The following is a 55,528-nucleotide window of genomic DNA, read 5'->3' on the forward strand; positions in this document are numbered from 1 at the left end:
CATTTTGGCGGCGGCGCCGTTTCGAGTGATCCTCGTTCGCGGGACAAGACGATTACGGGTGGCAAGGGGGCCAATCTGGCCGAGATGGCGGGGATTGGTCTGCCGGTTCCGCCGGGGTTCACGATCAGCACCGAGGTGTGCACGGCCTACAACGCCAGTGGCAAGACGTTCGATGCCGACTTGCGCGCGGCGGTGGCGGCGGGTGTGGCACATGTCGAGGCGGCGACGGGCCGGGTGTTCGGCGATGCGGCCAATCCGCTGCTGGTTTCGGTCCGCTCGGGCGCGCGGGTGTCGATGCCGGGGATGATGGACACCGTGCTCAACCTGGGGCTGAACGATGCGACGGTGCAGGGCCTTGTCGCAGGCTCGGGCGATGCGCGCTTTGCGTGGGACAGCTATCGCCGGTTCATCCAGATGTATTCGGACGTGGTGCTGGGTCTGGAACACCACCGCTTTGAAGATGCGCTGGAAATCATCAAGGAGGACAACGGCTTTTACGCCGATGTCGAACTGGGTGCCGAACACTGGCAGGATCTGGTCGGCCAGTACAAGGCGATCGTGGCCGAGGAACTGGGCCGCCCGTTCCCGCAGGACGTGCACGAGCAGTTGTGGGGCGCGATCGCGGCGGTGTTCGATTCGTGGGAGAGCGACCGGGCCAAGGTCTATCGCCGCCTGAACGACATTCCGGCGACCTGGGGCACGGCGGTGAACGTGCAGGCGATGGTGTTCGGCAACATGGGCGACACGTCGGCCACGGGCGTTGCCTTTACCCGTGACCCGGCCACCGGCGAGCGCGCCTATTACGGCGAATGGCTGGTCAACGCGCAGGGCGAGGACGTGGTCGCGGGCATCCGCACGCCGCAGTACCTGACCCGCGCCGCGCGCGAGCGGGCCGGGGCCAAGCCGCTGTCGATGGAAGAGGCGATGCCCGGCGCCTATGGCGAACTGGCCGCGGTCTTCGATCTGCTCGAAAAGCATTACAAGGACATGCAGGACATCGAGTTCACCGTCGAACAGGGCAAGCTGTGGATGCTGCAGACCCGTTCGGGCAAGCGCACCGCCAAGGCGGCGCTGAAGATGGCGGTGGACATGGTCGGCGAAGGGCTGATCGATGAGGCGACCGCGATCCGCCGGATCGACCCGATGGCGCTCGACCAGTTGCTGCACCCCACGCTCGATCCCAAGGCGGCGCGCGATGTGCTGACGCGGGGCCTTCCGGCGAGCCCGGGTGCGGCCAGCGGGACGGTGGTGTTCGACGCCGATACCGCGCAGACGCTGGCCGAACGCGGCGAGGCGGTGATCCTGGTGCGGGTGGAGACCAGCCCCGAGGACATCCACGGCATGCACGCGGCCAAGGGCATCCTGACCGCGCGCGGGGGCATGACCAGCCACGCGGCGGTAGTGGCGCGCGGCATGGGCCGTCCGTGCGTGTCGGGCGCTTCGGCGCTGTCGATCGACATGAAGACGCGCACGGCCAGGATCGGCCATCGCGACATTGCCGAAGGCGACGTGATCACGCTCGACGGTTCGAACGGCGAAGTGATGGCGGGGCAAGTGGCGACGGTCGAGCCCGAACTGGTCGGCGACTTCGGCACGCTGATGGTGTGGGCGGACAAGCACCGCCGCATGAAAGTGCGCACCAATGCCGAAACCCCGCACGATTGCGTGGTGGCGCGCCAGTTCGGCGCCGAAGGCATCGGGCTGTGCCGGACCGAGCACATGTTCTTTGAAGCGGGGCGGATCAGCGCGGTGCGCCAGATGATCCTGGCCGAGGACGAGGCGGGACGGCGCACGGCGCTGGCCAAGCTGCTGCCCGAACAGCGCGCCGACTTCACCGCGATCTTCGAGGTGATGGCGGGTCTGCCGGTGACGATCCGGCTGCTCGATCCGCCGCTGCACGAGTTCCTGCCGCATGCCGACGCCGAGTTCGCCGAACTGGCCGAAGTGACCGGGCTGGGGGTCGACCACCTCAAGCGGCGGGCGGGCGAGTTGCACGAGTTCAACCCGATGCTGGGGCACCGTGGCTGTCGTCTGGGGATCACCTTCCCCGAGATCTACGAGATGCAGGCGCGCGCGATCTTCGAGGCGGCGGTCGACGTCGCGCTCAAGAGCGGCGAGGCGGTGGTGCCCGAAGTGATGATCCCGCTGGTGGCGACGAAGAAGGAACTGACGATCCTGCGCGCGCTGGTCGACCGGGTGGCGGCCGAAGTCTTTGCCGAAAAGGGCAAAGTGCTCGACTATCTGGTGGGCACGATGATCGAACTGCCGCGCGCGGCCCTGATGGCGGGCGAGATCGCCGAGGAAGCGACGTTCTTCTCGTTCGGCACCAACGACCTGACGCAGACCACGCTGGGCGTCAGCCGCGACGATGCGGCGCGCTTCCTCAACCCCTATGTCGAACAGGGCATCTACCCGCGCGACCCGTTCGTCAGCCTCGACATCGAGGGCGTGGGACAACTGGTCGAACTGGCGGCCGAGCGTGGCCGCAAGACGCGCCCCGGCCTCAAGCTTGGCATCTGCGGCGAACACGGCGGCGATCCGGCCAGCATCGCGTTCTGCGAAAAGACCGGCCTCGACTACGTCTCCGCCAGCCCCTACCGCGTCCCCATCGCGCGGCTGGCGGCAGCACAAGCCGCGCTGGGGTAAGCAAAGCGCGCTAGAACTTGGGTGGGCGCAGCACTTTCGCCCACCCACTCAGCGTCAGGATGGCGAAGGTTTCGGTAACCCGACCTTCGCCATCGGCACGCTCGCCAAACGCAACCTGCGCCCGCGCAAGGCCAGCTTTGCCCAGCGGCGGCCCCGGACGGTCCAGCGCGCTTGTCAGGCCCTGATCGCGCAAGTCGCCGACCAATCTTTGCAGGCTGCCGAACCGCACTTTCAATTCGCGCGAATCGGCTACCGGATCGGCAAATCCGCAGCGTTGCAGGAGTTGGGCTCCGGCGCGGGCATCGATCTGCGGGTGGGTGCGGGCAGCGGGGCGGTCGCCATCCGCGCTCAGCATGATGTCGCGCAAAGTGGCGAGGCTGCCCGCACCCGGAAAGCTGACGAGAGCCAAACCGTCGGGCGCCAGCGCGCGGCGGATATGGAGCAGTGCTCCCGGCAGGTCATTGATCGTATCGAGGAGGCCCAGACTGACGATCAGGTCGAAGCCGGTGAAGGGAAGCGGCTGTTCGTCGTCGAAAGCCAGCTCGCCGGGGCCGGGCACCGGATCGGCGCGCAGCACTTCTGTTCCCTGACCGCCAAGCGCCGTCGCGATGATCCCGCTGCGATCGCCGATCACGAGCGCGCGCGCCGGGTCGTGGCGCAGGAAGGCCAGCCGTTCGAGCACGTCTTCGGCCATGTCCTGCGCCAGATAGCGGGCGGCATCGCCGTTGTGGGCGCGGACCAGCTGGCGGGCGCGGATCGCCCGACGGCGTGCGGATGCGAAGATGACCGGAGGGGCCGGGGGGGACGGTGAAGCGCTTGCCATGGCGCTGCCTTGCCGCACAGCTTCGCGCTTGCCAAGGCGTCGCGGTTGTTCAAGGTCGCCCCAAGAGTGCTTGCCAATTGCGCGTGTCTGCCGGACACCCTGCGCGCATGGCCGCGCCTTCGTTCCTGACCCCGTTGATCGACATGATGTTCCCGCCGCGTTGCCCGTTATGCGGCGAACCTCTGGCCGAGCAGGGCGGGCTGTGCCTTGATTGCTGGACCCAGCTGGCGATTCCGGGCGAGCCGGCCTGCACATTGTGCCAGCGGCCCTTGCCCGATCGCGTGGCGCAGGCTGCGCCCGATGGGAAGCCGGTGTGTGCGCCTTGCATGGCAGATCCGCCGCGCCACGAAGGGATTGCTGCAGCCACGCTCTACAACCCTGTGTCACGAAAGCTGGTGCTGCAGTTCAAGCACGGGCGGCGAATCGCGCTGGCAGGCCTGCTTGGGCAGATGATGGCGGCGAGACTGCCCCGGCTTGAAGGGGAATGGCTGCTGGTGCCGGTGCCGTTGCACCGCTGGCGCCTGTGGCAGCGCGGTTACAACCAGTCAGCGCTGCTTGCGGCGCGGCTGGCCAGGGCGACCGGCCAGCGGTTGGTGGTGGATGGTCTGGTGCGCAAGCGGCGCACGCCTTCGCTCGGCGGACTGAACCGGCGGGCCAGAGCCACGGCATTGCAGGGGGCGATCGCGCCCAACCCACAAAGGCAGGAAATGCTGGCCGGGGCCAATGTTCTGCTGGTCGACGATGTGTTGACCAGCGGGGCGACGACGGATGCCTGCCTGCGCGCGCTGCGCCGGGCACGTGTCGCCCGCGTCCGCATCGTCTGCTTTGCGCGCGTGCTGGACGAGGCGCTTGATGATGCCAAGAGCGTGGATACGGCCGTCTGGCACGAGTGAACAGTATCGGTTTCGCGGGGGCGGGCCCGCCACGAAAAGACGCCCGGAACCGAAGTCCCGGGCGCTCGCGTGACGATATCGTTGGTGGTTGCGCTCGTTAAGCACAAAGACAGCCCCCCGACTGTCACCACCTTGACCCTCATCGTTTCAATTGCGGCCGACCCTCACGAAGAGGAACATGCAACAACCCTTTTTTCCCTGAACTTTGGCGCTTTTGCGCCGCCCGAAGGCGGGTCCAGATCGCGGCTCCCTCAAGCCGCAAAGCTTTCTTCGGCGATTGCGCAGCTATACGGAAGGGCATTATGAAGGGGGAGCCGATTTTGCCATGGTTCTGTGGTTATAGTGCAACAAATGCATGGCTTGAACGATGTTTTGCGAAGGATTCTCACAATTTCCGCTCCAATCATGCCCATAGCGGTAACCATTGCCAGCGAATCCCCGTCCGATGTGACCGAGCGCGAGCAGGGCAGCTTGTTCATGCCGCGGTTCGATTCTGCGGGACTGGTCACTGCCGTTGCGGTCGATCACGCCAGTGGTCGCTTGCTGATGCTGGCGCACATGGACGCCGAGGCTATCGCCAAGACACGCGAAACCGGCTTTGCGCATTTTCACTCCCGTTCGCGCGGGCGACTGTGGATGAAGGGCGAGAGTTCGGGGCACGTGCTGCGCGTTGTCGAAATCCGCGTGGATTGCGATCAGGATGCGCTTGAATTGCGGGTAGAGGCGGCTGGCCCCGCCTGTCACACGCTTGCCCCCAGTTGCTTCTACCGCCGTCTGGATGACCTTGGGGCCCTTGTACGCATTGATGATTGACGCTTACGTAAAGGGCAGCTAAAAACCGGGTATGTCGAACCCGGCTGCCGCCACTATCGTCACCGCGCCTGACGCGCCTTTGTCTTCCAGCAGCGTGCCTGCCGACCGCAGGCCCGACGACCATACCGGGCATCTGCATCAGCCCGATGCGCTGTCGCGCGAACAGTTCACGATTTCGGACCTCTCGATCGAATTCGGGGTGACCGCACGTGCGCTTCGTTTCTATGAGGACGAGGGCCTGATCGCGCCGACTCGCACCGGGTTGGCGCGGATCTACAGCAAGCGCGATCGTGCCCGGCTGGCTTGGATCATGCGGGCCAAGAACGTCGGCTTCAGCTTGTCCGAAATCCGCGACATGATCGACCTTTACGATCTTGGCGATGGACGTGTGGAACAGCGCCGGGTGACGATCGCCAAGTGTCGCGAGCGTGTCGAGAACCTCAAACGTCAGCAGGCCGATATCGCGGCGACGGTCGCCGAATTGTCGAGTTTCGTGCAGTTGCTGGTTGACCGGGAACGGGCCGAGGGCCGCAACCCGGACTGATCAACGGCTCTTGCCGAACAATCACAAGCCATACCAGAGCGCTGGGACATCGGCGCCACCAAGGAGTCAGGATATGCCCGTTTACAAGGCGCCCACGCGCGATACGCGTTTTGTGATCAACGAAGTGCTGGGTCTCGATGGACTCACCGCACTGCCCGGCTTCGCTGGGGCCAGCCGCGACATCACCGATGCCGTGATCGATGAGGCCGGGCGCTTCGTCAGCGACGTGATCGCGCCGCTAAACCAGATCGGCGACAAGGAAGGCTGCATCCGCCATCCCGATGGCTCGGTCACCACACCCACCGGCTTTCGTCAGGCGTATCAACAGTATGTGGAGTCGGGTTGGGGCACGTTGTCTGCGCCCGAAGCTTTCGGCGGGCAGGGCTTGCCGCACGTGCTGGGCTTCGTTCTGGAGGAGTACATGGCGGGGGCGAACCAAGCTTTCGCGATGTACCCCGGCCTTGCCAATGGTGCGATTTCGGCGATCTTGTCCAAAGGTTCGCCCGAGCAGCAGCAGACTTATCTGCCCAAGATGGTCAGCGGCGAATGGCTGGGCACGATGAACCTGACCGAACCGCATTGCGGCACCGACCTCGGGCTGCTGCGCACGCGCGCCGAACCACAGGCCGATGGCTCCTATGCCATCACCGGCACCAAAATCTTCATTTCGGCAGGCGACCATGACCTGACCGAGAACATCATCCATCTGGTGCTTGCCAAGACTCCGGGCGCACCCGAATCGAGCAAAGGCATCTCGTTGTTCATCGTGCCGAAGTTCCTGGTCGAAGCCGATGGCTCGCTGGGTGCACGGAACGCCGTGACGGTCGGTTCGATCGAGCACAAGATGGGCATCAACGGCAACGCCACGTGCGTGATGAACTACGATGGGGCGAAGGGCTGGATCGTTGGCGAGGAGAACAAGGGGCTGGCCGCGATGTTCATCATGATGAATGCCGCGCGGCTTGGCGTGGGCCTGCAAGGGCTGGCGCAGGCCGAGGCTTCGTTCCAGAATGCGGTGCTCTATGCGCAGGAACGGCGCCAGGGCCGCGCGCTGACCGGTCCTGCAGAGCCGGAGCAGAAGGCCGATACGCTGTTCGTGCACCCTGACGTGCGCCGCATGCTTATGGACGCCAAGACTTTCATCGAAGGGATGCGGGCGCTGTGCATGTGGGGTGGCCTGCAGGTTGACCTGACGCATTCCGCCGAAACCGAAGACGAGCGGCAGGCCGCCGACGACCTGATCAGCCTACTGACGCCGGTGATCAAGGGCTTTGGTACCGACATGGGCTACAAGACCGCCACCGACATGCAGCAGATTTGGGGCGGCCACGGCTATATCCGCGAAAATGGCATGGACCAGTTCGTGCGCGATGCGCGGATCGCGATGATCTATGAAGGCGCCAATGGCGTTCAGGCGATGGATCTGGCCGGACGCAAACTGGCGCTCAACGGTGGCCGCGCAGTGCAGTTGCTGTTCAAGGTGATCGACGAGGAGTGCGCCTCTGCTGCAGATGGCGATCCTACCGTCGCGCTGGTGGCGGAAAAGCTTGCCAAGGCAACCGGCCAGTTGAAGGCTGCAACCATGTGGTTCCTGCAGAATGCGATGGCTGATCGCAATGCGCTGGGCGCCGGAGCCTATGCCTACATGACGTTGACCGGCGTGGTCTCGCTTGGCCTGATGTGGCTCAAGGTTGCCAAAGTGGCCGCCGCCGCATTGGCCGCCGGGGCTGAGGACAAGCTGTTCTACGAAGCCAAGCTGACGTGCGCCAAGCATTGGGCACTGCGCTTTGCCCCGCAGGCTGGCGCGCTGCGCCATGAGATCGAAGCGGGCGCCGAGACGGTGATGGCGCTGCCAGTCGAGGCGTTTGCGGCCTGAACCATAGGTGCCGGCCCCGCCTGCAAGCGGGGCCGGACCGGTCAGAACAATTCGTCGAACAGACTGGTCAGTGCAGCCCAGCTTTGCCGGTCGGCGCTGGCGTCATAACCGATCGCGGGAATGCCGCGCGCGTCGCTGCCGGGATCAGTGAAGCCGTGGCGCACCCCGCTATAGGCGTGGAAGTGCCAGTTGGCCCCAGCCGCGTCCATTTCCTCCCAAAAGCCGAGCACTTGCGTGCGCGGCACCAGCGGATCAGCGTCGCCATGGCTGACGAACAGCCGCGCCTTGACCGAGCCGGGTTGGGCCGGGCTGGCCGTGTCGAGCAAACCATGGAAGCTGGCCGCAAGGACCAGATCGGCCCCGTCGCGCGCGAGTTCGAGCGCAGCCTGTCCGCCCATGCAGTAGCCGATAGCCGCCAGTTTCAGCCCTTGCGCGTCCGGGTGTCCGGTCAGCGCGGCAAGGCCTGCCCGCAACCGCGCGCGATAGCCTTCGACGGTCGCGCGCAAGGCGGTGGCCAGTTCGCGCGAATGGTCGAAATCGCGCACCTGTTCGCCATAGAAATCGGCGATCAGCGCCACGAATCCGGCATCGGCCAGCATCGCAGCCCGCCGTTCCATCGGCGGATTGGCGTTCATGATCGTCGGCAGGACCAGCACCGCGCCACGCGGTGGCCCCTCCGGTCGGGCGAGCCATCCGGTGAGCGCAACCGTGCCGTCGGCATAGTCGATGCGTTCAAGCGCCATGACAGGCTTACTCCGGCAGGAAGTCGGCGACCGAAAGGTACCGCTCGCCGGTGTCGTAGTTGAAGCCCAGCACGCGGCTGCCTGCGGGAAGCTCGGGCAGCTTTTGCGCAATCGCGGCAAGCGTCGCGCCCGAACTGATGCCCACCAGCAGGCCTTCGACCCGCGCCGACTTGCGCGCCCATTCCTTGGCGTCGGCCGGATCGACCTGAATCACCCCGTCGATGGACTGGGTGTGCAGGTTGCCGGGGATGAAGCCTGCGCCGATACCCTGGATCGGGTGCGGGGCGGGTGATCCGCCCGAGATCACCGGCGACAGTGTCGGCTCTACCGCATAGGCCTTGAAATCGGGCCAGTGCTTCTTCAATTCCTCGGCGCATCCGGTCAGGTGACCTCCGGTGCCAACCCCGGTGATCAGCACGTCGAACGGCGTTTCGGCAAAGTCGTTCAGGATCTCGATGGCGGTGGTCCGCACATGGATGTCGACGTTGGCCGGGTTTTCAAACTGCTGCGGAATCCACGCGCCCGGCGTTTCGGCCACGATCTGGTTGGCGCGCTCGATTGCCCCCTTCATCCCCTTTTCGCGTGGGGTAAGGTCAAACGTCGCGCCATAGGCGAGCATCAGCCGCCGCCGTTCCAGCGACATCGATTCGGGCATCACGAGCACGAGCTTGTAGCCCTTTACCGCCGCGACCATGGCGAGGCCGATGCCGGTGTTACCCGAAGTGGGTTCAACGATGGTGCCGCCCGGTTGAAGGCTGCCGTCGGCTTCGGCGGCCTCGATCATCGCGAGGGCGATCCTGTCCTTGATCGAACCGCCCGGATTGGCGCGTTCGCTCTTCACCCATACCTCGTGGTCGGGAAACAGGCGGGACAGGCGAATGTGCGGGGTGTTGCCAATGGTGGCGAGGACGGAATCCGCTTTCATGTCGCATGGCTCCTGGGTTGTGAGCAGGTCAGAATGGAGGGTTTGCTGATCGGCTGGGATCGCGCGGCCAGAAGGTTTTGGGGCAGGTGGTCTTCAATCAATCCTTGTACTGCGTCGTGAAAGTCCGCACCCGGCGCAATTCCGGGAAGCCGACCGCCCACAGCGCGGTCACGATTATGGCACCGATCCCGCCGAACACAACCGCGCCAGTGGCTCCGAGAAGCGCTGCGGCGACGCCGGATTGCATTTCGCCCAGCTCGTTCGAGGCCGAAATGGCAAGTCCCGAGATCGACGAGACACGGCCCCGCACGGCATCGGGGGTGTGAAGCTGGACGAGCGTGTTGCGGATGAACACCGAAACCATGTCCGCAGCGCCCAGCAAGGCCAGCATCAACAACGAAAACAGCAAGGAACGCGACAGCCCGAAGCCGATCGTCGCTGCGCCGAATCCGGCGACCGCCAGCAGCATCTTGTTGCCAACTTCGTTCTGGATCGGCCGGTGCGACAGGACATAGGCCACGATCGCAGCGCCAAGCCCCGGCATCGCCCGCATCAGTCCCAGTCCATAGGATCCCACTGGATGGCCGTTCCACAACAGGATGTCGCGCGCATAGACTGGCAAGAGCGCGGTGGCGCCGCCCAGCAGTACAGCGAACAGATCGAGCGAGACGCAGCCGAGCAGGAACCGGTCGTTCCACACGAAAGCCAGTCCTTCAAGGATCTGCCGCAAGGGATGGCGATCACGGTTGCCAGGCGGCGGCGGAATCTTGCGGATGCCGAATGCCGATATCGCCGCAATCAGCAGCAGCGCGGTCGATACCCAATACGGAATGTCGGCGCGGACGGCGAACAGCACGCCGGCCAGCGCCGGGCCGCCGAGGCCACCGATCTGCCAGGCCATCGAATTGATCGCGACCGCGCGCGGCATCAGGGCTGCCGGAACGATGTTGGGCGCGATCGACGCCAATGCCGGGCCGATGAACACGCGGCTGGTCCCGTGCAGCGCCCCCAGCGCAAACAGCAACGGCAAGCTAAGCAGATGCAGGTAAGTTGCAATCGCCAGGGTCAGGGCGACAGCCGTGTCGTTCAGGAGTGCAAGCCCGGTGACGGCGCGGCGATCAAACCGGTCGGCGACCAGACCGGCAACCGGCGTCAACAGGAACAGTGGCAGAAACTGCGCCAATCCCAGCAGGCCCAGTTCGAAAGCGGCTGAGCCGATGCTCATTCCGTATTGACCGCGCGCCACGTCGTAAAGCTGGTAGCCCAACACCACGACCATGCCGGTGGTCGCCACCGCAGATGCAAAGCGAGCCAGCCAGAACCGACGATAGTCGGGGATCTGCAGAGGCGATGTCGGTTCGGACGAAGAGCGGTTCACAGCCAAGCCTCTGGCACCCGCAGCAGCGCTTGCCAAGCGTCCTGACAGGACGGGCTTGTCAATAATTACGCGACAACGGTTGTGAAATGCTCAAGTGCCAGCAAGCGCTCCGGGAAGGCCTCGCACAAACCGGGGTTACTGGGTGCCGTTGCGTTGTGTGCGTGCGGGCATGAGCGAGCGCACGAGCTTGCCGAAATCATCGGGCCGGATGATCCGTTCGAACTGGAAACCGGCGCGATCGCCATCGGCCCACACCAGAAAAGCCTCGATCCGGCCGATGTGCTGCAAGCGCACGGTCAGCCGCTCACCCCTGCTCAGGTCAGGCGCTTCGCGAACCATGAAGCCGTTGGCTGAAATGTTGACGATGTGCAGCATGATGTCGCCCAGCCTGCGATGCTCGGCAAGCACCGGCAGGTTGATCGAATGCCGCGACGCGCGCCGCAAGTCAGTGACAGATAACTGGGCTCCGCCTGACATCGTACCTCCTTGCCGCAGAACGACACCCACCGTGGGCGCCTGATGCAAGTTTGGTCCGGATTGACTTACATTTGGTAAAGCACCCGGCAAAAACTTGCCGCTCGTTGCCGGGTGTGCCAGCGCAGGGATCGTCAAGAAACCTTGATAATTCCGTGCTTTTTCTTGCCGGACGATACGCGAATCTCACCAGAATGGAGCGAAATCTGGTAACCGTCATCGCTCACCGCGACGCCGTCAACGCGGGCGCCACCACCCGCAATCAGCCGTTTCGCCTCGCCCCGGCTGGCGGCGAAACCCAGCCCGATCAGCGCATCGACCAGTCCGATAGCGCCGGCTTCGGCCACCAGCGTGGGCAGATCCTGCCCCACTCCGCCCCCGGCAAATGTTGCCGCGGCGGTCGCTTCGGCGGCGCGTGCCGCCTCGGCCCCGCGCACCAATCCGGTGACCTCATTGGCCAGAACTGTCTTGGCGGCGTTGATCTCGGCCCCTTCGAGCGCTTCGAGTCGGACGATCTCATCGATCGGCAGGTCGGTGAACAGGCGCAGGAACCGCCCGACATCGCGGTCGTCGGTGTTGCGCCAATACTGCCAGAAATCGTAGTGCGGTAGGGCATCGTCGTTCAGCCACACCGCGCCGGCAGCGGTCTTGCCCATCTTGGCCCCGTCCGCCGTCGTCAGCAGCGGAGTGGTCAGGCCAAAGACTTCGGTGCCGTCCATCCGGCGCGACAGCTCGATACCGTTGACGATGTTGCCCCACTGGTCCGATCCGCCCATCTGCAACCGCACGCCGCCGGTCTTGCTGAGATGGCGGAAGTCATAACCTTGCAGAATCATGTAGTTGAATTCGAGGAAGGTCATCGGCTGTTCGCGCTCAAGCCGCAGCTTGACCGAATCGAATGAAAGCATGCGGTTGACGGTGAAGTGCGTGCCGACCTGCTGCAGCAGTTCGATGTAACCCAGCTTGCCCAGCCAGTCGTGGTTGTTGACCATGATCGCATCGGTCGGACCGTCGCCAAAGGTCAGCAATCGCGAAAACACCGTGCGGATCGAGGCGATATTGGCCTCGATCGTGGCATCGCTCAACATTTTGCGGCTTTCATCGCGCCCGGTCGGGTCGCCGATGCGGGTGGTGCCGCCACCCATCAGGACGACCGGCTTGTGCCCGGCCTGTTGCAGGCGGCGCAGCATCATGATCTGCACCAGACTGCCGATGTGCAACGAAGGCGCGGTCGCATCGAAGCCGATATAGCCCGGCACAATGCCTTCGCTCGCGAGCTTGTCCAGCCCGGCGCCATCGGTCAGCTGGTGGATGTAGCCCCGCTCGTCTAGCAGGCGCAGCAGCGTTGAGGTATATTCGGTCATGTCCGGCCTTCGTGTTTAGGCCCGCGCGCCTAGCACGGAGAGTTGCGCTTGGAAACGTTCGAGCTTGTCCCCCACCCGGCGCACCCTTCGTTCTGCCTGCAAGGCATCAGCGCGAGATTGCTGGCTTTTGATGCATATTGGCTGACTTTGCGCTTCAGCTTGGCAGGCGCCCGTGCCGTGGTACTGCCCCCACTGGCGGGCAAGGGGCGGGCTGACGGGTTGTGGCGCACGACCTGCTTCGAACTGTTCGTCGCCGGTGCTGACCCTGGCGGGGGTTATGCAGAATTCAACCTGTCACCGTCCGAACGCTGGGCTGCCTATGATTTCACCGGCTATCGCGAAGGGATGGCCGATCGCGCCATGCCGCGCGATCCGGTGTGCACCGCACGGCGCGGAGGCGGCACGCTGATCTTCGACGTAGCCATTCCGCGCGCCGCCTTGCCGCCGTTGCCCTGGCGTTATGGCCTGAGCGCGGTGATCGAGGAGGCGGGCGGGGTGATCTCGTACTGGGCTATCGCGCACCGGCCCGACAAACCCGATTTCCACCATCCCGCTTGCTTCGCGGCCACGCTTGCGGCACCGGATTGCGCATGAACTTCGGTATCGATCGCCTGCTCGCCGACCCTGCCTTGCGCCGCCCGCTCGCCGGTCGCCGCGTCGCGCTGGTAGCGCACCCCGCCTCGTTGACAGCCAATCTGGTCCATAGCGTCGATGCGCTGGCCGCGCTCGATGACGTGAACCTGACCGCCGCTTTCGGCCCACAACACGGGCTGAAGGGCGACAAGCAGGACAACATGGTGGAAAGCGCCGACACCGTCGACCCGGCATTGGGCATCCCGGTGTTCAGCCTTTACGGGCAGGTGCGTCGCCCGACGCCTGCGATGATGGACAGCGCCGACGTGTTCCTGTTCGATCTGCAGGATCTGGGCTGCCGCATCTACACCTTCCTCACGACGTTGCTCTACCTGCTCGAAGCCGCAGCGGGCACCGGCAAGGCGGTGTGGGTGCTCGACCGACCCAATCCGGCTGGGCGCCCGATCGAGGGCACTACGCTGTTACCGGGCTGGGAAAGCTTCGTTGGTGCAGGGCCCCTGCCGATGCGCCATGGCATGACGCTGGGCGAGATGGGCCATTGGTTCGTCGCGCACTACGGACTTGATGTCGATTACCGGGTCATTGCCATGGAAGGCTGGACCCCGGAAACCGCACCGGGTTTCGGCTGGCCCGAAAGCCGCATCTGGGTGAACCCGTCGCCCAATGCCGCCAGCCTCAACATGGCGCGCGCCTATGCCGGTACGGTGATGATCGAGGGGGCGACCCTGTCCGAAGGGCGCGGCACCACCCGCCCGCTCGAAGTGCTGTTCGGTGCGCCCGACGTCGATGCGCGCGCGGTCCATGCCGAAATGAGCAAGGCTGCGCCACAGTGGCTGGCGGGTTGCGCCATCCGCGAATGCTGGTTCGAGCCGACCTTCCACAAGCACGCCGGTGCGCTGTGCAACGGCCTGATGATCCATGCCGAGGGTGGCTTCTACGACCACCACGCCTTCCGCCCCTGGCGCTTGCAGGCGCTGGCGTTCAAGGCAATCCGCAGACTTTACCCGGACTACCCGCTGTGGCGCGACTTCGCGTATGAGTACGTGTTCGACAAGCTGGCGATCGACGTGATCAACGGCGGGCCTGTGCTGCGCCAATGGGTCGACGATGCAGGCGCGCTGCCGGGCGATCTGGATGCACTGGCAGGCGCGGACGAGGCCGCGTGGGCGGCGGACCGGGCGGCGTTTCTGCTGTATTGAAGCGAACGGCGCTGGAGCGCCTCAATGCTTCTTGCGCGTCAACTCGCGCATCGCACCGTCCAGCCCTTCGAGTGTAAGCGGGAACATGCTGCCGCCGACCAAGTCCTTGATCATCTTGGTCGACTGCGAATATGTCCACTGCTTTTCGGGTACGGGATTGAGCCATACCGTAGCCGGATAAGTCTGCGCCATGCGGTGCAGCCAAACTGCGCCCGCTTCCTCGTTGAAGTGCTCCACACTGCCGCCCGGATGACTGATCTCGTAGGGGCTCATCGCCGCATCGCCGACGAACACGATCTTGTAGTCGTGGCCGTATTTGTGGAGGATGTCCCAGGTATTGGTCCGCTCTGCCCAGCGGCGCTTGTTGTCCTTCCACACCCCTTCGTACAGGCAGTTGTGGAAATAGAAGAACTCCATGTTCTTGAATTCGGTCGTTGCGGCGCTGAACAGCTCTTCGACCAGCTTGATGAACGGGTCCATCGATCCGCCCACATCAAGCAAGAGCAACAGTTTTACCGCGTTGCGCTTTTCCGGGCGCATCTTGATGTCGAGCCAACCCTGCCGCGCGGTTCCCTCGATCGTCCCGTCAAGGTCGAGCTCGTCCGCCGCACCCTCACGGGCGAAGCGGCGGAGGCGGCGCAGCGCGATCTTGATGTTGCGTGTGCCCAATTCGCGGGTGTTGTCGAGGTTCTGGAACTCGCGCTTTTCCCACACTTTCACCGCGCGGCCGTGCTTGGCTTCGCCGCCGATGCGCACGCCTTCAGGGTTGTAGCCCGAATTGCCGAACGGGCTGGTGCCGCCGGTGCCGATCCACTTGTTGCCGCCCTGATGGCGCTTTTCCTGCTCCTCAAGCCGCTTTTTCAGCGTGTCCATGAGTTCGTCCCAAGACCCGAGGGCCTTGATCTTTTCCATCTCCTCTTCGGACAGGAACTTCTCGGCCACGGCCTTCAGCCAGTCCTCGGGGATCTCGACCGGACGTTGACCGTAGTCGGTGAGCAGGCCCTTGAACACTTTGTTGAACACCTGATCGAAGCGGTCGAGCAGGCCTTCGTCCTTCACGAAAGTGGTACGCGACAAGTAGTAGAACGCTTCGGGCGTCTGTTCGATCACGTCCTTTTCCAGCGCTTCGAGCAGGACGAGATGCTCCTTGAAGCTGGCCTGGATACCGGCCGCGCGCAACTCGTCGATGAAGTTGAAGAACATCGGTTCAATCCTTGGTTGCGGGCGCGGAAGTGGTCGGGGTTGCAGGGGCGGGCGGTTGCTGAGGCCACTGCTCGAGCGCGGGGTCGATCTGCGCCCAGTCGGGAGCATCCTGCGTCCAGATGACGACTTCGGGTTTGAGGTCGTGCGGCTGGTCGAGCACACCGAAGCGCACGGTTTTCAGATGTGGTCGCGCCGAGCTTTGGCCATAGACTTGCGTGCCGCAGCTTGCGCAGAAGTGGAAGGTCAGCGTGTTGCCGCTCGCCGCCGTCCATGTGGCCGCGCCAAGGGTGCCCTCGATCGCGACCGCTTCAGCCGGGAAGATGGCGTTGTGCGTCGGGCCACCGGCGGCAATGGTCTGGCACTGGCGGCACCAGCACTGGCGCGTCGTGGCGGGTTTGGCGCCGATGTTGAGGGTGACCGCGCCGCATGCGCACTTTCCGGTGTAGCCCATGGCTCCAGCTCCGATAGGGTATTGTTCGTGTTGCATACAATTGGCTATGGTGTGTCCGTACGGAGAGGATAACATCAAAATGCTCAAGCTCTACAGTTTCGGCCCCGCCGCCAATTCGATGAAGCCCTTGCTGACCCTGTTCGAAAAGGGCCTGCCGTTCGAGGCCAACCGGCTCGATCCTGCTACCTTTCAGCACCACAGCGACTGGTTCAAGGCGATCAACCCGCGCGGTCAGGTGCCCGCGCTGGTCGATGGCGAGCATGTCATCACCGAATCGACTGTGATCTGCGAATACCTTGAGGACGAACACCCGACCGAAGTCGTACTGCGTCCCGCTGACAGCTTTGGTCGTGCGCAGATGCGGGTGTGGACCAAGTGGGTCGACGAATACTTCTGTTGGTGCGTCTCGACGATCGGCTGGCACCGCTATGTCGGCAACATGGTCAAGGCGCTGTCTGACGCCGAATTCGAGGAAAAGGTCGCCGCAATCCCGGTGGTGGAACAGCAAATCAAGTGGCGCCGCGCCCGCGAAGGCTTTCCGCAGGACATGCTGGACGAGGAGATGCGCAAGATCGCCTTCAGCGTGAAGCGTCTCGACGATCACTTGCGCGACAACGAATGGCTGGTTCCCGGGCAGTACACGCTGGCCGATATCTGCAACTTCGCCATAGCCAACGGAATGCAGTTCGGCTTTCCCGAATTCGTGAGCAAGGAAGCGACGCCCGGTCTTGTCCGCTGGATCGAACAGATCAACGCGCGCCCGGCGGCAAAGACCATGTTCGGCGCGGTCGAACTCGAAAAGCTGGGCCCGCGCGAATAAGGTCGGCGGACGAACAGAGCCGCGCCTACTCACTGACGGTGAAGTCGTAGCACATCGCGCCCAGCGAATAGGGGTTCACGCCCCCGGGCAGGCGGCGGTTTACCGTCAGAAAGCCGATGATCTTGTTGTTCTTCATGATCGCCGGCGGGGCCACCGTCGTCTCGTTGAACGGGGAGAACAGAGCATCCGGGCTGCCATATTCACCGATCCGATTCCAGATCGAATCCGAGGAATAGCGGCTGCCGAAGTTGCCATAGCGGTTGAAGATGCTGAGGCTGTCGTACCGGTCGGCCAATTTGCCGAGAAACTTCTTGTCGACCATGATCATGGCGCCATCGAAATGGGCGCAGGGGGCGGGACGTGCGTACACAGAGTCAGGCACGAACGCGCCGCCGAACAGCGCCGCCGCCACCAACAGACCGACAAGAGTGGGCCTACTGGTGGCGACCAAACGTCAACTCCCGCGGCGAGCCATGAAGGCAAGCCGTTCGAACAGCATGATATCCTGCTCATTCTTGAGCAAAGCACCATGCAGCGGCGGAATCGCCTTGGTAGGGTCGCGATTCTGCAGCACGTCCAAAGGCATGTCTTCGTTCAGCAACAGCTTGAGCCAGTCCAGAAGTTCGCTGGTAGAGGGCTTCTTCTTCAAGCCCGGAACCTCGCGCACTTCATAAAACACTTCGAGCGCTTTTGCTATCAAAGTCTTCTGAATTCCGGGGAAGTGGACGTCGATGATCGCCTGCATTGTCGCCCGGTCGGGGAACTTGATGTAATGAAAGAAACAACGGCGCAGGAACGCGTCGGGCAGTTCCTTTTCGTTGTTGGACGTGATCACCACGATCGGCCGTTCCTTGGCCGTGATCCGCTCCTGCGTTTCATAGACGTCGAAGCTCATCCGGTCGAGTTCCTGCAACAAGTCGTTGGGAAACTCGATGTCGGCCTTGTCGATTTCGTCGATCAGCAGCACGGGCAGTTCGGGCGCGGTGAAGGCTTCCCACAGCTTGCCCTTCTTGATGTAGTTGGCGATGTCATGGACGCGCTCGTCGCCCAGTTGGCCATCGCGCAGGCGGGCCACCGCATCGTATTCATACAGGCCCTGCTGCGCCTTGGTGGTCGACTTGATGTTCCATTCGATCAAGGGCGCGCCCACCGCCTTGGCGATTTCATGCGCCAGCACAGTCTTGCCGGTGCCGGGTTCGCCCTTCACCAGCAAGGGCCGCCGCAGCAGCACGGCGGCGTTGACCGCCACCTTCAGGTCATCGGTGGCAACGTAATTGCTGGTACCTTCGAACCGCATGGGCTCCCCCGTTCTCTTTAAGCAAGCGATTAAGCCTAGAGGGTGCCTTTGCCTTGCGCAAGAGGGCGAAAACGGTGTGACCGGATGGGCAGGTGCCTCCCTCGACAAATAAGGCTGGCAGAAAAGGGATTCGCGTCATTTTTGCGTTGAGCCAGCGTTGCCATTGTCGCGCGCGCTTGGCAGGGAGAGCGCGCAGGGGATGCCGGGGCCGGGAATACGGAGCGTTGATGGATCGGCTTGAACAGACCCCGCAGGACAGCCGCTATGCCGCGCCGCGCCGTGGGCGTGGTGTGGCCATGGCCCTGTCGCTGGCGGTCTGCCTGCTGCTGGGGGCGGCGCTCATCTCGATGGGCGCGTTCCAGCCACCTGCAGGCGGACGCGGGGCGACGCTTGTCGCCGTGTCGATTGCCGGGCCGAAGGGTGACAAGGCCGACAAACCCGCGCCCGAGCACAAGCAGACCGCCACGCACGCCACCAGTCAGACCGCGACCGCGCAGGCCGCAGCAAGGCCCATGCCGCGCGTGGTCGTGCCCAGCCCGAACAAAGTCGAATGGCCCGAAGGTTTCATTCCGATGAGCCATGCGGACTATGCCTCTGCCGACATCGGCAAGGTCAAGTCGGCAGCCGGTGCCGGTGCGCAATCGGCCGATGCCGGTGGCGGCAAGGGCGGCGGCGATGGTCCGGGCGGGGCGCACCTGTACAACGCAGAATGGTATCGCGAACCGACCGATGCGCAGCTTTCAGGCTATATGCACGGCGGTTCGCCTCCGGGTAGCTGGGCGATGATCGCCTGCCGCACGCTGCCGCAATACCATGTCGAGGATTGCCAGGAACTCGACGAATCGCCGCGCGGTTCGGGCATGGCGCGCGCGCTGCGTCAGGCGGCGTGGCAGTTCCTCGTCCGGCCACCGCGCATGGATGGCAAGCCGATGATCGGCGCTTGGGTGCGCATCCGCTTTGATTTCACCAAGGCCAAGCGCGGCGAGGACTCCGGTCCGGGCGACGGTTCCGGTTAGCGCTTGCCAAGCAGCGCTGCGTTCAACCGCGCGCGGACCGGTTCATCCCACAGTTTCAGCCCGGCCCAGCCAAGCGCGATCAGCGCGGGCGGCAACGCGAGCGCGACCGGGATCACGCTTGCGGGCGACGGGGTGGTCAGGATCACCCAGTCGGCGAACTTGTAGATGAACGGGTAGTGCAGGATGTAGAGCGGGTACGATAGCCGCCCCAGCAGCGAACATGTCGCCAGTGTGCGCGGACCGACCCGCGAATGCGCGCCAAGCAGGACGATCGCCGGAAACAGAACGATGACCAGCGCCGCTTCGAACAGGCCGTTGCTGGCGGCCTTGGCATCGGGCCCCATTACTGGCAGCGCCAGCGCCGCGATCATGATCGCCGCCAGCGGCAGCAGGCCCAGCCGCAGCTTGGGCAGCGAGGGCAGCACCCGGTGCAGCCACAGGCCAAAGATGAACGGGAATGCCAGCCGCACTTCGGCCATCCACCAGTTGCTGTAGCCAAAACCGGTCGAGACGGTGCCATAATGCGCGGCGCCCGCTGCCAGGCCGATCCCCGCCGGGAGCGCCAGCGCCAGCAGCGCGCGCGGGCTCAGGTGGCGCAGCACCAGCGCATAGGCGATGTTGCCGAGGTATTCCTGAAACAGCGTCCAGGTTGGGCCGTCGAGTGAATGGGTATCATCGAACCGGCCCGGCAGCGTGGGGTAGGGCAGCACCAGCAGTGCCAGCGCGATGGTCGTCGCCCAGTGGGTCGCGTCCATGTTCCAGTCGGGCCCGCGAAAGGGCGCAAAGGCATAGACAAGTACGCCGATCACGGTGGCTGGCAGCACCAGCGGATGCAGCCGGATCAGCCGCCGCAGCGCGAACTCGCGCAAGCCCATGCCGCGCGCCCAGCGACCGTCATAGGCGTAAGATACGACAAAGCCCGACAGGCAGAAAAAGAAGTCCACCGCCAGCGCGCCATGCGGGAACACATTGCCGCGCGGATCGCCCAGCGACAGGATCTCATTGACGTGGAACACCACGACCAGCAGCGCGGCCACCCCGCGCAACCCGTCCAACACCTCGAAATGCGCTCGCTCGCCCGCCATGATCATCCCCTGCCGTCGTTATGACAGCGTTAGACAATGTGGTGTGGCGCTTGGCAAGAGTCCTTATATTGCTTAGAATTGGTAGTCAGTCGCCCGGCGCGATCACGCGTCGATCATGTCCGGGTCGAGTTCGCCCGCGCGGTTCTGGATGAACATGAAGCGGTGTTCGGGGTTGCGGCCCATCAGGCGGTCGACCAGTTCCTTGATCGATTGACGCTGTTCGTTCTGTTCGGGCAGGGTGATACGCAGCAGCGAGCGGGTGGCAGGCGCCATCGTGGTTTCGCGCAACTGTTGCGGGTTCATCTCGCCAAGGCCCTTGAACCGGCCGACTTCGACCTTCTTGCCCTTGAACTTGGTTTTTTCCAGTTCGGCGCGCTGTTCGTCGTCGCGGGCATAAGCGCTGACCGCACCGCTGGTCAGGCGATAGAGCGGCGGTTGCGCCAGATAGAGGTGCCCCTTGCGCACGATATCGGGCATTTCCTGAAAGAAGAACGTCATGAGCAGCGTGGCGATGTGCGCGCCATCGACATCGGCATCGGTCATGATGATGATGCGGTCATAGCGCAGCGCATCGGCGTTGCAGTCCATGCGCATCCCGCAACCGAGCGCGAGGCCGAGGTCGGCGATTTCCGAATTGGCGCGGATCTTGTCGTTGGTGGCGCTGGCGACGTTGAGGATCTTGCCCCGGATTGGCAGGATCGCCTGTGTCTTGCGATCGCGTGCCTGCTTGGCGCTACCCCCGGCGCTGTCGCCTTCGACGATGAACAGCTCGGTTTCGCCGCTGCCCTCGCCGGTGCAGTCGGTCAGCTTGCCGGGCAGGCGCAGCTTGCGCGCGCTGGTGGCGGTCTTGCGCTTGATCTCGCGCTCGGCCTTGCGGCGCAAGCGGTCCTCCATGCGCTCGACCACGCTGGCCAGCAGCGCCTTGCCGCGCTCGATGTTGTCGGTGAGGAAGTGGTCGAAGTGGTCGCGCACCGCGTTTTCGACCAGCCTTGCAGCGTCGGGGCTGGTCAGGCGGTCCTTGGTCTGGCTTTGGAACTGGGGATCGCGGATGAACACCGACAGCATGATCTCGCTGCCCGTCACCACGTCGTCGGCGGTTAGATCCTTGGCCTTTTTCTGGCCGACCAGATCGCCGAATGCCCGCAGGCTCTTGGCCAGAGCGACGCGCAAGCCCTGTTCGTGGGTGCCGCCATCGGGGGTGGGGATGGTGTTGCAGTACCAGCTATACGATCCGTCGGACCATAGCGGCCAGGCGATGGCCCATTCGACGCGGCCCATCTCCTCGCCAGCGGGGCCAGCCGGAAAGTCCTGCCGCCCGGTGAAGGGCACGGCGGTGACACATTCGCGCGTGGCGATCTGCTCGTTCAGGTGATCGGCCAGCCCGCCGGGAAACTGGAACACCGCTTCGGCCGGAACGTCGGCGCTGGTCAATGCGGCAGCGCATTTCCAGCGGATCTCGACCCCGGCATACAAATAGGCTTTTGATCGGGCGAGGCGGAACAGCCGCGCCGGTTTGAACCGGGCATCGTCGCCGAAAATCTGTGTGTCCGGCACGAACGTGACTGCGGTGCCGCGCCGGTTGGGCGCATTGCCGATCCGCTGGAGCGGGGCAAGCGCCAGACCGCGCGAAAACTCCTGCGCGTACAACTCCTTGTTGCGCGCCACCTCGATACGGGTGAGCGAGGACAGTGCGTTGACCACGCTGACCCCCACACCGTGCAGGCCCCCGCTGGTGGCATAGGACTTGCCCGAGAACTTGCCGCCCGAATGCAATGTGGTGAGGATCACCTCGAGCGCCGATTTGCCCGGATATTTCGGGTGTTCGTCAACCGGGATGCCGCGACCGTTGTCGGTAATGGTGATCCGGCCGGCAGCGCCCGGCTCCTCCTCAAGCGTCACTTCGATCCGGTTGGCGTGGCCTGCGACAGCCTCGTCCATCGCGTTGTCGAGCACTTCGGCGGCAAGGTGATGCAGCGCGCGTTCGTCGGTGCCGCCGATGTACATGCCGGGGCGACGACGCACCGGCTCAAGCCCCTCAAGCACCTCGATCGCCGAGCCGTCATAGGGTTCACCGGAGGTGCCGCTGTCCGGCCGTGCAAACAGATCGTCGTCAGAAGCCATGGGCGGCGCTATACCGCGCTGCGGAATCCGCGCGCAAGTCGGATTGCCTGCTTATCCGACCTTATTAATGCGCGATCACGGTGCCAGCTTGGCCGGGGCCGGGCTGGCCGTGACGAACGTGCCGTTGGTCACCTCGCGCACTTCCATCGCGCGCTCGGCAACGCCGAACTCATTGAAGCGGAACACCCCGTCGAGCCCGATGAACCCTTGCGGGTCATAGAGCTTGGCGGTGGGAAACAGCGTCCCCGGTTTCCACGTCCGCGCGATGTTGAGCGTCAGGAGCACCGAATCATAGCCGATCGTGGCGATCCGGGCAGGTGCGGTGCCAAAGCGGTTGCGGTAGGATTTTTCGAATTGGCCAAATCGCTGATCCGAAACGGTGGCAAACCAGGCCCCCTTCATCGCCGGGCTGCGTGCAACGGCAGCCTCGCCGTTCCACAACTCGGTGCCGATCAGCCGCGCACCGCTGGCGAAACTGGCGGCCTGCAATGCAATCCGCGCACCGTCGGCGATCAGCACCGCATCGACATGGCCCTTGGCCAACACGCGCCGCATGGCGCTGCCGACCGAGGTGTTGGACCGGTCGTAAGTCTCGACGCTGGTCAACTTCACGCCGCTGTTGCGGGTGGCTGACGCAAGCGCGGCGGTCACCCGCTGGCCATAGATGCCGCCGGGCACGATCGCACCCAGCGCGGTCACGCCATGGGCGCGGGCATAGCCGACCACACGCGCTACCGACTGGCCGGGCACCTGACCCAGCACGAATACGTCTCGGTCAGCCACGCCGACATCGTTGGAATAGGTGATCATCGGCACATGCGCCGGGCGGGCGACTGCGGCCACGGCCTGAACCTCGTCGGCCAGCAGCGGGCCGAGGATCAGCTGGTTGCCGTCCTGAACCGCCTTGGCCGCGGCCTGCCCGGCACCGGTGGCGGTGTCATAGCTGGTTATGCGCAGCGTCTTGGCGTTGGTGTCGAGCAGCGCCATCGTCGTCGCGTTGGCGATCGCCTCTCCGACTGCTGCATTGGCACCACTGAGCGGCAACAGCAGGGCAACGCGATGGCGGTCGGCGTCTGTCGGCAGAACATTGGCTTGCGGAGCGGCTTCAACCGGAGCGGGCGGCGGGCCTTGCGGCTTCTGCTTGGGGATCACGGTACAACCGGCCGCCAAAGCCAGCAGGCCAAGCGTTGCCAGTCGGCGCATGCGGCCGAACAGTGGCTTGTCCGACAGTCTTTCGTTCGACCCAGACCTGCTGCCCATCATCATCTGCTTGCTGCTCCCCCGGTCCCGGTCCATGGAAACTGCATGAATGCGCCTCCACTTGAACCCGGCCTGAATCTTGATCCCGGCCTCTATATTGTCGCGACCCCGATTGGCAATCTTGGCGATATCTCGCGCCGCGCCATCGAAACGCTGTCGGCCTGCGCCTTGATAGCCTGCGAAGACACGCGCGTCACCGGCAAGTTGTTGCATCATCTCGGGATCAAGCGGCCGATGCGCCGTTATGACGATCACGCAGGTGACGATGCGCGTGAACGCCTGCTCGGCGACATCGCGCAACTGCCGGTGGCGCTGGTCTCGGACGCGGGAACGCCGCTCATCTCCGATCCCGGCTACCGGCTGGTCCGTGATGCGCGGGCGCGGGGCCTGAACGTCGTGAGCATCCCCGGACCCAGCGCGCTGATCACCGCGCTGACGTTGGCGGGTTTGCCGACCGATCGCTTCCTGTTTGCGGGCTTCTTGCCATCAAAGGAAAAGGCGCGCGCCGATACGCTGGCCGGATTGGCTGCGGTTCCGGCCACGCTGGTGTTCTATGAAACCGGGCCGCGACTGGTCGATGCCTTGCACGCGGTCGCCCAGGCGCTGCCGGGGCGTGAGATCGCCGTAGCGCGCGAATTGACCAAGCTGCACGAGGAATGCCGTAGCGGCACGCCAGAGGCGCTGACGGCGCATTACACGGCGCACCCACCACGCGGCGAAATCGTCCTGCTCGCCGGGCCGCCCCCGCCGGCTGCGGCACCGGAAGCGGATGTGGTGGACGCCGCGCTACGTCTGGCGCTCGCAACGATGTCCACTTCACAAGCGGCTGCCAGTGTCTCACGGGCACTTGGCCTTGATCGCAAGGCTTTGTATGCTCGCGCCATGGAGCTGAAATGAGCAGGCGGAAGGCCGAGAGCAAAGGACGCAGCGCCGAAGTGCTTGCTGCGTGGTGGCTACGCCTGCAAGGTTGGCGCATTCTGGCGCGGCGTCAAAGGCTTGGCGTGGGCGAGGTGGATATCATCGCCCGGCGCGGACGCACGGTCGCATTCGTCGAGGTCAAATGGCGCAACCATCCCGCCTTGTTGCGGCAGGCGGTCGACGTTCGGCGACTCCATCGGGTGGTTGCGGCAGCGCAAGGGCTGGCCCATCGCTTTGCCGGGCCGCAGGACGATCTGCGGGTGGATGTCATACTGATCGCGCCATGGCGGCTGCCGCGCCGGATCACCAATGTCTGGCAACCCGACGCCTGATCGCAGTTCGCCCTTTGCGGGCATGATCGGTCGGGCTAGGGACGGAACCGGCCACAGGCCATGCCGCCCGGTGGGCGCCTCCGAAGACAGGAATTACCCATGACCGTTCGTGTTGCTGTGCAGATGGACCCGCTTTCCGGCATCAACATCGCCGGGGATTCCACCTTCCACCTGATGCTGGCGGCACAAGCGCGCGGGCACGAACTGTTCTATTACGACGTGAAGTCGCTGGCCTGGCAGGCCGGGCGGGTCACCGCCGAAGGCGCTCCGGTCACGGCCGTGCAGCGTGTGGTCGGCGACCATTTTGCACTGGGCGAGACGCGCAAGATCGACCTTGGCAGCGACATCGACGTGGTGCTGATGCGGCAGGATCCGCCGTTCGACCTCGGCTACATCACCGCTACCCACCTTTTGGAGCGGCTTGAGGGCGAAACACTGGTCGTCAATGATCCGCGTTCGGTCCGCAATGCGCCTGAAAAGGTCTATGTGCTCGACTACGCGCGGTTCATGCCGCCGACGCTGATCACCCGCTCAGCGGCCGACGTGCGCCGTTTTCAGCACGAACTGGGTGAGACTGCCGTGGTGGTCAAACCGCTCCACGGCAATGGCGGCAAGGCGGTGTTCAAGGTCGAGGCCGATGGCGGCAACCTGTCGGCGCTGGCCGAACTGTTCGGCACCGTCTGGCCCGAACCGTTCATGGTTCAGCCCTTCCTTCCCGAAGTGGCCGAGGGCGACAAGCGCATCGTGCTGGTCGATGGCGAAGTGCTGGGCGCGATCAACCGCAAGCCTGGCGAGGGCGAGTTCCGCTCCAACCTCGCCGTCGGCGGCTATGCCGAAAAGTGCGGGCTGACCGCGCGAGAGGAAGAAATCTGCGCCGCCATGGGGCCGGAACTCAAGGCGCGCGGTCTGGTGTTCGTGGGCATCGACGTGATCGGCGGCAAGTGGCTGACCGAAATCAACGTAACCAGCCCCACCGGCATCGTCGCCATCGAGAAGTTCGACGGCACCGACACCGGCGGCAGGATCTGGGACGCCATCGAAGCCAAGCTTTGAGCTGACCGGCATTCTGAACGGATGGGCGGAGGAATGTCTGGGATCGTTCTGAGCGCCAAGGCGTTTCAGCCAGCATGAACGACTGGATCACCCACCTTGTCGAAGGCGGCGGCTATTGGGGCATCGCGCTGCTGATGGTGCTGGAAAACGTGTTCCCGCCGATCCCGTCGGAACTGATCATGGGGCTGGGCGGCATTGCCGTTGCGCGCGGGCGGATGGAGGTGCTGCCGCTGATGGTGGCGGGCACGCTCGGCTCGACGGCGGGCAACTACGTGTGGTTCGTGATCGGGCGGGCGTTGGGGTATCAGCGGCTGCGCCCGTTCGTCGATCGTTTCGGGCGCTGGCTGACGATGGACTGGCCCGCGGTCGAGGCGCTGGTCCGCTTCTTTGAGCGGCACGGCCAGTGGGTGGTCTTTGCCATGCGCTTTTCGCCACTCATGCGCACGATGATCTCGCTGCCCGCAGGCCTCGCCCGGATGGGGCAAGTGCGCTTCGTGCTGTTCACGCTGGCGGGTACGGCGGTGTGGAACGCGGTGCTGGTTTGGGCCGGCTGGAAACTCGGACAGGATTTCGGCCGGGTGGAGGACTACACCGGCCCGGTTGCGCTCGCCTGCTTTGTGGTCATGGGTGTGTGGTATGCGTGGCGCGTGGTGACCTGGCGGGGGCGCTAAGGCTGTTTCCGCGAGTTTTGTCCCAATCCCCGGCATTTCATCGTCGCTTCGTCACGCTCGCAACGACGACCAGCGAGTAAACGGCAACTCGCTCGATGCGGTCCGAGCATAGAACAAAAAAGCCCCCGCAATCGCAGGGGCTTTTCCGTGTTGCGTAATCTGGAATCCGGCTCAGCTGTCCTGTGCCAGCCATTCTTCCAGATATTTGATCGAATAGGCGCCGTCGAGCACGACCGGATCATTGAGCAGGCGCTGGTGCAGGGGGATCGAGGTCTTGACGCCGTCGATCACCATTTCTTCCAGTGCGCGCTTCAGCCGCATGATGCACCCTTCGCGGGTGCGGCCATAGACGATCAGCTTGGCGATCATCGAGTCATAATACGGCGGGATCTTGTACCCGGCGTACAAGCCCGAATCGACGCGTACGTGCATGCCGCCCGCTGCATGATAGCTCTTCACCAGCCCCGGCGACGGGGCGAAAGTGAAGGGGTCTTCGGCGTTGATGCGGCACTCGATGGCGTGGCCCTTGAACTCGATCTCGTCCTGCCGGACCGACAACGACTTGCCATCGGCGATGCGGATCTGTTCGCGTACCAGATCGACCCCGGTGATCGCTTCGGTCACGGGGTGCTCAACCTGCAGGCGGGTGTTCATTTCGATGAAATAGAACTCGCCGTTCTCCCACAGGAACTCGATCGTGCCCGCACCGCGATAGCCCATGTCGGCCATCGCCTTGGACACGATGCCGCCCATGCGGTCGCGCTCTTCGGGGCTGATGACGGGAGAGGGGGCTTCTTCCAGCACCTTCTGGTGGCGGCGCTGCAACGAACAGTCGCGCTCGCCCAGATGGATGGCGTTGCCCTTGCCATCGCCGAAGATCTGGAACTCGATGTGGCGCGGGTTGCCGAGGTACTTCTCGATATAGACGGTGGCATCGCCGAATGCGGCCTTCGCCTCGCTACCGGCCTGCTGGATCAGCGTTTCCAGCTCGTCAGGGCCGGTGCACACTTTCATGCCGCGCCCGCCGCCACCGCTTGCCGCCTTGATGATCACCGGATAGCCGGCCGCCTCGGCGATCAGCTTGGCCTCGGCGATATCGGAGACCGCGCCGTCCGAACCGGGAACCAGCGGCAGGCCGAGCGCGCCTGCCGTGCGCTTGGCCTCGATCTTGTCGCCCATGGTGCGGATGTGTTCAGGCTTGGGCCCGACCCAGATCAGTCCGTGCGCCTCGACGATTTCGGCAAACTTGGCGTTTTCCGACAGGAAGCCATAGCCGGGATGGATCGCGTCAGCCTGCGTGATTTCGGCCGCCGAGATGATCGCGGCGATGTTGAGATAGCTGTCGCGCGCGGCAGGCGGCCCGATGCACACGGCATGGTCGGCCAGCCGCACATGCATGGCATCGGCATCGGCGGTGGAGTGAACCGCCACCGTCTCGATGCCCATTTCGTGCGCGGCGCGGTGGATGCGCAACGCGATCTCGCCACGGTTGGCGATAAGCAGACGTTTGATGGCCATCGGTACTGTGGCCCTCAGCCGATCACGACCAGCGGCTGGTCATATTCGACCGGCTGGGCGTTTTCGACGAGGATGGCGGTGACCGTGCCGGCAGCGGGCGCGGCGATGGCATTCATCACCTTCATCGCCTCGATGATGAGCAGGGTCTGCCCGGCCTTCACCGTCTGGCCCACCGAAACGAACGCCGCGGCGCCGGGTTCAGGGGTGAGGTAGGCGGTGCCGACCATCGGCGACTTGACCGCATTGGCATGGGCATCGACCGGCGCGGCGGCAGGGGCTGCTGCGGGAGCCGGAGCCGGGGCTGCGGCAACAGGAGCGGCCACCGCGACGGTTGCGGCGGGCGCTGCGGTGAGGGTGCGGGCAACGCGGATTTTGCGCGTACCGTCCTCGACCTCGATTTCCGAAAGGCCCGTATCGGCGAGCAGTTCGGCCAGTTCGCGAACCAGCGCGCTGTCGATCGCCATCGTGCCCTTCACGGTTTCATCACCGCGGTCTTGCGACATCTTTTTTCCTTGCGGAGGTTGACAGTTCAAGCCGCGCGCCATGCCCGCAACCCGCCCGGCTGGCAAGGGGAACTGCGCATGGCGCGTGGATAACGACGTGCAAAGGGGCTACAACCAGTCCGTTTGCAGCGTGAATCAGAGCCGGGGCACCGCTTCCAGCGCGAGCAGATAGCTGAGCGAGCCAAGCCCGGCGATCGTCGCCTTCGCCGCCATGCCGACGTATGACTGGTGGCGGAACGCCTCCCGCGTGTGCGGGTTGGACAGATGAACCTCGATCACCGGCACGCTGATCGCCTTGATCGCATCGTACAGCGCGACCGAGGTGTGGGTATAGGCCCCGGCGTTGAGCAGCACTGCGGCAGCGCCGGTGGCACTGGCCTCATGCAACCAGTCTATCAGGTGGCCTTCGTGGTTGGACTGGCGCACGTCGACGTCCAGCCCAAGTTCGATGGCGCGGTCCTCCAGCGATCCGGCAATGTCGTCGAGCGTTTCGGAGCCATAGATGTGCGGCTCACGCGTGCCGAGCAGGTTCAGGTTCGGGCCGTTGAGCACGTACACGACAGGACGCGCGGTATCGGGGCGGTTCGCCATGGCGCAACTCCGCAAGAGGTGGGGTGCGATCCTGATAGAACGGCATTCGGGCGATGCAAGTGCTGGGGCAAGTGCTGGGGCAAGTGCCAAGTGCAGGTGCCAAGCTGATCAGCCGCTGTTGGCGTGAGTCTGCGGGCCAGAGGAATCGGCAACGTCGCTGTCCACCGAAGGGTCCAGCGGCACTTCGTCCTCGGGCGGGTGGTTTACATCGAGGTCGGGGCTGGGGTCGGCGGGCAGATCGACCGAATCGACCATCGGCTGCGGCGGGGCGGCTGGCTGCATGGCAAGCTGCTCGGCCTTGCGCGCCCGCTGATCGGCGGCATCCGCGCGCGCTTCGGCGGCAGCGACCCGTTGTTCAAGCGCAGCGATCCGCTCATCGGACGATCCGCACCCTGCCAACACCAACGCAGGCGTTGCGGCCAGCAGGAGAGGGAGCCTGCGGCGCAACGCCATGCGTAAGGGAGGGCTTGAGGGAGGGCCGTTGCGGGCAGAAGCGTGGTTCGGTGCCATTGCGCGGCAACGCTAACACGCAAAGGTTACCCGAACCTCACTGGTTGCAGGTGTCGCTCCGATGCGATCAATCCGCGATCAGCGCGATTGCCAGATAGATCAGGATCAGCGACCCAAAGCCGACCAGCGTACCGATCACCCAGGCGATCCGGACCAGCAGGACGTCGACCCCGCAATAGTCGGCAATGCCCGAGCAGACGCCGAACAGCTTGCCGCGCGCCTTGTTCAGGCGAAAGCCGGAACCACTGCGAACGGGTTGCGAGGGGCGGACGGCCGAGTCTTCAAAGCGCAGGTCGCTCATGCCACGTGCTCCATGCTGGTGTGGTTGGAAGAGGCTGCAACCGCAGGCACCGCAAGGGTCTGGCTGAACAGCGCGAAAGACAGGGCCAGCGCCATCGCGGCGGCTGCGGTCGGCAGGGTGATGAAGTTCAGGCGGTTCATGACAGGTTCCTTCTATGGCTAAGGTTGTTGGTATTGTTGGCCTGGCGGATCGTCCGTTCGGCCGTTGCCCCAGCCTTCGCATAACCCGTGCCAAATGCCGGAATGGCGGAAAACCGGCTGTTTCCAGCAAGAGAGGTCTGAGAACCCTTGTGGAAATTCCCATCAGTTGGCGAAATTGCCGATTCTGGAAATGTCTGGTTGGTGAAATCCACCTGAAGTCCCGGGCGCCACTGGTCTTGATCGGTGGCGGTGATCCGTGCGGGCCTGTCGGGGTGCGCGGACAGCATTGTCGTCTTGGTGCAGGCACCGGTGGCTGCTGCACGTCTGGCGCTCGACAGAGTCTGCCGCGCTGTCACTAACACTTGCAAATCGGGAAGAGCGCGCTTATCTGGCGCTCATCCCGACATTGTGAAAGCAACGTCAGGCTGGTCCCGCAGGGCACCGGCTCGGAACCGCTTTTGCCGAACAGGAACGCGCATGGTCGACATTGCCCGCATTATCGAGATCGTTGAGCCCGAGGCGAAAGCCATGGGCGTCGATCTTGTGCGGGTCGCCTATTTCGGCAAGACCGAAGTGGGGGATGAAGAGCATACGTTGCAGATCATGGCCGAACGGCCTGAAACCGGGCAGTTGCTGATCGTCGATTGCGCCGCGTTGTCGCACCGCATTTCCGACCGGATCGATGCGCTGGAAGATGCGGGCGAGGTGCTGATCACCGATGCCTATCGTCTGGAAGTCAGCTCGCCCGGTATCGACCGTCCGCTGACCCGCCCCAAGGACTTCGCCGCCTGGGTGGGCCATGAAGCGCGGATCGAGTTGAAGGAGCTGCTGGGCGCGCGCAAGCGCTTCCGGGGCGACCTCGTCGGCTTCGCGTCAGACAGCGAAGTGATTTCGATCGAGGACGAAGGTGTGGTATACGAAGTGCCGTTCGCGCTCGTAAGCCACGCGAAACTATTGCTGACTGACAAGCTGATTGCCGCTTCCCGACCGCTGGATACCAGTGGTGCGGATGACATCGTCGAAGAACAGGAAGACTAAACCATGGCCAGTGCGATTTCTGCCAACCGCGCCGAGCTGCTCGCAATCGCCAACGCGGTCGCGACGGAGAAGATGATCGACAAGTCGATCGTCATCGAGGCCATGGAGGAGGCTATCCAGAAGTCGGCGCGCAACCGCTATGGCGCCGAGAACGACATCCGTGCCAAACTTGACCCGCGCACCGGCGACTTGCGTCTGTGGCGCGTTGTCGAAGTGGTCGAAGAGGTCGAGGACTACTTCAAGCAGGTTGACGCCAAGCAGGCTGAAAAGCTGCAGCCGGGCGCCAAGGTCGGCGACTTCATCGTCGATCCGTTGCCGCCGGTGGATCTTGGGCGCATCGATGCGCAGTCGGCCAAGCAGGTGATCTTCCAGAAGGTCCGCGATGCCGAGCGCGATCGCCAGTACGACGAGTTCAAGGACCGCGCGGGCGAAGTCATCACCGGCGTGATCAAGTCGGTCGAATTTGGCCACGTGATCGTCAACCTTGGCCGCGCCGAAGGCGTGATTCGCCGTGACCAGCAGATCCCCCGCGAAGTCCCCCGCGTGGGTGAGCGGGTGCGCGCGCTGATCATGAAGGTCGAGCGCCAGAACCGTGGCCCGCAGATCTTCCTGTCGCGCGCCCACCCCGACTTCATGAAGAAGCTGTTCGCGCAGGAAGTCCCCGAAATCTATGACGGGATCATCACGATCAAGGCCGCAGCCCGCGATCCGGGCAGCCGCGCCAAGATCGGCGTGATCAGCCGCGATTCGAGCATCGACCCGGTCGGCGCCTGCGTCGGCATGAAGGGCAGCCGCGTGCAGGCGGTGGTGCAGGAACTGCAGGGCGAAAAGATCGACATCATCCCCTGGAGCGAAGACACCGCCACCTTCGTGGTCAACGCGCTGCAGCCGGCCACCGTCAGCCGCGTCGTGATCGACGAGGAAGACAGCCGCATCGAAGTGGTGGTTCCCGACGATCAGCTTTCGCTGGCGATCGGTCGTCGTGGCCAGAACGTGCGCCTTGCTTCGTCGCTGACCGGTTCGGCCATCGACATCATGACCGAGGCTGAGGCGAGCGAGAAGCGTCAGAAGGAATTCGCCGAGCGTTCCAAGACGTTCGAAGAAGAACTCGACGTCGATGAAACGCTGTCGCAGTTGCTGGTGGCCGAAGGCTTCAGCGAGCTGGAAGAAGTCGCCTACATCGACATCAGCGAACTGGCGACGATCGAAGGCTTCGACGAAGAGCTGGCCGCCGAACTGCAAAGCCGCGCGGCCGAGGCACTGGAACGTCGCGAAGACGGGCAGCGCGAAGAGCGTCGCGGGCTCGGTGTCGAGGATGCACTGGCCGACCTGCCGCACCTGACCGAGGCGATGCTCGTCACGCTGGGCAAGGCGGGGATCAAGACGCTTGACGATCTGGCCGATCTGGCAACCGACGAACTGATCGCCAAGAAGCGCGTCAACGAACAGCGCCGCCGCAGCAACAACACCGAAAACCGTCGTGACCGTTCCGAACGGACCGAGGACAAGGGTGGCGTGCTGGGCGAATACGGCCTTAGCGAAGAGCAGGGTAACGAGATCATCATGGCAGCACGCGCGCACTGGTTCGACGATGAACCCGCGCAAGACGTTTCCTCTGTCGAGGAGGCCGCCGATGCGGAATCCTCACAATGAGCCGCTAAGCTCCGACATCTTGGTCGACGCACCGGCGGGCAAGGTTCCGCCGGAGCGCAAGTGTGTGCTGACCGGGCGTCATGACGCCCGCGACAGTCTGCTTCGGCTTGCCATTTCGCCCGATGGGCTGGTGCTGCCCGATGTGCTGGCGCGTGCGCCGGGACGCGGCGCCTGGCTGGGTGTCACCCGCACCGAACTGGACGAGGCTTTGGCGCGCGGCAAGTTGCGCGGCGCGCTGGCGCGTGCGTTCAAGGGCGCGCCGCTGACCATTCCCGATGATCTGTCAGAACGCATTGTTCTGGCATTCACCCGCCTGCTGACCGACCGGCTTGGTATCGAGCTGCGTTCCGGCAACATGGTGCTGGGCACCGAAAAGATCGCCAACGCGGCGCGCAGCGGTGCGGTGACGTTCCTTGCGCATGCCAGCGACGCCGGTGCCGATGGCGCGGGCAAGCTGGCGCAAGCCTGGCGCGTGGGCGAAGGGGCCGAAGGCTCCGGGCAAAAGGGCATCATCTTGCCGCTGGACCGGGCGGCGTTGTCTGTGGCATTGGGCCGCGATAACGTCGTTCATCTGGCGCTCACAGATCCTGCTGCGGCCGATCGGGTCGCGGGGCCGCTGCGGCGACTGCTGCATTTCCTTGAGGCTGAGTCCGATGGGGCTGGCGTTTCGCCACCGGGTCAACCGGTGCCGGACGCTGTGCTGCCTGCGGAACATGCGGCCAACGACGAATCTGATACGAAGGGCGAATGAGTTAAATGAGCGATAGCGACAAGAAGCCGACACTGGGCCGCAGGCCGCTGGGTCTGAAGACCTCGGTGGAGGCCGGAGAGGTCAAGCAGACCTTCAGCCACGGTCGCACCAACAAGGTGGTGGTCGAGGTAAAGCGGCGCAAGCTGATGGGACGTCCGGGCGAGGCAGCCAGCCCCGCTCCAGAAGCGCCGCGCGCGCCCGCTCCGGCCCAGCCGGTGGCTCGGCCTACGCCGCCGCCGCCGCCGCCCGCTCCTCCGGCCGCATCGCGTGAGACGCGGCAGGAACTGCAGGCACGCTTGCTGCGTGAAGCCGAGGAAGCCCGTCAGGCTGCGCTCGAAGCAGCCAACCGGCGCGAGCAGGAAGCACGCTTGCGCGCCATCGAGGAAGAGCGTCGCCGGGTCGAAGAGGCGCGCCGGGCCAGTGAGCCTGCCGCCAGCGAACCCGAAACTCCCGCGGCACCGGTTGCAGCAGCGCCCGAGCCGGTTGCCCAGCAGCCGGTCGCGGAGCCGGTAGTCGTGGCAACGCCTGCCGTTGCCGCCGAGCCGAAGGTCGATGCGCCTGTAACAGCGCCCGTTGCCGCTGTGGCAGCGCCTGTGGCTTCGGCTGCAGCGCCTGCCGCCACCACAGCGCCTGCCGCCGCACCGGCGCCGCGCCGGTTCACGCCGGTTGCGCCGATCAAGCGCCCGGAACCCGCGGCCAAGAAGCCGGTACATGCGCCGCGCGACAAGAACGCGGTCGATCGCCGTCAGGCGGGCAAGCTGACCGTCACCCGCGCGCTCAACGAGGATGAGGGTGCCCGCGCCCGTTCGCTCGCTGCGCTCAAGCGCGCCCGCGAAAAGGAACGTCGTGCGCACTTTGCCGGGCAGTCGCAGCCCCGTGAAAAGCAGGTCCGCGACGTTGTGGTGCCCGAGGGCATCACCGTGCAGGATCTGGCCAACCGCATGGCTGAAAAGGCTGCGGATCTGGTCAAGGCCTTGTTCAAGATGGGCATGATGGTCACCATCAACCAGACCATCGATCAGGACACCGCCGAGCTGTTGGTCACCGAATTCGGGCACAACATCCAGCGCGTCAGCGATTCGGACGTCGATATCGACACCGCGTCCGACGTCGATACGGCCGAATCGTTGCAGCCGCGTCCGCCGGTGGTCACGATCATGGGCCACGTCGATCACGGCAAGACCAGCCTGCTAGACGCGCTGCGCGGCACCGACGTGGTGCGCGGCGAAGCCGGCGGCATCACGCAGCACATCGGCGCCTATCAGATCAAGACCAAGGGTGGCGACTTCATCACCTTCCTTGATACTCCGGGCCACGAAGCCTTCACCGAAATGCGTATGCGCGGGGCCAACGTCACCGACATCGTCATTCTGGTGGTGGCCGGCGACGACGGGCTGATGCCGCAGACGATCGAGGCGATCAACCACACCAAGGCGGCCGGCGTGCCGATGATCGTGGCGATCACCAAGTCCGACAAGCCCGAATTCAACCCGCAGAAGATCCGCGAGCGCCTGCTTGAACACGAGATCATCGTCGAAGCCATGTCGGGCGACGTGCAGGACGTGGAAGTGTCGGCACGCACCGGGGCCGGGCTCGATGAGCTGATCGAGAAGATCCTGTTCCAGGCCGAACTGCTCGAACTGAGTGCCAACCCCGACCGCGCCGCCGAAGCGACCGTGATCGAGGCCAAGCTCGACAAGGGCAAGGGTCCGCTGGCGACCGTGCTGGTCAACCGTGGCACCCTGCGCGTCGGCGACATTCTGGTGGTCGGCACCCAGTCTGGCCGCGTTCGCGCGATGCTTGACGACAAGGGTCGCCAGGTGAAGGAAGCGCCGCCTTCGCTGCCGGTCGAAGTGCTCGGCATCGGCGGTGTGCCGATGGCCGGTGACACGCTGACGGTGGTCGAAAACGAAGCGCGCGCGCGCGAAGTTGCCGCCTATCGTCAGGAACTGGCCACGGCCAAGCGCACCACGCAGGCACCTGCCAGCCTTGAAAACATGTTCTCGGCGCTCGCCGCCAAGAACACCGTCATCGAATATGCGCTGGTGGTGAAGGCCGACGTGCAGGGTTCGACCGAAGCAATCGTCAATGCGCTCAACCGCATCTCGACCGACGAGATCAAGGTGCGCATTCTGTCATCAGGCGTGGGTGCGATCACCGAAAGCGATGTCAATCTGGCGCAAGCCAGCGGGGCACCGATCGTCGGTTTCAACGTGCGTCCCAACGCCAAGGCGCGCGAGCTGATCGAGCGCAACAAGGTGCGGATGAAGTACTTCGACGTGATCTATCAGCTCACCGACGACATCCGTTCGGAAATGGCTGGTGAACTGGGGCCGGAGCGGATCGAAACCGTGGTCGGACGCGCCGAGGTCAAGGAAGTGTTCCCGGCTGGCAAGCGCGACAAGGCCGCTGGTCTGCTGGTGCTCGAAGGGTACATCCGCAAGGGCATCAATGCGCGTCTCACGCGGCAGGATGTCATCGTCAGCAAGACGGTCATCGCCTCGCTGCGCCGGTTCAAGGACGACGTTTCGGAAGTCCGTGCCGGTCTGGAATGCGGCGTTGTGCTGCAGGATACCAACGACATCAAGCCGGGCGACATGCTCGAAGTGTTCGACGTCGAGGAGCGCGCCCGCACGCTGTAAGGCGGGTTTGCGCGCTGCTTGAGGGCGGAATCATGAAGGGGCGGTCAGCTTGTGCTGGCCGCCCCTTCCGTTTGGGCCTGGGTGGATCCCGGCCCTAACTCCACGCCGCCTGGTGTTCAGAAGCGATTGGCGGCGATCGAGGCGATCACGCCCGAAGTGATGGCGACGAGCAGAGCATCGTTGCCCGAACGGACCCAGTGATAACCGCGCGGCGGCTTGCGCAGGCGGTACTGGCGGTATTCCACCACACGGTAGTTCGGCGCGCGGCGGACATCGAAGCGATCGCCGTTGCGGAAGGGGTTGCCGGCGCGGGCATCGTGGCCACGATGGCGTCCTTTGTTGCCGTTCCACTGCTGGTCGCGATCAACGCGCCGGCCCTGATCGCGGTCGGCATGATCGCGGTCATGCTGCCCACCCATCGGCTGGGCCATGGCCGGGCTGACGGTGGCGAACGCCACGGCGAGCGCCACAATCGCGCTGGAAATCTTGGTCATCATGCGGTCCTTTCTCGATACGTCCATTCCACAAACGTACGAGGCTGCTGCTGGATCCTTCGGCAACGCGTCGCAAATTGTCGCCAATGGCACATCGCCCAGCCAATCCCATGCGGCGTAAGCGGGGCATGGCGCTGAAAGCCTCGCAATTGGCGGCGGTGCGCTCTATATCGCTGCCAACGATGGCGGTGGCGGTTTTGAAACCGGCGCTGTCTTGATAGTAAACGCCCTGGATGCCAAAGGACGACGTGCCCTGTGCGCCCGCCCGGCACCTGGCAAAGATGAGATAGACTTGGCCCGCCAGACCCCCGCTCCCGAAGCCCGCTCCGTCCGCCTGCTCAAGGTTGGCGAGCAGGTACGCCACGTGATTTCCGAACTGCTGATGCGTCAGCATGTCCATGACGATGTGCTGAGTGCGCATACCGTGTCGGTCACCGAAGTGCGCATGTCGCCCGACTTGCGCCACGCCACCGTGTTCATCAAGCCGCTGCTGGGCAAGGACGAGGATATCGTGCTCAAGGCCTTGCGGACCAACACGGCCTATTTCCAGAAGGAAGTGGCGGGCAAGCTGAAGCTCAAGTACGCCGCGAAAGTGCGCTTTCAGGCGGATGACAGCTTCGATGTGGCGAGCCACATCGACAGCCTGCTGGCCGATCCGCGCGTGGCCCGCGATATCGTGGCCGAAGGCGATGCGGATGACTCCGCAAGCTGATTGACGGACGATGGGCGCCGATTAGTCGCGCACCATCCGCGCGCTGATCCTGACTGCGACCATGCGGCCGATGATCCACGGAAACGCCCGCATGCCAAAGGCATAGCGGTCGATCGTGGTGGTTCCGGTGATCGTGATCGGCTGGTATCCCGCCGTTTCGATCGGCGGGATCGAAAAGGTGACCGCAAGCTTGACCGGCTGGGTCACGCCGCGCGCGGTCATCTTGCCCTCGACGGTGGCGCTCTTGGCGCCGGTCATGGTCATGCGGCTGCCAACGAAATGCAGGATCGGGTGGTGCGCCACGTCGAAGAACTGGCGTCCGCGCAGCCGTTGCGTTTCGGAATCGCCGGTGGTCAGCGTCCGGGCGTCGATATCGACCGCCATGGCCATGCCTTCAAGGTTGGTGGGCGAGACATCGAACGTGCCGGTCATGTCGGGGAAGTGGGCGCTCTTGCTCGAAAAGCCGAAGAACGCGACTTTGGCATCGACGTGGCTGGCGGCCTTGTCCACGACATAGCGCAGCGTTTCTTGCGCGCTGGCGGTGAGCGGAGCCAACATTGTCAGCATGGCAATCGGCAAGCAGGCCCTCTGGGATAGGGTCATCGGCACTGGTACTCCTGCGGGGGTGCTTGGGTATTTCTTGGTTGCGGCATTGGCCTTTGCCCGGTGACGCCCTATGTCAGTCGCGCCCATGGCCAAGCTCTTCTTCTACTATGCCAGTATGAACGCAGGCAAATCGACCAACCTGTTGCAGGCGGATTTCAATTACCGCGAGCGGGGTATGGAGACCATGCTGTGGACGGCGGCATTCGACAACCGGACCTTGGGGCAGGGCCCTTCAGGGCAAGAGGACGTGCCATCCATCTCCAGCCGCGTCGGGCTCAACGCGATGGCGCGGGGCTTCACGGCAGGAACCGACTTGCGCGCCGAAGTGCTTGCCCGCCACGCGGAGACACCGCTTGCCTGCGTGCTGGTGGATGAGGCGCAGTTCCTGAGTCATGCACAAGTCTGGCAACTGGCCGATATCGTCGATCGCGCGGGCATTCCGGTGCTGTGCTATGGCTTACGTACCGATTTCCGGGGCAACTTGTTCGAAGGGTCTGCGGCTCTGCTTGGTCTTGCCGATGAACTGGTCGAAGTGAAAGCGGTATGCCACTGCGGCCGCAAGGCGACGATGAACGTGCGGCTCGATGCCGACGGCAGCCCGCTGCACACCGGCGCGCAGACCGAGGTCGGCGGCAACGAGCGATATCTCACTTTGTGCCGCGCCCATTTCAGCGAGGCGCTGCGTCCCGGAGTCCCCGATGTCTGACACTGACCTTTATGTGCCGCTTGCCGAGGGCGACCTTGCGCTTGAACCTTTGGCCGAACGCCACCGCGTGGGTCTGCGCGCAGCTTGCGCACAGGATGCCGAGATCTGGGAGATCTATCCGTTCAGCTATGCCGGGGACAATTTCGACCCGCAGTTCGACGCGTTGCTGCGCTCGCAGCCGGTCAGGCGGCCTTATGCCATCCACCATGCTGGCACAGTTGTCGGGATGACCGCTTGGATCGAGCATGGCGCGCCGGGCTGGTCGATCGAGATCGGCAACACCTATATCGCCCCATCGATGCGCGGCACCGGTTTCAACGACCGGCTCAAGCGGCTGATGCTGGACCATGCCTTTGCCTGTGGGCTGGAGCGGGTCGGCTTCAAGGTCGACGTGCTCAATACCCGCAGCCAGGCCGCTGTGCGCAAGATCGGCGGGGTGCAGGAGGGTGTGCTGCGCCGCGAACGCCGCACATGGACCGGGCGGGTGCGCGACACCGTACAGTTCTCGATCCTGCGTAGCGAATGGGAGGCACGCCAGTCGTGACCGATATGCTCTATTCCGCCGCCACGCTGGTGGTGCCGATGATCTTTGCCATCGTCTTTCACGAAGTGGCGCACGGTCTGGCGGCAAGGGCGCTGGGCGATCCGACGGCGGCGGAGCAACGACGGCTGAGCCTCAACCCGCTGCGCCATGTCGACCCCATTGGCACGATCATCCTGCCCGGCATGCTCAAGCTGGCGGGGCTGCCGGTGTTCGGCTGGGCCAAGCCGGTGCCGGTCAACTATGCGCGGCTACGCCACCCGCAGCGGGACATGGCGCTGGTTGCCGCAGCCGGGCCGCTCACCAACTTCGTGCTGGCCGCTCTGGCGGCCATCGTCATCGGCCTGATGATCAGGGTGTACCCCGGACCGCAGGCCCCGGCACCGTGGGTCACTTTCATCGCCGAAAACTTGCGCAATTTCGTTTTGCTCAACGTGTTTTTGGGGGTGTTCAACCTCTTGCCACTGCCGCCGTTCGACGGCTCACGCATTTTGCGGGGCGTGTTACCGCGTCCGGGTGTGCGCTTGCTCGACCGGATCGAGCCATATGGCATCGTGGTGTTTCTGGTGATCTTCATCGTGGTGCCATGGATCTCGCCGGGGCTGCATCTGGTCGACCGACTGGTCATGCCGCCGGTCGGCTGGGCGATTGATCACTATGAGATGTTGGCCAACTGGGCCGCCGGGCAGGACGCCGCCTGATCATCGGAATCGGTTCAAAGTCCGCTGCTGACAGCGTGGTCCCGCTCGTATAGGGGCCGCCGATGGTCAACGGCTGGATCATCCTCGACAAACCGCACGGGCTGGGTTCCACCCAAGCCGTGGCTGCGGTCAAGCGCAACCTGCGGCAGGCTGGATACGGCAAGGTCAAGGTTGGCCATGGTGGCACGCTCGATCCGCTTGCGACGGGGGTTTTGCCCATCGCGGTTGGCGAGGCGACCAAGCTGGCCGGGCGGATGCTCGATGCCACCAAGGAATATGCCTTCACCGTCCAGTTCGGGCGCGAGACCGATACGCTCGATCTTGAGGGCAAAGTCATTGCCGAGAGCGATAGGCGTCCCACGTGGTCCGAGATCGAGGCGGTGCTGCCGCGTTTTACCGGGCCGATCGAGCAAGTGCCGCCAGCTTATTCCGCGCTGATGGTCGATGGCGCGCGTGCCTATGACCTGGCGCGGGCGGGCGAAGCGGTTGACCTGCCGGCGCGGTCGGTAACGGTGTTCAGCCTTACTTCGGTCACAGCCGACCAAGGGGAGGGGGCGATGAGCGAATTGACGCTCGTCGCGCACGTCTCAAAGGGCACATATATCCGCAGTCTGGCGCGCGATATCGCCCGCGCACTGGGCACGGTCGGTCATGTCACGATGCTGCGTCGCCTGCGCGCGGGGCCGTTCGATCTGGGACACGCGATTTCGCTGGACAATTTGAACGATGTGGGTAAGGGCGCTCCCCTTGAACACGTAATCTTGCCGCTGGAGGCAGCGCTGGTCGACATCCCGGCGCTGAACCTTGATCCCGAGCAGGCAAGAGCGGTCCGACAGGGCCGCGTTCTGGCGGGATTGCCCCTACCCGACGGGCTTTATCAGGCGCTGTCCGGCACCGTGCCGGTGGCGCTGGTCGAGTTTGCAGGTGGCGACGCCCGCGTCGTCAGGGGCTTCAACCTTTCGGATGTCGCGGAGTAGAATGCATGACCGTTACCGCAGAGAAGAAGCAGGAAATCATCGTCGACAACGCCCGCGCCGTGGGTGACACCGGTTCGCCGGAAGTCCAGGTCGCGATCCTGACCGAGCGTATCGTCAACCTGACCGAGCACTTCAAGGCCCACCACAAGGACAACCATTCGCGTCGTGGCCTCCTGCAAATGGTCAACAAGCGCCGCACCCTTCTCGACTATCTGAAGAAGAAGGATGTGGATCGCTACAACGCCCTGATCCAGAAGCTGGGTCTGCGTAAGTAAGCAGCGGAAAGCGGCCCCCTGATGGGCCGCTTTTTGCTTTTGAACGGTCCTGTTCGCAATTCGGCGAAAGGGGCCATGGGGCCGCAACAGGCCCCGCACCGGACCGGGACGGAATCCCCGGCAGCAAACCCCGCGCGGCAATTGGGCTCGCGGGCAGAAGGAAAATCGATGTTCGACGTCAAAACCGTATCGCTGGAGTGGGGCGGAAAGACCCTCACCCTCGAAACCGGCCGCATTGCCCGCCAGGCCAACGGCGCAGTTCTTGCCACATATGGCGAAACTGTCGTCTTGTGCGCGGTCACCGCCGCCAAGTCGGTCAAGGAAGGCCAGGATTTCTTCCCCCTGACCGTCCACTACCAGGAAAAGTTTTCGTCGGCCGGGCGCATCCCGGGCGGCTTCTTCAAGCGTGAACGCGGCGCCACGGAAAAGGAAACGCTGGTTTCCCGCCTGATCGACCGTCCGGTCCGTCCGCTGTTCCCCGAAGGTTTCTACAACGAGATCAACGTCATCGCCCAGGTGTTGAGCTATGACGGCGAGACTGAACCCGATGTCGTGGCGATGATCGCGGCCTCGGCTGCGCTGACCATTTCGGGCGTGCCCTTCATGGGCCCGATCGCCGCCGCGCGCGTCGGTTTCAAGGATGGTGAATACCAGCTCAACCCGTCGCTCTCGCAAGTGGCCGAAGGTCGTCTCGATCTCGTCGTTGCCGCAACCGACAGCGCCGTGATGATGGTCGAATCCGAAGCCAAGGAACTGACCGAAGACGAAATGCTGGGCGCCGTCATGTTTGCGCATGACGAAATCCGCAAGGTCGTCGACCTGATCATCCAGCTGGCCGAGAAGGCCGCCAAGGAGCCTTGGGAAATCGACCTGTCGGACAACACCGCCGACATCAAGAAGAAGCTCAAGGACATCGTCGGGGCCGACGTTGCCGCCGCCTACAAGCTGACCGACAAGTCGGCGCGTTCGAACGCGCTGAACGCGGCCCGCGCCAAGGCAAAGGAAGCGTTCGCTGCCGAAGGCGCGCAGACGCAGATGGTCGCGATCAAGACCATGAAGAAGGTCGAGGCCGACATCGTGCGCACCGCCATCCTCAAGGATGGCACGCGCATCGACGGGCGCACCACCACGCAAGTCCGTCCGATCGAATCGATCGTCGGCTTCTTGCCGCGCACGCACGGCTCGTCGTTGTTCACGCGCGGTGAAACGCAGGCGATCTGCACCACCACGCTGGGCACCAAGGACGCCGAGCAGATGATCGACGGCCTCGATGGCCTGTCGTATCAGCGCTTCATGCTGCACTACAACTTCCCGCCCTATTCGGTCGGTGAAGTCGGTCGCTTCGGCGCTCCGGGCCGTCGCGAAGTCGGTCACGGCAAGCTGGCATGGCGCGCGCTGAACCCGGTTCTGCCGACCAAGGATGCGTTCCCCTATACCATCCGCGTGCTGTCGGACATCACCGAGTCCAACGGTTCTTCGTCGATGGCAACGGTGTGCGGCGGCTGTCTGTCGATGATGGATGCGGGCGTTCCGATCGAGCGTCCGGTTTCGGGTATCGCGATGGGTCTGATCCTTGAAGGCGATGAATTCGCCGTCCTGTCGGACATCCTGGGCGACGAGGACCACCTCGGCGACATGGACTTCAAGGTGGCCGGCACCAGCGCTGGCATCACCACGATGCAGATGGACATCAAGATCGCGGGCATCACGCGCGAGATCATGGCGCAGGCGCTGCGTCAGGCCAGCGAAGGCCGCGCGCACATCCTGAACGAGATGACCAAGGCACTGGGTTCGGCCCGTACCGAACTTTCGGCCCACGCGCCGCGCATCGAATCGATCCAGATCGACAAGTCGAAGATCCGCGAAGTCATCGGCACCGGCGGCAAGGTCATCCGCGAGATCGTGGCTGAAACCGGCGCCAAGGTCGATATCGATGATGAAGGCCTGATCAAGATCAGCTCGTCCGACATTGCCCAGATCGAAGCTGCCAAGGCGTGGATCCTCGGCATCGTCGAGGAAGCCGAAGTCGGCAAGATCTATGACGGCAAGGTCGTCAACATCGTCGATTTCGGTGCGTTCGTGAACTTCATGGGCGGCAAGGACGGTCTCGTCCACGTGTCCGAAATGAAGAACGAGCGCGTCGAAAAGCCGACCGACGTTGTCAAGGAGGGCCAACTGGTCAAGGTCAAGGTTCTCGAAATCGATCCGCGTGGCAAGGTTCGCCTGTCGATGCGCGTGGTCGATCAGGAAACCGGCGCCGAGCTGGAAGACACCCGTCCGGCGCGCGAGCCCAAGGGCGACCGTCCTGATCGTGGTGACCGCGGCGACCGTCGTGGCCCGCGCTCGGGCGACCGTGGTCCCCGCCGCGAAGGTGGCGATCGTGGCCCGCGTCGCGAAGGCGGCGATCGTCCCCGTCGCGACCGCGACGAAGGACCGGCTCCCGATCACCTTCCCGCGTTCCTGAAGTCGGACGACTGATAACGTCATCTGACTCCCAGACATTGAAACGGGGCGGCAAGGAAACTTGCTGCCCTTTTTCTTTGGCGTTGCGGGCGAGGTCAGGCCGCTTTGCGGCGCGGCTCCGGCGGTTCGTCTCCGGCCATGACGATGCAATTGCAACCGCCCTGCTTGGCCAGTTGCAGCGCATCATCGGCGGCCTTCAGTGCACTGGCGCGGGTGCCATGGGCCAGCGCATCGGCGATCCCGCCAGATAAAGTCACGCGCCCCAGCGGCAATTCGGTGATGCGGTTGATCAACCGGCGGTCGGCGATTTCGGCCCGCGCGGCATCAAGCTGCGCCCACGCTTGGGGCAGGGCCAAGCCCCGGAACACGAGCGCGAATTCCTCGCCGCCATGGCGCGCGACATGGCATCGCGAATCCGAGATGCGGCTGAGCGTCTGCGCTACCAGCTTGAGCACGCGGTCCCCGGTCGGGTGACCATGTGCATCATTGATCCGCCTGATGTTGTCTACGTCGCAGAACGCCACGCACAGCGGCTCGCCTGCGGCGCGGGCATCGCGCAGTTCGCGTTCGAACAGGGCATCGAAAGCGCGGCGATTGGGTAGTCCGGTCAGGGGGTCTTGTTCGCTTTGGCGGCGCGTCTCGTCGAGTTCGGCCTGCAACTGGGCGGCACGGCGTTCGGACCGGGCAAGCTCCTGCTCGATCTGGCGGGTGCGTTCGAGCATGGTCAGCGTGAGCCGGGCAAGATCGGCTGCAGGGGCGTCTGCTTTCTCGAACCGCCCCATCGCATCGACATGGTCTTGCAGCGCAGCGGTATAGTGGCACGCAGCCGAGCGCGCTCCGGTCATGGTGCGCGCGACATCGCCCATGCTGGCATCAAGCTGTTCGATGATCGTGGCAATTGCCTGTGCGCTGTCGTTGCTGGTCGTGGCGTCGCAGACGTCCTCAAGCCACTTGATCGTCAGCGGCAGTCCCTTTTCGGTCCGTTCGAGGATTTTCTGGCCAAGTTGGGGGTTGCCCCCGGTCACGCAGTCATAGGCGATGCCCAGCGTGAAGGGCAGTATCTCGAGATCATGATCGATCAGAAAGTCGGCCAATCGGCCAAGCAGCCGACGTTTGGCGGGCAACCACACTTCGCGCGCAGTGGGATCGCGCGAGGATTGCGGCGGCGGGGGCATTGGTGAAGCCGCAGCGTCGCGATCATCGGTCGGGGAAAGGCCTAGCCAGTCCCACCAGCCCCGTTTGGGGGTCCGGCCCGATTCGTTGCGCGCATCCATGGGCGCAAGAACGGCAGGTTGCGGGAATTCTTAATCAGGGGCCTGCCCGACCAACACGATCGGGCAGGCCTGAAAAGCGGGTCAGCGGACGCGCGGACCGCCGAACGGCATCGGGGGGGGCGGGCGGCGATGACCGCGCGGCAGTTGCGCCTGATAGGCACGACCGCAATGTTCGACGCAGTAAGGGAACCCCGGGTTCACCTTTTCACCGCAGAAGTGGAAGTCCGGCTCACCCGGGTGTCCCATCGGCCAGCGGCAGATGCGGTCGTTCAGGTCGAGCAGGCTGGTCTTGTCGGCAATCTCGGGGCTGGGACGAGCCGGAACCAGACGACGCGGCGGCGCCGGCGGGATCGGCGGCTGCTGATCGCCCGGTCCCTGACGCAAGAAGCCGCCGGGTCCGACCGAAACGATCTGCGTGCGTGGCGCAGGGCGCGCCTCGACCTCTGCGGGTGCGCCGTCTTCGCTGGCGGCGACCGGCGGTGCCGCGACCGGGCGCGGGGCCGCGACGTGAACAGGCGCGGCGGCGGGCGGCGGAGGAGTGACCGGAGCGGCAGCAACGGGCGCGGGGCGCGGCGCCGGCGCGCGCGGCTCGACCGGCGCCGCTGGCTTGGGTGGCTTGGGCGCGGCGGCGACCGCAGGGTCGGGCTTTTCGTTCGGCTTCACCGGCGAAGGGCGCGCCTTCAGGCCAAGGCGGTGCGCCTTGCCGATGACGGCGTTGCGGCTGACACCGCCAAGCTCTTCGGCGATCTGGCTGGCGGTCGCGCCGCCTTCCCACATCTTCGTCAGCTTCTCGATGCGCTCTTCGGTCCAGCTCATTCTTGTATCAATCCTTCATTGCCGTGCATCGCACCGGCTTGCCAGCGGCAGCCGCTCGCCCTACCGCATGCGCCATGGCTGATCAATCTTTGCCTGCTTCGTACCAGGGTTCGGGCAGACCCACCGTGCAGCACACGCGGACCACTTTTCCGCCGCCGGGACAACCGCTGTTCCACGGGGTCAACCGGCTTGGCCTGTGGACCCTCTATATGAAGGAGGTCCGGCGTTTCTTCAAGGTGCAGACCCAGACGATCTGGGCCCCTGCGGTCACCACCATGCTTTATCTGATGATTTTCACGCTGGCGCTGGGTGGCGGCGGACGCGTGGTGCTGGGGGTGCCCTTCGCCAGCTTTGTCGCACCGGGCCTGATCGCGATGAGCATGATCAACAATTCGTTCGCCAATTCCAGCTTCGGCCTGCTTGTCGGCAAGATTCAGGGGACTATCGTCGATTACCTGATGCCGCCGATCACCGAGGGTGAGTTGCTGGCAGCACTGGTGTTCGCTGCTGTGACGCGAGCGGTGCTGGTCGGATTTGCCGTCTATGGCGCGATGCTGTTGTGGCCGGGAATCGACCTCACCATCCGCCATCCGTGGGCTGTCGTCTGGTTTGGCCTGAATGGTTCGATCCTGCTGGCGCTGATCGGGGTGCTCACGTCGTTGTGGGCGGAAAAGTTCGATCATAACGCGGCGGTGACCAATTTCGTGATCACGCCGCTGTCGATGCTTTCGGGCACATTCTACGTGATCGACCGACTGGCCCCGGCCTTTCAGGCGGTCAGCCGCGCCAACCCGATCTTCTACGTGATCTCGGGCTTCCGCTTCGGCTTTCTGGGGCAGAGCGACATCGGCCACACCAACGAGGCGGTGCTGCACGGCGCGATCGGGCTGGGTGTGCTCAATCTGGCGCTGGCGATCGGCACCTATCTGCTGCTGCGGACCGGCTGGAAGCTCAAGAACTGAGCTTTTGAAGGCAAGGCCGACGCGGGATCACGAACCCGCCTCGGCCTTGCTCGATTTTAGTGCGACAGGCCGCGGCGCAGACGATAGCGCCCGTTGCGATAGCCATCGAACATATCGGTCAGCGACGGATGATCGACCGGCCCCGATTCGCCATCGGACAGCAGGTTCTGCTGGCTGACATAGGCGACGTAGCTGTTCTCGTCGTTTTCGGCGAGCAGGTGATAGAACGGTTGTTCGCGCGGTGGGCGAATGTCCTCGGGGATCGATTCGTACCAGTCCTCGCTGTTGGCAAAGACCGGGTCGATATCGAAAATCACCCCGCGAAAGTCGAACAGCTTGTGGCGCACCACATCCCCGATGGCGAAGCGGGCCTCGGCCACGTGGGGGACGGTAATGTGGCGACCTGCCTGGGGCGAAAAGAAACTGGCTCGTTCCATGCAAGCAATATAGGTTTGACCACACCGCGAAACAAGCAATGCCTTGTGGAAAGAGTCTTCCCGGCGTCACCTTTCTTCTTGGCAAGCGCGATTTGCTACGCTAACGGCTCGCTTCCCGACCGGGCTGGCGCTTCTGGCGCAGCCCTTGGCACTTCGCGGAGAGGTGGCAGAGTGGTCGAACGCGCCGCACTCGAAATGCGGTTTACGGGCAACCGTAACGTGGGTTCGAATCCCACCCTCTCCGCCATTTGCCGCCATTGCGGCACCTCAGATTAAGCGCTGAATCGCCCTTGAAGGGCACCGGGTTTGAGGGAAATTGCCTCTTTACCCGACTATTGCGCCTGCCGCAGCACCCGACGCGAGGGCATTGCCAGGCTCAGGAACAGGCCGACCGCGATGGCGACGCCTGCAATCATCAGGCCGGGTATCTCGGCCAGTCCGGTGCTTTGTTGCAGCGCGTGGGCGAGGTAGGGTGTCGCTCCGCCGAACACTGCTGTGGCGGTGGTGGCGCCGAGCGCCAGCCCGCTGAGGCGCGACAGGGTGGAGAACTGCTCTGCCGTGGCAATGGCACCCACCGCGCTGACGCCGCCTGCCAGCGCCGCGAGCATCGCGATGGCGGCAAGCGCCGGTCCGGTTGCGCCACCGGCGATCAAGTTGAACATGGCAATCGGCAAAAACGAACAGGCGACGCACAGCGTCAACAAGACGGATTTGCGCCCGATCACATCGGATAGCAGGCCGACCGCCGGGGTTATGGTGATCACCACCAGCGCGGCCATGGTCGAGAGTTCCAGCGCCAGCGCCTGATCATGCCATCCGGTCGATGCCATGTACGATGGGACATACGTTATGCCGACGTAGTAGGAAATCGAACCGAGCGCCGAGATGGCAAAGCCGATCGCGATCCCCTTGCGCTCGTGCCGCAAGGCGTAGCCAAGCGGGGAACCGCTCTGCGAGGGAGAAGGGAGGTGAAACGCTGGTGTTTCGGGGACAAGGCGGCGGGCCAACCAGATCGTGCCTGCCAGCGCGGCGCCGAACACAAAGGGCAGGCGCCAGCCCCAGCCATCAAGACTCGCCGCATCGAGGTTGCGCGTCAGCAGGGCGCAAAGGCCGACCGCCAGAAGTCCGCCGATCTCGCTTGCGGCTGCGGCCAAGGAGGTTACCAGACCGCGCCGGTGAGGTGGCGCGCTTTCGTAAAGATACGCGACGACGGCGGTGTACTCCCCGCCGACGCTGAACCCCATGAGGCAACGCAACAGGATGAACGCCCATCCCGCAAACGCGCCGATTTGCTGATAGGATGGCAATGCCGCCATTACCGCCATCGCGAATGTCATGGCCGCCATCGACAGCAACAGCGTCGGTTTGCGGCCGTGGCGATCTCCGAACAATCCGAACAGGATCGCGCCAAGCGGGCGCATCAGATAGGCTATGGCAAAGCCCGCGAGCGTGCTGCCCAGAGCCTGTGCGTTGTCGCCGAAGAACACCCGCGACAGGGTCGGCGCGAAATACAGGCACAGCGTGAAATCATACCATTCGACAACCGTCGATGCACCAACCGCCGCCAGCGCAATGACCCGCGCCTTGCCGGAAAGTGGCGGGCTCATGCCTTGCTCCCACAAGCCAAAGCAGGCGTTTGCCCCAACGGACTTGCTTGGCCAATCGACGGGAAATCCTGCACGCGGCGCTGAAACGGCATTGGAAGCAATTCCTTGCACCGCATAGTTGCTTGTTGAATTGCCATCTCCTTCCCGACGAGGTGCGGCAAGTCAACCGGTGTTCGCGGGCATTCGACTTTGCCGTGGGCACCTGGATTGGCATGCTTCGGTGAGCGACTTCGACATTCGCGCGGGTCATCCGGCGTTTGGTAACCAGTCGCGCAAGTATCCGTTGACCGCTTCGGGTGCTTCCTGCTGCACCCAGTGAGAGACATTGGGCAACCGCCGCACGGTCAGGTCGGCGACGAAGCGATCGGTGCCTTCCAGCGCCTCTATCCCCAGCGCGGTGTCCTTTTCACCCCAGATCTGCAACGTGGGCACATCGACTTTGCCGTTGCCGGCGTCAAGGTCGGCGCGGTAGCGGAACGCCGCGCGATACCAGTTGAGCATCGCAGTCAACGCCCCCGGAACTTGCGCAGCGCGCGCATAGACGTCGAGCACGGAATCGGGGAATCGCGATTTGTCGATCGCCATGTCGCGAAACGCGCCTCGAATGCCCCGCGCATCAGCCTGCAACAAGGTCCATTCGGGCAGTCGGGGGATCTGGAAGAACGCCATGTACCAACTGCGCCGCCGTTGCGGCCAGTGGCGCAGCGCTTCGGCCATGCAGGCCGGGTGGGGCAGGTTCATCACCACCAGTCGCTCGATCGGGCGGAGCTTGCGGATGGCAAAGAACCACGCCAGTACGCCGCCCCAATCGTGCGCGATCAGCGTCACCTGCTTGGCACCGCTGGCGTCGATCAGTCCGGCCACATCCTCCAGCAGATGGGGCAGGCGATAGGCCTCGACCCCCGGCGGGCGTGACGAATTGCCATAGCCGCGCAAGTTGGGAGCCCACACGCGATAGCCCAACTCTGCCAGCAGTGGGATCTGATGCCGCCACGAATAATGCAACTCGGGAAAGCCGTGCAGGAACAGCGCAAGGTGATCGCCGGCGCCGGCCTCGGCAACTTCGAAGTACAGACCGTTTGCGGCGACCGTGCGGATGGTGATGCCGCTGTCTGGGCCGCTATCGGGATCGGGACTCCAGCTTTGTGACACCAGCGTTTCCCCTCAAGTCCGTGTTTTTTCTTGCCGCCCGGTATTGCCCATTGCCGCCTCGCACTCAAGCTCGGTCGCGGGGGGAAGCGCAATTTCGGCCTGATCGATCGGTGCGGGACAGGGCCCAACCGCTTGCAACGTTGACAGCGGCGGCAACCGGACGGCACACTTTGACAAACAGATCGTTCGGTCAACGGGCGAAGGTCGCGGCTTTCAAGCACAAAGGGCCACGCACCAAGGGGAGAGAGGCATGGGTAGCGACACGGATTTCACCGGCAAACGGGTGCTGGTCGTTGGCGGATCGAGTGGGATCGGCAACGGCATCGCCCACGCCTTTCTCGAACGCGGGGCACTCGTTCATGTCTGGGGCACGCGGGACAGTGCAGCGGACTATGATCCAGCCGATGGTTCGGACCTGAACGGGCTTGGCTATACCCAAGTCGATGTCGGTAACCCCGAAGCCATTGCCGCCGCGCCCGATCCGTTTGCGGACGGTGCACTCGATGTGCTGGTGCTCAGCCAGGGTGCGGTTGTCTACCGCCGCGGCGAATTCGAGCGCGATGGCTGGGACAAGGTCATGGCGGTCAACCTCGACAGCGTAATGGATTGCGCGCGCAAGTTCCGCGCGGCACTGGCGGCAACCCAGGGCTCGATCATCGTGGTCAGTTCGATCTCGGGGTTGAAGGCCAATATCGGCAACCCCGCCTATGCCGCATCGAAGGCTGGAGCGATCAGCCTGACCAAGACCTTGGGGCAGGCTTTTGCCGCCGATGGCATCCGGGTTAACGGGTTGGCGCCGGGGCTGGTCGACACCAAGCTTACCAAGGTGACCACCCAGCACCCCGACAGGCTGGCGGGTGCGATTGCGGCAATCCCGCAGCGGCGGATGGGCACCCCCGCCGATATGGCGGGCGCGGCGATCTTCCTCGCCTCGCCGCTGGCATCTTATGTCACCGGCCATACGCTAGTGGTCGATGGCGGGCTGTCGCTTTAGGTTGGCGGTGATCGCGTGGCTGAGGTGGGAGAGGAATGATGAAGGCACTTTGCTATCACGGTGCGCACGATATCCGGCATGACAGCATGGCCGATCCCGCCTTGTTGAACGATGGCGATGCGATCATCCGCATGACCGCTTGTTCGATCTGCGGATCAGACCTGCACATCTATCATGGCCACGGCTTTTCCGAGGACATCGGCTTTTGCGTCGGGCATGAGGCGGTAGGCGAGGTGGTCGAGGTCGGGCGCGCGGTGAAGCGGCACAAAGTCGGCGACATCGTGATGGTCCCGGCAGCGGTCGGTTGCGGCGCGTGTCGGTCGTGCCTTGGCGGCAATGTCATCGCTTGCGAGAACAATGCTGCGGCCTGCTACGGTCTGTCCGCCGGGTTGCAAGGCGTTCAGGCAGAAGCGTTCCGGGTGCCTGCTGCCGATGCCAACGCGGTCAGGATTCCCGATGGCGTGACGCAGGATCAGGCGCTGATGCTGACCGACGCCATGGCCACGGCGTGGTTCGGCGCTCGCAATGCCGACATTCGCCCCGGTTCTTCGGTTGCAGTGATCGGGTTGGGCCCGATCGGGCTGATGGCGGTTGAAAGCGCCTTCGTGATGGGCGCGCACGTGGTCTATGCAATCGATCCCGTGCCCGAGCGGCGGGCGCTGGCTGAGGAGGTTGGCGCGATCGCACTGGCGCCGGTCAATGCCATCGAGATCGTGCGCGAGGCCACGCACGGTCGCAAACTGGACTGCGTGGTCGAGGCCGTCGGGGCCGATGCCACGGTCGATCTGGCCTTGCGGCTGGTAACCCGGCGCGGCACCGTCTCGGTGATCGGAGTGCAGCAGTCGCGCCGGTTCGCTTTCCCGCTGGAACGCGCCTTTGCCGCCGGACTGACCTTCCGTATCGGCACATGTTCGGTGCCCGAGGAATTGCCCGCGCTGTTTCCGCTGGTGCGTTCCGGCCGCTTGCGCCCCGAACGCTACATCAGCCACCGGATGCCCTTGTCGCAAGGGGCCGAAGCCTATCGCCGGTTCGATGCGCGCGAGGCAGGAGCCCTGAAGATGGTGCTTCATCCCGATTGACCGTCGGTTATCGAGGCAATGCCTTGCAGCGTCGGCTCTTCCTGCGTGGTGCAGTGCAGCAGGTGTTGCCCGATAACCGCACTCGTGGATTTCTAAACCCGCCTCAACAAATTCTGTATTCAACTCTACCAACTCGGTAGATAATAGAGCCCCCAAGCAGGAGCCCGATCGCAAGAGTCTGGCTCTGTTGGCAAATCGGGGAATATGACATGAGGTTTGGATTTCTTGGCGGTTGTGCATTGGTCGCAATCGCAGCTTCCGCACCGCAGATCGCTTATGCCCAGCAGACATCTGCTGCGCCTGCGTCAGAAGCGGCCGCTTCGGGCGTGGACGATATCGTGGTCACCGCGCAGCGCCGGGTCGATACGGTCCAGAACACCGCGATCGCGCTGACCGCCATCACCGGCGACGAGCTGGCGCGGCGTGGTCTGACCAACGTCAACCAGTTGCAGGACTCGGTGCCCAGCCTTGAAGTCGTTCCGGCTTTCGGTGGCGGCCAGCCCCAGTTCCGTCTGCGCGGCGTCGGCTTTGACGACTATGCGACCAACAATGCCTCGACCGTCGGTGTTTACGTCGACGACGTGGCCTATCCGGTGCCGGTGACGACGCAGTCCGCGTTGTTCGACATCGAGCGCGTCGAAGTGCTGCGCGGCCCGCAGGGCACGCTTTACGGGCGCAACACCACCGGCGGCGCCATCAACTTCATCTCGCGCAAGCCGACGGCGCAGCTTTCGGCCGGGGTCAACCTTGAATACGGTCGTTATGATCAGTTCAAGGGTGAGGCCTTCGTCTCGGGGCCGCTCAGCGATACGCTGCGCTTCCGCGTGGCCGCGATCACCGAGCAGGGCGGCGGGTTCCAGACCAACCGTACCACCGGGCAGAGCCTCGGTGATGCCAACCGCGTTTCGGCCAAGGGCACGCTGGAATGGAAGCCGTCGGCAACCGCCACGATTTCGCTCAATGTTCATGGCGGTTATGACAAGTCGCAGCTTACCGGGCTGTATTTGTTCAAGGACTTCACCACGCACGGCTATGGCCTGGGCACGCCCGGCCTGATCCCGGCCGATACCGACACCACCAAGACCGGCTGGGGTTTCTCGCCGACCTTTGCCGCGCTGGCAGGCGTTTCGAGCAGCGCCCGGCCTTCGCGCAACAACGTTGGGCAGGGCGGCAGCCTGAACGCTGCGATCGATCTGACCGACAACGTGCGGCTGACCAGCATTTCGGCGTATGACTATTATCGCCGCCGCGAGCTGCAATCGTGGGATGCGTCGAACGCCAACGAATCCGAGCTGTTCTGGAAGAGCGACGTTTACGTGTTCTCTCAGGAAGTGCGGTTGTCCTCGACCCAGAAGAGCGCGCTCAACTGGGTTGCCGGGGCCTATTACTCCAATCAGGTCCAGCATGAGGGCTTCCTCTCGGACTTCACCAACAGTCTGGGCTTCATCGTCGATACGCATTATCGCCAGAAGGTGCAGTCGATCAGCGGGTTCGGTCAGGTCAGCTATGACGTGACGCCCAAGCTGACGCTGGTTGGCGGCCTGCGTTATGAACACGAAACGCGCAAGCTGCGCGATTTCGGCACCTCGATCGGGCCGGTCACCACGTTTACCAACGGTAATCGCGACACCGGACTGGACGAGGTTTCGGGCAAGGCCGGGCTCGAATTCCGCCCGCAGAAGGGCCTGCTGCTCTACGCCAACGTCAGCCGCGGCGTGAAGTCTGGCGGTTTTACCGTCTATAACTCGCCCAATTCGAACCAGATCGACCCGTTCAAGCCCGAAGTGCTCTATGCCTATGAAGTTGGCGTCAAGGCCGATATCGGGCCCAAGCTGCGCATCGATGCCTCGGCGTTCTACTACGACTATCGCGACCAACAGGTGCTGGGCACAGTGCTGTCGCAGCAGAGCGGGTTGATCGGACGTATCACCAATGCGCCCAAGTCCAAGATCTGGGGTGGCGAAGTCGAAGTGGTGCTGGCCCCGGTGCAGGGGCTGAAGATCACCCAGTCGGTCGGCTACAAGTACGGTGAATACTCGAAGTACGAGGCGATCGACCCGACCTCGCTGGCAGGCTCGATCGGCAACTTCACCGCCACCACGATCGATCAGGCAGGCAAGGCGCTGCCGATCGCGCGGTGGAGCTATCAGGGCAGCGTCGCCTATACGGTGCCGCTGGGTGGCTATGCGCTTGAAGCAGCGGGCGATTATGCCTTCCGTGACAAGCTGCCGTCGTTCCTTGGTGCGACCTATGACCTCGACAAGCGCTGGATCGCCAATGCCACGCTGACCCTGCGCCCCGAACAGGGCAACTGGTCGATCGGGCTTTACGGGCGCAACATCTTCAACGAGAAGTACGATCTGGTGCGCAACTACTTCCTGCCGAACGCCAAGGTCGCCCAGCCCGGGCGCCCGGCAACGTACGGCGTGCAGTTGGGCTATCACTTCTGACCTGACGGAAAAGGATCGGGACATTGCGTAAGTTTGCCTGGGCCGGGGGCCTGATCGCCGCACCGTTGGTGCTGGCCCTAGGAGCGTGGCTGACGTTGCGCGCACCCGATCTTTCAGCCGAAACGCTGAAGGCCAAGTATGGACGCACCAGCTCGCAATACGTCGATCTCGGCGGCGGGCTGGTGGTTCACACGCTGCAGACCGGAAACCCTGCGGGGCGCCCGGTCCTGCTGCTCCACGGATTTGGCGACAATGCCTTTTCATGGGACGGCTGGGCCGATGCGCTTGGCGGCAAGGGTCAGGATGCGAAGGGACAGGACGGTGCCTATCGCGTGATTGCGGTCGATCTGCCGGGTCACGGGCTCACCGCGGCGCCTGCGGGGTTCGTCGCCTCGCCCGACAGCTTTGTCGATGTTGTCGAGCGGTTGGCGACCAAACTTGATCTTGGCAGCGTGGCCGTCGCGGGCAATTCGATGGGTGGTGCGATCGCCTGGAACTGGGCGGCGCAACACCCGCAGCGGATCGGTGCGCTGATCCTTGTCGATGCGGCTGGCTGGCCGAGCGAGCAGTTGCAGAAGCCGCCGCTGGCCTTCCGTCTGATGCAGTACAAGCTGGGTCGCGATCTGCTTGCCTCGATCGACAACAAGCCGCTGATCCGCGAAGGCTTGAAGAAGGACGTTGTCGACCAGTCGGTGCTGACCGAAGCGTTCATCGACCGCTGGGCCGATCTGCAGCGTTTCCCCGGCCATCGTCCGATACTGATGTCGGCGCGGCCCGGATCGGTCGCGGCGAGCAAGGAGGCGCTTGAAGCGATCAAGGTGCCCACGCTGATCCTGTGGGGCGAGGACGACCAGTTGATCGCGGTCGGCGCCGCGCACAAGTTCCACGCCGCCATTCCCGGCTCGAAACTGGTGATCTACCCCAAGGTTGGCCACCTGCCACAATGGGAAATACCGGCCAAGTCGGCGGCGGATGCATTGGCGTTTCTGGACGCGCATCGGTGAGCACCGATTTCCTCGGCAATGACGTTTCGACCGATGATCCGGCGGCATTGGCGGCCATCGACGACTTTGTCGGCGGGTTGATCTCGTATCAGACCCGCATCGCCAACATCCTTTCGGCCGCGCATCCCGGCG

Annotated in this window: 57 protein-coding genes and 1 tRNA gene (1 of these 58 cut by a window edge); 31 read left to right on the forward strand and 27 right to left on the reverse strand. The window is 64.2% G+C overall.

Features of this window, described 5'->3' with window-relative positions; all coding sequences use genetic code 11:
- A partial coding sequence (gene ppdK, locus LDN95_RS08770; protein ID WP_226017289.1) for a pyruvate, phosphate dikinase occupies positions 1-2,646 on the forward strand: 2,646 nt, incomplete at its 5' end.
- A 10-nt stretch (positions 2,647-2,656) separates the two neighbouring features.
- Here ppdK and LDN95_RS08775 read toward each other — a convergent pair.
- Positions 2,657-3,469, reverse strand: coding sequence for a class I SAM-dependent methyltransferase (locus tag LDN95_RS08775; protein ID WP_226017290.1), 813 nt, complete (start codon positions 3,467-3,469; stop codon positions 2,657-2,659).
- 107 nt (positions 3,470-3,576) lie between these two features.
- On the opposite strand from LDN95_RS08775, the gene LDN95_RS08780 reads away from it, so the two are divergent.
- The 4 genes from LDN95_RS08780 to LDN95_RS08795 all read left to right on the forward strand — a co-directional run bounded on the left by LDN95_RS08780 (position 3,577) and on the right by LDN95_RS08795 (position 7,595).
- Positions 3,577-4,362, forward strand: coding sequence for a double zinc ribbon domain-containing protein (locus tag LDN95_RS08780; RefSeq protein WP_226017291.1), 786 nt, complete (start codon positions 3,577-3,579; stop codon positions 4,360-4,362).
- 405 nt (positions 4,363-4,767) lie between these two features.
- The gene (gene hisI / locus LDN95_RS08785; protein WP_226017292.1) at positions 4,768-5,175 is read left to right on the forward strand and encodes a phosphoribosyl-AMP cyclohydrolase; all 408 of its coding nucleotides are present in this window, start codon (positions 4,768-4,770) and stop codon (positions 5,173-5,175) included.
- Between the two features lie 133 nt (positions 5,176-5,308).
- A complete protein-coding gene (locus LDN95_RS08790; protein WP_226017439.1) occupies positions 5,309-5,719 on the forward strand; it encodes a MerR family DNA-binding transcriptional regulator in 411 nt (136 codons plus the stop codon).
- Positions 5,720-5,792: 73 nt separating this feature from the next.
- Positions 5,793-7,595 carry an acyl-CoA dehydrogenase C-terminal domain-containing protein gene (locus tag LDN95_RS08795; RefSeq protein WP_226017293.1) on the forward strand — a complete coding sequence of 601 codons (1,803 nt, stop codon included), beginning with the start codon at positions 5,793-5,795 and terminating at the stop codon, positions 7,593-7,595.
- A gap of 41 nt (positions 7,596-7,636) precedes the next feature.
- On the opposite strand, the gene LDN95_RS08800 is transcribed toward LDN95_RS08795, so the two are convergent.
- From LDN95_RS08800 to tyrS, 5 genes are all read right to left on the reverse strand, one after another.
- Positions 7,637-8,338, reverse strand: coding sequence for a dienelactone hydrolase family protein (locus LDN95_RS08800; RefSeq protein WP_226017294.1), 702 nt, complete (start codon positions 8,336-8,338; stop codon positions 7,637-7,639).
- 7 nt (positions 8,339-8,345) lie between these two features.
- Positions 8,346-9,263: a cysteine synthase A gene (gene cysK, locus LDN95_RS08805; RefSeq protein ID WP_226017295.1), complete on the reverse strand. Its 918-nt coding sequence runs from the start codon at positions 9,261-9,263 to the stop codon at positions 8,346-8,348.
- Between the two features lie 97 nt (positions 9,264-9,360).
- Complete coding sequence (locus LDN95_RS08810; RefSeq protein ID WP_226017296.1) at positions 9,361-10,641, reverse strand: MFS transporter; 1,281 nt, start codon at positions 10,639-10,641, stop codon at positions 9,361-9,363.
- Positions 10,642-10,776: 135 nt separating this feature from the next.
- Complete coding sequence (locus tag LDN95_RS08815; RefSeq protein ID WP_226017297.1) at positions 10,777-11,118, reverse strand: PilZ domain-containing protein; 342 nt, start codon at positions 11,116-11,118, stop codon at positions 10,777-10,779.
- A gap of 131 nt (positions 11,119-11,249) precedes the next feature.
- Entirely contained in the window at positions 11,250-12,479 is a 1,230-nt protein-coding gene (tyrS, locus tag LDN95_RS08820) for a tyrosine--tRNA ligase (RefSeq protein ID WP_226017298.1), read from the reverse strand.
- A gap of 48 nt (positions 12,480-12,527) precedes the next feature.
- On the opposite strand from tyrS, the gene LDN95_RS08825 reads away from it, so the two are divergent.
- On the forward strand, positions 12,528-13,073 hold the full coding sequence (locus LDN95_RS08825; protein WP_226017299.1) for a DOMON-like domain-containing protein: 546 nt from the start codon (positions 12,528-12,530) through the stop codon (positions 13,071-13,073).
- Positions 13,070-14,272 (forward strand): exo-beta-N-acetylmuramidase NamZ domain-containing protein, encoded by a 1,203-nt coding sequence (locus LDN95_RS08830; RefSeq protein WP_226017300.1) that lies wholly within the window; start codon positions 13,070-13,072, stop codon positions 14,270-14,272. Before LDN95_RS08825 ends, LDN95_RS08830 begins: the two co-directional genes overlap by 4 nt.
- 21 nt (positions 14,273-14,293) lie before the next feature.
- Here LDN95_RS08830 and LDN95_RS08835 read toward each other — a convergent pair whose 3' ends face one another.
- The gene (locus LDN95_RS08835) at positions 14,294-15,475 is read right to left on the reverse strand and encodes a VWA domain-containing protein (protein ID WP_226017301.1); all 1,182 of its coding nucleotides are present in this window, start codon (positions 15,473-15,475) and stop codon (positions 14,294-14,296) included.
- A gap of 4 nt (positions 15,476-15,479) precedes the next feature.
- Positions 15,480-15,926: a GFA family protein gene (locus tag LDN95_RS08840; RefSeq protein ID WP_226017302.1), complete on the reverse strand. Its 447-nt coding sequence runs from the start codon at positions 15,924-15,926 to the stop codon at positions 15,480-15,482.
- Positions 15,927-16,005: 79 nt separating this feature from the next.
- Here LDN95_RS08840 and LDN95_RS08845 point away from each other — a divergent pair, with 79 nt between their 5' ends.
- The gene (locus tag LDN95_RS08845; protein WP_226017303.1) at positions 16,006-16,746 is read left to right on the forward strand and encodes a glutathione S-transferase family protein; all 741 of its coding nucleotides are present in this window, start codon (positions 16,006-16,008) and stop codon (positions 16,744-16,746) included.
- Between the two features lie 25 nt (positions 16,747-16,771).
- Here the strand turns inward: LDN95_RS08845 and LDN95_RS08850 are convergent, their stop codons facing one another.
- Together LDN95_RS08850 and LDN95_RS08855 are read right to left on the reverse strand one after the other, a co-directional pair.
- Positions 16,772-17,197, reverse strand: a complete 426-nt coding sequence (locus LDN95_RS08850; RefSeq protein WP_226017304.1) for a hypothetical protein — start codon at positions 17,195-17,197, stop codon at positions 16,772-16,774.
- Between the two features lie 3 nt (positions 17,198-17,200).
- Positions 17,201-18,043 (reverse strand): MoxR family ATPase, encoded by an 843-nt coding sequence (locus tag LDN95_RS08855; RefSeq protein ID WP_226017305.1) that lies wholly within the window; start codon positions 18,041-18,043, stop codon positions 17,201-17,203.
- A gap of 227 nt (positions 18,044-18,270) precedes the next feature.
- Between LDN95_RS08855 and LDN95_RS08860 the strand changes: the two genes are divergently transcribed.
- The gene (locus LDN95_RS08860; protein WP_226017306.1) at positions 18,271-19,059 is read left to right on the forward strand and encodes a hypothetical protein; all 789 of its coding nucleotides are present in this window, start codon (positions 18,271-18,273) and stop codon (positions 19,057-19,059) included.
- On the opposite strand, the gene LDN95_RS08865 is transcribed toward LDN95_RS08860, so the two are convergent.
- The 3 genes from LDN95_RS08865 to LDN95_RS08875 all read right to left on the reverse strand — a co-directional run bounded on the left by LDN95_RS08865 (position 19,056) and on the right by LDN95_RS08875 (position 23,525).
- Positions 19,056-20,144, reverse strand: coding sequence for an acyltransferase (locus tag LDN95_RS08865; RefSeq protein WP_226017307.1), 1,089 nt, complete (start codon positions 20,142-20,144; stop codon positions 19,056-19,058). The two genes, LDN95_RS08860 and LDN95_RS08865, sit on opposite strands and share 4 nt — an antisense overlap.
- 102 nt (positions 20,145-20,246) lie before the next feature.
- The gene (gene parE, locus LDN95_RS08870; protein WP_226017308.1) at positions 20,247-22,265 is read right to left on the reverse strand and encodes a DNA topoisomerase IV subunit B; all 2,019 of its coding nucleotides are present in this window, start codon (positions 22,263-22,265) and stop codon (positions 20,247-20,249) included.
- A gap of 75 nt (positions 22,266-22,340) precedes the next feature.
- On the reverse strand, positions 22,341-23,525 hold the full coding sequence (locus LDN95_RS08875) for a penicillin-binding protein activator (RefSeq protein WP_370631672.1): 1,185 nt from the start codon (positions 23,523-23,525) through the stop codon (positions 22,341-22,343).
- A gap of 45 nt (positions 23,526-23,570) precedes the next feature.
- Here LDN95_RS08875 and rsmI point away from each other — a divergent pair, with 45 nt between their 5' ends.
- The 4 genes from rsmI to LDN95_RS08895 all read left to right on the forward strand — a co-directional run bounded on the left by rsmI (position 23,571) and on the right by LDN95_RS08895 (position 26,499).
- The gene (rsmI, locus tag LDN95_RS08880; protein WP_226017309.1) at positions 23,571-24,422 is read left to right on the forward strand and encodes a 16S rRNA (cytidine(1402)-2'-O)-methyltransferase; all 852 of its coding nucleotides are present in this window, start codon (positions 23,571-23,573) and stop codon (positions 24,420-24,422) included.
- Positions 24,419-24,775 (forward strand): YraN family protein, encoded by a 357-nt coding sequence (locus tag LDN95_RS08885; RefSeq protein WP_226017310.1) that lies wholly within the window; start codon positions 24,419-24,421, stop codon positions 24,773-24,775. Before rsmI ends, LDN95_RS08885 begins: the two co-directional genes overlap by 4 nt.
- Positions 24,776-24,874: 99 nt before the next feature.
- The gene (gene gshB / locus LDN95_RS08890) at positions 24,875-25,828 is read left to right on the forward strand and encodes a glutathione synthase (protein ID WP_226017311.1); all 954 of its coding nucleotides are present in this window, start codon (positions 24,875-24,877) and stop codon (positions 25,826-25,828) included.
- A gap of 74 nt (positions 25,829-25,902) precedes the next feature.
- A complete protein-coding gene (locus LDN95_RS08895; protein ID WP_226017312.1) occupies positions 25,903-26,499 on the forward strand; it encodes a DedA family protein in 597 nt (198 codons plus the stop codon).
- A gap of 171 nt (positions 26,500-26,670) precedes the next feature.
- Here LDN95_RS08895 and accC read toward each other — a convergent pair whose 3' ends face one another.
- The 7 genes from accC to LDN95_RS08930 form a co-directional block, all read right to left on the reverse strand.
- Positions 26,671-28,017 carry an acetyl-CoA carboxylase biotin carboxylase subunit gene (accC, locus tag LDN95_RS08900; protein ID WP_226017313.1) on the reverse strand — a complete coding sequence of 449 codons (1,347 nt, stop codon included), beginning with the start codon at positions 28,015-28,017 and terminating at the stop codon, positions 26,671-26,673.
- Positions 28,018-28,031: 14 nt separating this feature from the next.
- Positions 28,032-28,520, reverse strand: a complete 489-nt coding sequence (gene accB / locus LDN95_RS08905; protein ID WP_226017314.1) for an acetyl-CoA carboxylase biotin carboxyl carrier protein — start codon at positions 28,518-28,520, stop codon at positions 28,032-28,034.
- Between the two features lie 135 nt (positions 28,521-28,655).
- Positions 28,656-29,111 carry a type II 3-dehydroquinate dehydratase gene (gene aroQ / locus LDN95_RS08910; protein ID WP_226017315.1) on the reverse strand — a complete coding sequence of 152 codons (456 nt, stop codon included), beginning with the start codon at positions 29,109-29,111 and terminating at the stop codon, positions 28,656-28,658.
- A 108-nt stretch (positions 29,112-29,219) separates the two neighbouring features.
- Positions 29,220-29,564: a hypothetical protein gene (locus LDN95_RS08915; RefSeq protein ID WP_226017316.1), complete on the reverse strand. Its 345-nt coding sequence runs from the start codon at positions 29,562-29,564 to the stop codon at positions 29,220-29,222.
- Positions 29,565-29,688: 124 nt separating this feature from the next.
- On the reverse strand, positions 29,689-29,922 hold the full coding sequence (locus tag LDN95_RS08920; protein WP_226017317.1) for a PspC domain-containing protein: 234 nt from the start codon (positions 29,920-29,922) through the stop codon (positions 29,689-29,691).
- Complete coding sequence (locus LDN95_RS08925; protein WP_226017318.1) at positions 29,919-30,062, reverse strand: hypothetical protein; 144 nt, start codon at positions 30,060-30,062, stop codon at positions 29,919-29,921. Before LDN95_RS08925 ends, LDN95_RS08920 begins: the two co-directional genes overlap by 4 nt.
- The gene (locus tag LDN95_RS08930; RefSeq protein WP_226017319.1) at positions 30,059-30,349 is read right to left on the reverse strand and encodes a hypothetical protein; all 291 of its coding nucleotides are present in this window, start codon (positions 30,347-30,349) and stop codon (positions 30,059-30,061) included. The genes LDN95_RS08925 and LDN95_RS08930 overlap by 4 nt, the downstream gene beginning before the upstream one ends.
- A gap of 190 nt (positions 30,350-30,539) precedes the next feature.
- On the opposite strand from LDN95_RS08930, the gene rimP reads away from it, so the two are divergent.
- From rimP to infB, 4 genes are read left to right on the forward strand one after another with little or no spacing between them, the layout of a single operon-like run.
- A complete protein-coding gene (gene rimP / locus LDN95_RS08935) occupies positions 30,540-31,100 on the forward strand; it encodes a ribosome maturation protein RimP (protein ID WP_226017320.1) in 561 nt (186 codons plus the stop codon).
- 3 nt (positions 31,101-31,103) lie between these two features.
- A complete protein-coding gene (gene nusA / locus LDN95_RS08940; protein ID WP_226017321.1) occupies positions 31,104-32,753 on the forward strand; it encodes a transcription termination factor NusA in 1,650 nt (549 codons plus the stop codon).
- Positions 32,734-33,504 carry a DUF448 domain-containing protein gene (locus LDN95_RS08945; protein ID WP_226017322.1) on the forward strand — a complete coding sequence of 257 codons (771 nt, stop codon included), beginning with the start codon at positions 32,734-32,736 and terminating at the stop codon, positions 33,502-33,504. Before nusA ends, LDN95_RS08945 begins: the two co-directional genes overlap by 20 nt.
- Before the next feature lie 5 nt (positions 33,505-33,509).
- Positions 33,510-36,146, forward strand: coding sequence for a translation initiation factor IF-2 (infB, locus tag LDN95_RS08950; protein ID WP_226017323.1), 2,637 nt, complete (start codon positions 33,510-33,512; stop codon positions 36,144-36,146).
- A gap of 116 nt (positions 36,147-36,262) precedes the next feature.
- Here infB and LDN95_RS08955 read toward each other — a convergent pair whose 3' ends face one another.
- The gene (locus LDN95_RS08955) at positions 36,263-36,640 is read right to left on the reverse strand and encodes an RcnB family protein (protein ID WP_226017324.1); all 378 of its coding nucleotides are present in this window, start codon (positions 36,638-36,640) and stop codon (positions 36,263-36,265) included.
- Positions 36,641-36,932: 292 nt separating this feature from the next.
- On the opposite strand from LDN95_RS08955, the gene rbfA reads away from it, so the two are divergent.
- On the forward strand, positions 36,933-37,352 hold the full coding sequence (gene rbfA, locus LDN95_RS08960) for a 30S ribosome-binding factor RbfA (protein ID WP_226017325.1): 420 nt from the start codon (positions 36,933-36,935) through the stop codon (positions 37,350-37,352).
- Between the two features lie 21 nt (positions 37,353-37,373).
- On the opposite strand, the gene LDN95_RS08965 is transcribed toward rbfA, so the two are convergent.
- On the reverse strand, positions 37,374-37,919 hold the full coding sequence (locus LDN95_RS08965) for a YceI family protein (protein ID WP_226017326.1): 546 nt from the start codon (positions 37,917-37,919) through the stop codon (positions 37,374-37,376).
- Between the two features lie 124 nt (positions 37,920-38,043).
- Here LDN95_RS08965 and LDN95_RS08970 point away from each other — a divergent pair, with 124 nt between their 5' ends.
- The 6 genes from LDN95_RS08970 to pnp all read left to right on the forward strand — a co-directional run bounded on the left by LDN95_RS08970 (position 38,044) and on the right by pnp (position 43,636).
- Complete coding sequence (locus LDN95_RS08970) at positions 38,044-38,664, forward strand: thymidine kinase (protein WP_226017327.1); 621 nt, start codon at positions 38,044-38,046, stop codon at positions 38,662-38,664.
- Complete coding sequence (locus tag LDN95_RS08975) at positions 38,657-39,208, forward strand: GNAT family N-acetyltransferase (protein ID WP_226017328.1); 552 nt, start codon at positions 38,657-38,659, stop codon at positions 39,206-39,208. Before LDN95_RS08970 ends, LDN95_RS08975 begins: the two co-directional genes overlap by 8 nt.
- 5 nt (positions 39,209-39,213) lie before the next feature.
- A complete protein-coding gene (locus LDN95_RS08980; RefSeq protein WP_226017441.1) occupies positions 39,214-39,906 on the forward strand; it encodes a site-2 protease family protein in 693 nt (230 codons plus the stop codon).
- A gap of 62 nt (positions 39,907-39,968) precedes the next feature.
- Positions 39,969-40,883: a tRNA pseudouridine(55) synthase TruB gene (gene truB, locus LDN95_RS08985; protein WP_226017329.1), complete on the forward strand. Its 915-nt coding sequence runs from the start codon at positions 39,969-39,971 to the stop codon at positions 40,881-40,883.
- A 5-nt stretch (positions 40,884-40,888) separates the two neighbouring features.
- Complete coding sequence (rpsO, locus tag LDN95_RS08990) at positions 40,889-41,158, forward strand: 30S ribosomal protein S15 (protein ID WP_226017330.1); 270 nt, start codon at positions 40,889-40,891, stop codon at positions 41,156-41,158.
- 168 nt (positions 41,159-41,326) lie between these two features.
- Complete coding sequence (gene pnp / locus LDN95_RS08995) at positions 41,327-43,636, forward strand: polyribonucleotide nucleotidyltransferase (RefSeq protein ID WP_226017331.1); 2,310 nt, start codon at positions 41,327-41,329, stop codon at positions 43,634-43,636.
- Positions 43,637-43,716: 80 nt separating this feature from the next.
- Here the strand turns inward: pnp and LDN95_RS09000 are convergent, their stop codons facing one another.
- Together LDN95_RS09000 and LDN95_RS09005 are read right to left on the reverse strand one after the other, a co-directional pair.
- A complete protein-coding gene (locus LDN95_RS09000; RefSeq protein WP_226017332.1) occupies positions 43,717-44,895 on the reverse strand; it encodes a GGDEF domain-containing protein in 1,179 nt (392 codons plus the stop codon).
- A gap of 81 nt (positions 44,896-44,976) precedes the next feature.
- On the reverse strand, positions 44,977-45,711 hold the full coding sequence (locus tag LDN95_RS09005; RefSeq protein ID WP_226017333.1) for a GcrA family cell cycle regulator: 735 nt from the start codon (positions 45,709-45,711) through the stop codon (positions 44,977-44,979).
- Positions 45,712-45,785: 74 nt separating this feature from the next.
- Between LDN95_RS09005 and LDN95_RS09010 the strand changes: the two genes are divergently transcribed.
- Positions 45,786-46,673 (forward strand): ABC transporter permease, encoded by an 888-nt coding sequence (locus tag LDN95_RS09010; RefSeq protein WP_226017334.1) that lies wholly within the window; start codon positions 45,786-45,788, stop codon positions 46,671-46,673.
- A gap of 56 nt (positions 46,674-46,729) precedes the next feature.
- Here the strand turns inward: LDN95_RS09010 and hspQ are convergent, their stop codons facing one another.
- Positions 46,730-47,110 (reverse strand): heat shock protein HspQ, encoded by a 381-nt coding sequence (gene hspQ, locus LDN95_RS09015; protein ID WP_226017335.1) that lies wholly within the window; start codon positions 47,108-47,110, stop codon positions 46,730-46,732.
- A 157-nt stretch (positions 47,111-47,267) separates the two neighbouring features.
- Here hspQ and LDN95_RS09020 point away from each other — a divergent pair.
- A tRNA-Ser gene (locus tag LDN95_RS09020) sits at positions 47,268-47,357 on the forward strand.
- A gap of 85 nt (positions 47,358-47,442) precedes the next feature.
- Here the strand turns inward: LDN95_RS09020 and LDN95_RS09025 are convergent.
- Entirely contained in the window at positions 47,443-48,717 is a 1,275-nt protein-coding gene (locus LDN95_RS09025) for an MFS transporter (protein WP_226017336.1), read from the reverse strand.
- Positions 48,718-48,963: 246 nt separating this feature from the next.
- Complete coding sequence (locus tag LDN95_RS09030) at positions 48,964-49,869, reverse strand: alpha/beta hydrolase (RefSeq protein WP_226017337.1); 906 nt, start codon at positions 49,867-49,869, stop codon at positions 48,964-48,966.
- A 250-nt stretch (positions 49,870-50,119) separates the two neighbouring features.
- On the opposite strand from LDN95_RS09030, the gene LDN95_RS09035 reads away from it, so the two are divergent.
- The 5 genes from LDN95_RS09035 to LDN95_RS09055 all read left to right on the forward strand — a co-directional run.
- Positions 50,120-50,863, forward strand: a complete 744-nt coding sequence (locus LDN95_RS09035; protein ID WP_226017338.1) for an SDR family NAD(P)-dependent oxidoreductase — start codon at positions 50,120-50,122, stop codon at positions 50,861-50,863.
- Between the two features lie 35 nt (positions 50,864-50,898).
- On the forward strand, positions 50,899-51,942 hold the full coding sequence (locus tag LDN95_RS09040; protein WP_226017339.1) for an alcohol dehydrogenase family protein: 1,044 nt from the start codon (positions 50,899-50,901) through the stop codon (positions 51,940-51,942).
- 209 nt (positions 51,943-52,151) lie between these two features.
- Entirely contained in the window at positions 52,152-54,392 is a 2,241-nt protein-coding gene (locus tag LDN95_RS09045) for a TonB-dependent receptor (protein WP_226017340.1), read from the forward strand.
- A gap of 23 nt (positions 54,393-54,415) precedes the next feature.
- On the forward strand, positions 54,416-55,396 hold the full coding sequence (locus tag LDN95_RS09050; RefSeq protein WP_226017341.1) for an alpha/beta fold hydrolase: 981 nt from the start codon (positions 54,416-54,418) through the stop codon (positions 55,394-55,396).
- On the forward strand, positions 55,393-55,528 hold the 5' portion of the coding sequence (locus tag LDN95_RS09055; protein WP_226017342.1) for a tetratricopeptide repeat protein. Its footprint extends 1,208 nt past the window's final position; 136 of the gene's 1,344 nt are visible here — the first part of the coding sequence; its start codon is at positions 55,393-55,395; its stop codon lies beyond the right edge, outside the window. The genes LDN95_RS09050 and LDN95_RS09055 overlap by 4 nt, the downstream gene beginning before the upstream one ends.

The organism is Novosphingobium sp. FKTRR1, assembly GCF_020404405.1.
Taxonomy (GTDB): domain Bacteria; phylum Pseudomonadota; class Alphaproteobacteria; order Sphingomonadales; family Sphingomonadaceae; genus Novosphingobium.

Excerpts from the sequence above, each read along its gene's own strand:
- LDN95_RS08775 (WP_226017290.1), bottom strand. The coding sequence starts at position 3,469 with ATGGCAAGCGCTTCACCGTCCCCCCCGGCCCCTCCGGTCATCTTCGCA.
- LDN95_RS08780 (WP_226017291.1), top strand. The coding sequence starts at position 3,577 with ATGGCCGCGCCTTCGTTCCTGACCCCGTTGATCGACATGATGTTCCCG.
- hisI (WP_226017292.1), top strand. The coding sequence starts at position 4,768 with ATGCCCATAGCGGTAACCATTGCCAGCGAATCCCCGTCCGATGTGACC.
- LDN95_RS08795 (WP_226017293.1), top strand. The coding sequence starts at position 5,793 with ATGCCCGTTTACAAGGCGCCCACGCGCGATACGCGTTTTGTGATCAAC.
- LDN95_RS08800 (WP_226017294.1), bottom strand. The coding sequence starts at position 8,338 with ATGGCGCTTGAACGCATCGACTATGCCGACGGCACGGTTGCGCTCACC.
- cysK (WP_226017295.1), bottom strand. The coding sequence starts at position 9,263 with ATGAAAGCGGATTCCGTCCTCGCCACCATTGGCAACACCCCGCACATT.
- LDN95_RS08815 (WP_226017297.1), bottom strand. The coding sequence starts at position 11,118 with ATGTCAGGCGGAGCCCAGTTATCTGTCACTGACTTGCGGCGCGCGTCG.
- tyrS (WP_226017298.1), bottom strand. The coding sequence starts at position 12,479 with ATGACCGAATATACCTCAACGCTGCTGCGCCTGCTAGACGAGCGGGGC.
- LDN95_RS08830 (WP_226017300.1), top strand. The coding sequence starts at position 13,070 with ATGAACTTCGGTATCGATCGCCTGCTCGCCGACCCTGCCTTGCGCCGC.
- LDN95_RS08835 (WP_226017301.1), bottom strand. The coding sequence starts at position 15,475 with ATGTTCTTCAACTTCATCGACGAGTTGCGCGCGGCCGGTATCCAGGCC.
- LDN95_RS08840 (WP_226017302.1), bottom strand. The coding sequence starts at position 15,926 with ATGGGCTACACCGGAAAGTGCGCATGCGGCGCGGTCACCCTCAACATC.
- LDN95_RS08845 (WP_226017303.1), top strand. The coding sequence starts at position 16,006 with ATGCTCAAGCTCTACAGTTTCGGCCCCGCCGCCAATTCGATGAAGCCC.
- LDN95_RS08855 (WP_226017305.1), bottom strand. The coding sequence starts at position 18,043 with ATGCGGTTCGAAGGTACCAGCAATTACGTTGCCACCGATGACCTGAAG.
- LDN95_RS08860 (WP_226017306.1), top strand. The coding sequence starts at position 18,271 with ATGGATCGGCTTGAACAGACCCCGCAGGACAGCCGCTATGCCGCGCCG.
- LDN95_RS08865 (WP_226017307.1), bottom strand. The coding sequence starts at position 20,144 with ATGGCGGGCGAGCGAGCGCATTTCGAGGTGTTGGACGGGTTGCGCGGG.
- parE (WP_226017308.1), bottom strand. The coding sequence starts at position 22,265 with ATGGCTTCTGACGACGATCTGTTTGCACGGCCGGACAGCGGCACCTCC.
- LDN95_RS08875 (WP_370631672.1), bottom strand. The coding sequence starts at position 23,525 with ATGGGCAGCAGGTCTGGGTCGAACGAAAGACTGTCGGACAAGCCACTG.
- rsmI (WP_226017309.1), top strand. The coding sequence starts at position 23,571 with ATGAATGCGCCTCCACTTGAACCCGGCCTGAATCTTGATCCCGGCCTC.
- LDN95_RS08885 (WP_226017310.1), top strand. The coding sequence starts at position 24,419 with ATGAGCAGGCGGAAGGCCGAGAGCAAAGGACGCAGCGCCGAAGTGCTT.
- gshB (WP_226017311.1), top strand. The coding sequence starts at position 24,875 with ATGACCGTTCGTGTTGCTGTGCAGATGGACCCGCTTTCCGGCATCAAC.
- LDN95_RS08895 (WP_226017312.1), top strand. The coding sequence starts at position 25,903 with ATGAACGACTGGATCACCCACCTTGTCGAAGGCGGCGGCTATTGGGGC.
- accC (WP_226017313.1), bottom strand. The coding sequence starts at position 28,017 with ATGGCCATCAAACGTCTGCTTATCGCCAACCGTGGCGAGATCGCGTTG.
- accB (WP_226017314.1), bottom strand. The coding sequence starts at position 28,520 with ATGTCGCAAGACCGCGGTGATGAAACCGTGAAGGGCACGATGGCGATC.
- aroQ (WP_226017315.1), bottom strand. The coding sequence starts at position 29,111 with ATGGCGAACCGCCCCGATACCGCGCGTCCTGTCGTGTACGTGCTCAAC.
- LDN95_RS08915 (WP_226017316.1), bottom strand. The coding sequence starts at position 29,564 with ATGGCGTTGCGCCGCAGGCTCCCTCTCCTGCTGGCCGCAACGCCTGCG.
- LDN95_RS08920 (WP_226017317.1), bottom strand. The coding sequence starts at position 29,922 with ATGAGCGACCTGCGCTTTGAAGACTCGGCCGTCCGCCCCTCGCAACCC.
- LDN95_RS08925 (WP_226017318.1), bottom strand. The coding sequence starts at position 30,062 with ATGAACCGCCTGAACTTCATCACCCTGCCGACCGCAGCCGCCGCGATG.
- LDN95_RS08930 (WP_226017319.1), bottom strand. The coding sequence starts at position 30,349 with ATGCTGTCCGCGCACCCCGACAGGCCCGCACGGATCACCGCCACCGAT.
- rimP (WP_226017320.1), top strand. The coding sequence starts at position 30,540 with ATGGTCGACATTGCCCGCATTATCGAGATCGTTGAGCCCGAGGCGAAA.
- nusA (WP_226017321.1), top strand. The coding sequence starts at position 31,104 with ATGGCCAGTGCGATTTCTGCCAACCGCGCCGAGCTGCTCGCAATCGCC.
- LDN95_RS08945 (WP_226017322.1), top strand. The coding sequence starts at position 32,734 with ATGCGGAATCCTCACAATGAGCCGCTAAGCTCCGACATCTTGGTCGAC.
- infB (WP_226017323.1), top strand. The coding sequence starts at position 33,510 with ATGAGCGATAGCGACAAGAAGCCGACACTGGGCCGCAGGCCGCTGGGT.
- LDN95_RS08955 (WP_226017324.1), bottom strand. The coding sequence starts at position 36,640 with ATGACCAAGATTTCCAGCGCGATTGTGGCGCTCGCCGTGGCGTTCGCC.
- LDN95_RS08965 (WP_226017326.1), bottom strand. The coding sequence starts at position 37,919 with ATGCTGACAATGTTGGCTCCGCTCACCGCCAGCGCGCAAGAAACGCTG.
- LDN95_RS08970 (WP_226017327.1), top strand. The coding sequence starts at position 38,044 with ATGGCCAAGCTCTTCTTCTACTATGCCAGTATGAACGCAGGCAAATCG.
- LDN95_RS08975 (WP_226017328.1), top strand. The coding sequence starts at position 38,657 with ATGTCTGACACTGACCTTTATGTGCCGCTTGCCGAGGGCGACCTTGCG.
- LDN95_RS08980 (WP_226017441.1), top strand. The coding sequence starts at position 39,214 with ATGCTCTATTCCGCCGCCACGCTGGTGGTGCCGATGATCTTTGCCATC.
- truB (WP_226017329.1), top strand. The coding sequence starts at position 39,969 with ATGGTCAACGGCTGGATCATCCTCGACAAACCGCACGGGCTGGGTTCC.
- rpsO (WP_226017330.1), top strand. The coding sequence starts at position 40,889 with ATGACCGTTACCGCAGAGAAGAAGCAGGAAATCATCGTCGACAACGCC.
- pnp (WP_226017331.1), top strand. The coding sequence starts at position 41,327 with ATGTTCGACGTCAAAACCGTATCGCTGGAGTGGGGCGGAAAGACCCTC.
- LDN95_RS09000 (WP_226017332.1), bottom strand. The coding sequence starts at position 44,895 with ATGGATGCGCGCAACGAATCGGGCCGGACCCCCAAACGGGGCTGGTGG.
- LDN95_RS09005 (WP_226017333.1), bottom strand. The coding sequence starts at position 45,711 with ATGAGCTGGACCGAAGAGCGCATCGAGAAGCTGACGAAGATGTGGGAA.
- LDN95_RS09010 (WP_226017334.1), top strand. The coding sequence starts at position 45,786 with ATGGCTGATCAATCTTTGCCTGCTTCGTACCAGGGTTCGGGCAGACCC.
- hspQ (WP_226017335.1), bottom strand. The coding sequence starts at position 47,110 with ATGGAACGAGCCAGTTTCTTTTCGCCCCAGGCAGGTCGCCACATTACC.
- LDN95_RS09025 (WP_226017336.1), bottom strand. The coding sequence starts at position 48,717 with ATGAGCCCGCCACTTTCCGGCAAGGCGCGGGTCATTGCGCTGGCGGCG.
- LDN95_RS09035 (WP_226017338.1), top strand. The coding sequence starts at position 50,120 with ATGGGTAGCGACACGGATTTCACCGGCAAACGGGTGCTGGTCGTTGGC.
- LDN95_RS09040 (WP_226017339.1), top strand. The coding sequence starts at position 50,899 with ATGATGAAGGCACTTTGCTATCACGGTGCGCACGATATCCGGCATGAC.
- LDN95_RS09045 (WP_226017340.1), top strand. The coding sequence starts at position 52,152 with ATGAGGTTTGGATTTCTTGGCGGTTGTGCATTGGTCGCAATCGCAGCT.